Annotated in this window: 53 protein-coding genes (2 of these 53 only partly in view); 37 read left to right on the plus strand and 16 right to left on the minus strand. The window is 69.0% G+C overall.

The genetic code is table 11. The features are described 5' to 3' along the window. From ACSFA2_RS05045 to ACSFA2_RS05055, 3 genes are all read left to right on the plus strand, one after another. A protein-coding gene (locus tag ACSFA2_RS05045) for a Bug family tripartite tricarboxylate transporter substrate binding protein (protein ID WP_435454989.1) crosses the window boundary here: on the plus strand, positions 1–900 show its 3' portion. It extends 81 nt beyond the left edge of the window; only the last 900 of its 981 coding nucleotides appear in the window; its start codon lies beyond the left edge, outside the window; the stop codon is at positions 898–900. A 66-nt stretch (positions 901–966) separates the two neighbouring features. Continuing rightward, positions 967–1,986 carry a GGDEF domain-containing protein gene (locus ACSFA2_RS05050; RefSeq protein WP_435454224.1) on the plus strand — a complete coding sequence of 340 codons (1,020 nt, stop codon included), beginning with the start codon at positions 967–969 and terminating at the stop codon, positions 1,984–1,986. Between the two features lie 132 nt (positions 1,987–2,118). Continuing rightward, positions 2,119–3,162 carry a VWA domain-containing protein gene (locus ACSFA2_RS05055; RefSeq protein WP_435454225.1) on the plus strand — a complete coding sequence of 348 codons (1,044 nt, stop codon included), beginning with the start codon at positions 2,119–2,121 and terminating at the stop codon, positions 3,160–3,162. 13 nt (positions 3,163–3,175) lie between these two features. On the opposite strand, the gene ACSFA2_RS05060 is transcribed toward ACSFA2_RS05055, so the two are convergent. The 12 genes from ACSFA2_RS05060 to ACSFA2_RS05115 form a co-directional block, all read right to left on the minus strand. Beyond that, positions 3,176–3,694, minus strand: a complete 519-nt coding sequence (locus tag ACSFA2_RS05060; RefSeq protein ID WP_286648213.1) for a Dps family protein — start codon at positions 3,692–3,694, stop codon at positions 3,176–3,178. Positions 3,695–3,857: 163 nt separating this feature from the next. After that, positions 3,858–4,832: a Bug family tripartite tricarboxylate transporter substrate binding protein gene (locus ACSFA2_RS05065; RefSeq protein ID WP_435454226.1), complete on the minus strand. Its 975-nt coding sequence runs from the start codon at positions 4,830–4,832 to the stop codon at positions 3,858–3,860. A 31-nt stretch (positions 4,833–4,863) separates the two neighbouring features. Further along, positions 4,864–5,877, minus strand: coding sequence for a D-2-hydroxyacid dehydrogenase (locus ACSFA2_RS05070; protein WP_435454227.1), 1,014 nt, complete (start codon positions 5,875–5,877; stop codon positions 4,864–4,866). Beyond that, positions 5,835–6,842: a Bug family tripartite tricarboxylate transporter substrate binding protein gene (locus ACSFA2_RS05075; RefSeq protein WP_435454228.1), complete on the minus strand. Its 1,008-nt coding sequence runs from the start codon at positions 6,840–6,842 to the stop codon at positions 5,835–5,837. Before ACSFA2_RS05075 ends, ACSFA2_RS05070 begins: the two co-directional genes overlap by 43 nt. A gap of 14 nt (positions 6,843–6,856) precedes the next feature. Next, positions 6,857–7,756 carry an amidohydrolase family protein gene (locus tag ACSFA2_RS05080; protein ID WP_435454229.1) on the minus strand — a complete coding sequence of 300 codons (900 nt, stop codon included), beginning with the start codon at positions 7,754–7,756 and terminating at the stop codon, positions 6,857–6,859. A gap of 15 nt (positions 7,757–7,771) precedes the next feature. Continuing rightward, on the minus strand, positions 7,772–8,749 hold the full coding sequence (locus ACSFA2_RS05085; RefSeq protein ID WP_435454230.1) for a tripartite tricarboxylate transporter substrate binding protein: 978 nt from the start codon (positions 8,747–8,749) through the stop codon (positions 7,772–7,774). A gap of 42 nt (positions 8,750–8,791) precedes the next feature. Beyond that, the gene (locus ACSFA2_RS05090) at positions 8,792–9,580 is read right to left on the minus strand and encodes a class II aldolase/adducin family protein (protein WP_435454231.1); all 789 of its coding nucleotides are present in this window, start codon (positions 9,578–9,580) and stop codon (positions 8,792–8,794) included. Positions 9,581–9,609: 29 nt separating this feature from the next. Continuing rightward, positions 9,610–10,836, minus strand: a complete 1,227-nt coding sequence (tcuB, locus tag ACSFA2_RS05095) for a tricarballylate utilization 4Fe-4S protein TcuB (protein WP_435454232.1) — start codon at positions 10,834–10,836, stop codon at positions 9,610–9,612. Beyond that, positions 10,820–12,256 (minus strand): FAD-dependent tricarballylate dehydrogenase TcuA, encoded by a 1,437-nt coding sequence (tcuA, locus tag ACSFA2_RS05100; protein ID WP_435454233.1) that lies wholly within the window; start codon positions 12,254–12,256, stop codon positions 10,820–10,822. The genes tcuB and tcuA overlap by 17 nt, the downstream gene beginning before the upstream one ends. A gap of 99 nt (positions 12,257–12,355) precedes the next feature. Next, positions 12,356–13,291: a LysR family transcriptional regulator gene (locus ACSFA2_RS05105; RefSeq protein WP_435454234.1), complete on the minus strand. Its 936-nt coding sequence runs from the start codon at positions 13,289–13,291 to the stop codon at positions 12,356–12,358. 30 nt (positions 13,292–13,321) lie between these two features. After that, positions 13,322–14,482: a CaiB/BaiF CoA transferase family protein gene (locus ACSFA2_RS05110; protein ID WP_435454235.1), complete on the minus strand. Its 1,161-nt coding sequence runs from the start codon at positions 14,480–14,482 to the stop codon at positions 13,322–13,324. Continuing rightward, positions 14,479–15,672 (minus strand): pyridoxal-phosphate-dependent aminotransferase family protein, encoded by a 1,194-nt coding sequence (locus ACSFA2_RS05115; RefSeq protein ID WP_435454236.1) that lies wholly within the window; start codon positions 15,670–15,672, stop codon positions 14,479–14,481. Before ACSFA2_RS05115 ends, ACSFA2_RS05110 begins: the two co-directional genes overlap by 4 nt. Positions 15,673–15,943: 271 nt before the next feature. Here ACSFA2_RS05115 and ACSFA2_RS05120 point away from each other — a divergent pair, with 271 nt between their 5' ends. From ACSFA2_RS05120 to ACSFA2_RS05160, 9 genes are read left to right on the plus strand one after another with little or no spacing between them, the layout of a single operon-like run. Continuing rightward, positions 15,944–17,374 (plus strand): amidase, encoded by a 1,431-nt coding sequence (locus ACSFA2_RS05120; protein ID WP_435454237.1) that lies wholly within the window; start codon positions 15,944–15,946, stop codon positions 17,372–17,374. A gap of 50 nt (positions 17,375–17,424) precedes the next feature. Further along, on the plus strand, positions 17,425–18,999 hold the full coding sequence (locus tag ACSFA2_RS05125) for an ABC transporter substrate-binding protein (protein ID WP_435454238.1): 1,575 nt from the start codon (positions 17,425–17,427) through the stop codon (positions 18,997–18,999). 31 nt (positions 19,000–19,030) lie between these two features. Continuing rightward, complete coding sequence (locus ACSFA2_RS05130; protein WP_435454239.1) at positions 19,031–19,972, plus strand: ABC transporter permease; 942 nt, start codon at positions 19,031–19,033, stop codon at positions 19,970–19,972. Between the two features lie 12 nt (positions 19,973–19,984). After that, on the plus strand, positions 19,985–20,860 hold the full coding sequence (locus ACSFA2_RS05135; RefSeq protein WP_435454240.1) for an ABC transporter permease: 876 nt from the start codon (positions 19,985–19,987) through the stop codon (positions 20,858–20,860). Next, positions 20,860–22,503, plus strand: a complete 1,644-nt coding sequence (locus tag ACSFA2_RS05140; protein ID WP_435454241.1) for a dipeptide ABC transporter ATP-binding protein — start codon at positions 20,860–20,862, stop codon at positions 22,501–22,503. Before ACSFA2_RS05135 ends, ACSFA2_RS05140 begins: the two co-directional genes overlap by 1 nt. Beyond that, positions 22,500–23,426, plus strand: a complete 927-nt coding sequence (locus tag ACSFA2_RS05145; protein ID WP_435454242.1) for a 2-hydroxyacid dehydrogenase — start codon at positions 22,500–22,502, stop codon at positions 23,424–23,426. The genes ACSFA2_RS05140 and ACSFA2_RS05145 overlap by 4 nt, the downstream gene beginning before the upstream one ends. Before the next feature lie 33 nt (positions 23,427–23,459). After that, positions 23,460–24,446 (plus strand): alpha/beta hydrolase fold domain-containing protein, encoded by a 987-nt coding sequence (locus ACSFA2_RS05150; RefSeq protein ID WP_435454243.1) that lies wholly within the window; start codon positions 23,460–23,462, stop codon positions 24,444–24,446. A 16-nt stretch (positions 24,447–24,462) separates the two neighbouring features. Then, positions 24,463–25,128, plus strand: coding sequence for an FMN-binding negative transcriptional regulator (locus tag ACSFA2_RS05155; RefSeq protein WP_435454244.1), 666 nt, complete (start codon positions 24,463–24,465; stop codon positions 25,126–25,128). Next, a complete protein-coding gene (locus ACSFA2_RS05160) occupies positions 25,125–25,892 on the plus strand; it encodes a class II aldolase/adducin family protein (protein ID WP_435454245.1) in 768 nt (255 codons plus the stop codon). The genes ACSFA2_RS05155 and ACSFA2_RS05160 overlap by 4 nt, the downstream gene beginning before the upstream one ends. A gap of 9 nt (positions 25,893–25,901) precedes the next feature. On the opposite strand, the gene ACSFA2_RS05165 is transcribed toward ACSFA2_RS05160, so the two are convergent. Beyond that, positions 25,902–26,684: an IclR family transcriptional regulator gene (locus ACSFA2_RS05165; RefSeq protein ID WP_435454246.1), complete on the minus strand. Its 783-nt coding sequence runs from the start codon at positions 26,682–26,684 to the stop codon at positions 25,902–25,904. 213 nt (positions 26,685–26,897) lie between these two features. On the opposite strand from ACSFA2_RS05165, the gene ACSFA2_RS05170 reads away from it, so the two are divergent. Further along, positions 26,898–27,599: a DUF899 family protein gene (locus ACSFA2_RS05170; RefSeq protein WP_435454247.1), complete on the plus strand. Its 702-nt coding sequence runs from the start codon at positions 26,898–26,900 to the stop codon at positions 27,597–27,599. Between the two features lie 12 nt (positions 27,600–27,611). On the opposite strand, the gene dkgB is transcribed toward ACSFA2_RS05170, so the two are convergent. Together dkgB and ACSFA2_RS05180 are read right to left on the minus strand one after the other, a co-directional pair. After that, on the minus strand, positions 27,612–28,424 hold the full coding sequence (gene dkgB / locus ACSFA2_RS05175; protein WP_435454248.1) for a 2,5-didehydrogluconate reductase DkgB: 813 nt from the start codon (positions 28,422–28,424) through the stop codon (positions 27,612–27,614). Between the two features lie 25 nt (positions 28,425–28,449). Next, a complete protein-coding gene (locus ACSFA2_RS05180) occupies positions 28,450–29,652 on the minus strand; it encodes an MFS transporter (protein WP_435454249.1) in 1,203 nt (400 codons plus the stop codon). Between the two features lie 101 nt (positions 29,653–29,753). Between ACSFA2_RS05180 and ACSFA2_RS05185 the strand changes: the two genes are divergently transcribed. After that, positions 29,754–30,641: a LysR substrate-binding domain-containing protein gene (locus ACSFA2_RS05185; protein ID WP_435454250.1), complete on the plus strand. Its 888-nt coding sequence runs from the start codon at positions 29,754–29,756 to the stop codon at positions 30,639–30,641. A gap of 8 nt (positions 30,642–30,649) precedes the next feature. On the opposite strand, the gene ACSFA2_RS05190 is transcribed toward ACSFA2_RS05185, so the two are convergent. Beyond that, a complete protein-coding gene (locus ACSFA2_RS05190) occupies positions 30,650–31,012 on the minus strand; it encodes a hypothetical protein (RefSeq protein ID WP_435454251.1) in 363 nt (120 codons plus the stop codon). Between the two features lie 119 nt (positions 31,013–31,131). Here ACSFA2_RS05190 and dapF point away from each other — a divergent pair, with 119 nt between their 5' ends. From dapF to ACSFA2_RS05305, 23 genes are all read left to right on the plus strand, one after another. Continuing rightward, the gene (dapF, locus tag ACSFA2_RS05195) at positions 31,132–32,007 is read left to right on the plus strand and encodes a diaminopimelate epimerase (protein WP_435454252.1); all 876 of its coding nucleotides are present in this window, start codon (positions 31,132–31,134) and stop codon (positions 32,005–32,007) included. Positions 32,008–32,146: 139 nt separating this feature from the next. Then, on the plus strand, positions 32,147–32,836 hold the full coding sequence (locus ACSFA2_RS05200) for a DUF484 family protein (protein ID WP_435454253.1): 690 nt from the start codon (positions 32,147–32,149) through the stop codon (positions 32,834–32,836). 29 nt (positions 32,837–32,865) lie between these two features. Then, on the plus strand, positions 32,866–33,456 hold the full coding sequence (locus tag ACSFA2_RS05205; RefSeq protein ID WP_435454254.1) for a YdcF family protein: 591 nt from the start codon (positions 32,866–32,868) through the stop codon (positions 33,454–33,456). Continuing rightward, positions 33,443–34,423, plus strand: coding sequence for a tyrosine recombinase XerC (locus ACSFA2_RS05210; RefSeq protein ID WP_435454255.1), 981 nt, complete (start codon positions 33,443–33,445; stop codon positions 34,421–34,423). Before ACSFA2_RS05205 ends, ACSFA2_RS05210 begins: the two co-directional genes overlap by 14 nt. After that, positions 34,420–35,622, plus strand: a complete 1,203-nt coding sequence (locus ACSFA2_RS05215; protein WP_435454256.1) for a class I SAM-dependent rRNA methyltransferase — start codon at positions 34,420–34,422, stop codon at positions 35,620–35,622. Before ACSFA2_RS05210 ends, ACSFA2_RS05215 begins: the two co-directional genes overlap by 4 nt. 74 nt (positions 35,623–35,696) lie before the next feature. After that, entirely contained in the window at positions 35,697–36,749 is a 1,053-nt protein-coding gene (locus ACSFA2_RS05220; protein WP_435454257.1) for a CobW family GTP-binding protein, read from the plus strand. 427 nt (positions 36,750–37,176) lie between these two features. Next, complete coding sequence (gene dksA, locus ACSFA2_RS05225) at positions 37,177–38,010, plus strand: RNA polymerase-binding protein DksA (RefSeq protein WP_435454258.1); 834 nt, start codon at positions 37,177–37,179, stop codon at positions 38,008–38,010. Positions 38,011–38,075: 65 nt separating this feature from the next. Then, entirely contained in the window at positions 38,076–39,683 is a 1,608-nt protein-coding gene (locus tag ACSFA2_RS05230) for an STAS domain-containing protein (RefSeq protein WP_435454259.1), read from the plus strand. A gap of 83 nt (positions 39,684–39,766) precedes the next feature. Then, positions 39,767–40,312, plus strand: a complete 546-nt coding sequence (gene hslV, locus ACSFA2_RS05235) for an ATP-dependent protease subunit HslV (protein ID WP_435454260.1) — start codon at positions 39,767–39,769, stop codon at positions 40,310–40,312. Between the two features lie 2 nt (positions 40,313–40,314). Continuing rightward, positions 40,315–41,637 carry an ATP-dependent protease ATPase subunit HslU gene (hslU, locus tag ACSFA2_RS05240; RefSeq protein ID WP_435454261.1) on the plus strand — a complete coding sequence of 441 codons (1,323 nt, stop codon included), beginning with the start codon at positions 40,315–40,317 and terminating at the stop codon, positions 41,635–41,637. A 263-nt stretch (positions 41,638–41,900) separates the two neighbouring features. Next, positions 41,901–42,332 (plus strand): division/cell wall cluster transcriptional repressor MraZ, encoded by a 432-nt coding sequence (gene mraZ / locus ACSFA2_RS05245; protein WP_435454990.1) that lies wholly within the window; start codon positions 41,901–41,903, stop codon positions 42,330–42,332. 11 nt (positions 42,333–42,343) lie between these two features. After that, positions 42,344–43,267, plus strand: a complete 924-nt coding sequence (gene rsmH / locus ACSFA2_RS05250; protein WP_435454262.1) for a 16S rRNA (cytosine(1402)-N(4))-methyltransferase RsmH — start codon at positions 42,344–42,346, stop codon at positions 43,265–43,267. Further along, positions 43,264–43,611, plus strand: a complete 348-nt coding sequence (gene ftsL / locus ACSFA2_RS05255) for a cell division protein FtsL (RefSeq protein WP_262077498.1) — start codon at positions 43,264–43,266, stop codon at positions 43,609–43,611. Before rsmH ends, ftsL begins: the two co-directional genes overlap by 4 nt. Continuing rightward, positions 43,611–45,365, plus strand: a complete 1,755-nt coding sequence (locus ACSFA2_RS05260) for a peptidoglycan D,D-transpeptidase FtsI family protein (RefSeq protein ID WP_435454263.1) — start codon at positions 43,611–43,613, stop codon at positions 45,363–45,365. Before ftsL ends, ACSFA2_RS05260 begins: the two co-directional genes overlap by 1 nt. A gap of 116 nt (positions 45,366–45,481) precedes the next feature. Next, on the plus strand, positions 45,482–46,984 hold the full coding sequence (locus ACSFA2_RS05265; protein WP_435454264.1) for a UDP-N-acetylmuramoyl-L-alanyl-D-glutamate--2,6-diaminopimelate ligase: 1,503 nt from the start codon (positions 45,482–45,484) through the stop codon (positions 46,982–46,984). Beyond that, complete coding sequence (locus tag ACSFA2_RS05270; protein ID WP_435454265.1) at positions 46,981–48,444, plus strand: UDP-N-acetylmuramoyl-tripeptide--D-alanyl-D-alanine ligase; 1,464 nt, start codon at positions 46,981–46,983, stop codon at positions 48,442–48,444. The genes ACSFA2_RS05265 and ACSFA2_RS05270 overlap by 4 nt, the downstream gene beginning before the upstream one ends. Positions 48,445–48,459: 15 nt before the next feature. Further along, complete coding sequence (mraY, locus tag ACSFA2_RS05275) at positions 48,460–49,638, plus strand: phospho-N-acetylmuramoyl-pentapeptide-transferase (protein WP_435454266.1); 1,179 nt, start codon at positions 48,460–48,462, stop codon at positions 49,636–49,638. A gap of 4 nt (positions 49,639–49,642) precedes the next feature. Next, a complete protein-coding gene (locus ACSFA2_RS05280; protein WP_435454267.1) occupies positions 49,643–51,664 on the plus strand; it encodes a Mur ligase family protein in 2,022 nt (673 codons plus the stop codon). Next, on the plus strand, positions 51,661–52,959 hold the full coding sequence (gene ftsW / locus ACSFA2_RS05285; protein WP_435454268.1) for a putative lipid II flippase FtsW: 1,299 nt from the start codon (positions 51,661–51,663) through the stop codon (positions 52,957–52,959). The genes ACSFA2_RS05280 and ftsW overlap by 4 nt, the downstream gene beginning before the upstream one ends. After that, positions 52,956–54,038 carry an undecaprenyldiphospho-muramoylpentapeptide beta-N-acetylglucosaminyltransferase gene (gene murG, locus ACSFA2_RS05290; RefSeq protein WP_435454269.1) on the plus strand — a complete coding sequence of 361 codons (1,083 nt, stop codon included), beginning with the start codon at positions 52,956–52,958 and terminating at the stop codon, positions 54,036–54,038. Before ftsW ends, murG begins: the two co-directional genes overlap by 4 nt. After that, entirely contained in the window at positions 54,035–55,492 is a 1,458-nt protein-coding gene (gene murC / locus ACSFA2_RS05295; protein ID WP_435454270.1) for a UDP-N-acetylmuramate--L-alanine ligase, read from the plus strand. The genes murG and murC overlap by 4 nt, the downstream gene beginning before the upstream one ends. Then, positions 55,489–56,457 carry a D-alanine--D-alanine ligase gene (locus ACSFA2_RS05300; protein WP_435454271.1) on the plus strand — a complete coding sequence of 323 codons (969 nt, stop codon included), beginning with the start codon at positions 55,489–55,491 and terminating at the stop codon, positions 56,455–56,457. Before murC ends, ACSFA2_RS05300 begins: the two co-directional genes overlap by 4 nt. A 4-nt stretch (positions 56,458–56,461) precedes the next feature. Further along, positions 56,462–56,606, plus strand: the 5' portion of a protein-coding gene (locus ACSFA2_RS05305) for a cell division protein FtsQ/DivIB (RefSeq protein ID WP_435454272.1). It continues 638 nt past the right edge of the window; 145 of the gene's 783 nt are visible here — the first part of the coding sequence; the start codon lies at positions 56,462–56,464; its stop codon lies off the right edge, out of view.

The following is a 56,606-nucleotide window of genomic DNA, read 5'->3' on the forward strand; positions in this document are numbered from 1 at the left end:
GACTACCCCAACAAGCCGATCCGCCTGATCGTGCCCTTCACGCCCGGTGGCGTGACCGACACCGGCGCGCGCGTGGTGGCCGACAAGCTCGGCGCGCGCCTGGGTCAGAGCGTGGTGGTCGACAACCGGCCCGGCGCGTCGGGCAACATCGGCACGCAGATGGTGGCGGCCGCGGCGCCCGATGGCTACACGCTGCTGCTGGGCTTCGACGGCACCCTGGTCATCAACCCGCATGTCTATTCCAAGGTGCCTTTCGACACGGTGAAGGACTTCGCGCCCGTCAGCAAGATCGGTGATGCGGTGCTGATCATCGTCGTGCACCCCTCGGTGCCGGTGAAGACGCTCCCCGAGCTCGTGGCCTATTCCAAGACCCACCCCGGCGGCGTGTCGTACGGCAGCGCCGGCACGGGGAGCACCCCGCACCTGGCCGGTGAACTGCTGAAGATCCGCACCGGCGCGAACTTCGTGCACGTGCCCTACAAGGGCGGCGGCCAGTCGATGACCGACGTGGTCGGCGGTTCGCTGCCGATGCTCTACACGGCGGTGGCCGGCGCCTACCCGTTCGTGCAGAAAGGGCAGATCCGGCCCATCGCCGTGTCGAGCGCGCAACGCCTCGCGTCGCTGCCCGACGTGCCGACGGTGGCCGAATCGGGCGTGCCCGGCTTCGAATCGAGTTCGTGGATCGGCATCCTCGCGCCGGCGAAGACACCGCAGCCCATCGTCGACCGGCTGCAGCGAGAACTCCATGCGGTGGTGCACTCGCCCGAGGTGAAGGAGCGGCTCGCGTCACTCGGTATCTCGGCATCGGGCAACACGCCGGTCGAGTTCGCCAAGGAGATCCAGGCCGACCTGAAGAAGTACGCCGAGATCGTGAAGACCGCCAACGTGAAAGTCGACTGACGAGTGCTCCCGCGCGAGAAGCGGGCGGCCGCTTGCCGGAACGCCAGACGCCACCACAATGCGGGGATGCAACCCATCCTTGCCAAACTTTCTGAAGCGGTAGGCAGCGCCCATACGCTCGAGGAGCTGACCCGCCCCCTGCTGGAGATGCTCGAGGCCGTGACCGGCTGCGAATCGACCTACCTCACGTCGATCGACTGGCCGGGCGGCCTGCAGCATGTGCGCATCGCGCGCAACAGCCATCGCGATGCGCTGGAGATTCCCGAAGGCCTGTCGGTGCCCTGGGCCGACACGCTGTGCAAGCGCGCGCTCGAAGAAGGGCGCCCCTACACCAACAACGTCGCGGAATGCTGGGGCGACTCGGGTGCCGCCCGCGAACTCGGCATCCGTACCTACATGAGCACGCCGGTGCGCTCGGAGGACGGCCATGTCCACGGCACCCTGTGCGCCGCGAGCGCCGCCGCGCAGCCGATGTCGGCCCAGTCGCAGCACGTGCTCGAACTCTTCTCGCGCCTCATCAACCAGCATATGGACCGCGAGCGCCTGGTGGCTGAATTACGGGCGGTCAATGCGCAGCTGGCAGCCAGCTCGCGGACCGATCACCTCACGGGGCTGCCGAACCGGCGCCTGCTCATCGAGGAACTCGAGGGCCTGATCGGCCGCAGCGCGCGCGCCGAGACCTCGGTGCTGGTGGCCTTCATCGATCTGGACGGCTTCAAGGCCATCAACGACACCCACGGCCACCAGAGCGGCGACGCTTTCCTGCGCGCCATCGCCGAGCGGCTGACGGGGGCGCTGCGCACCGGCGACATGCTCGCGCGCCTGGGCGGCGACGAGTTCGTGGTGGTCGGCCCCGGACCCGCGCTGGGCCAGGACGCGAGCGCCGCCGTCGCGGCCCTGGGCAGGCGTCTGGGCGACTGCACCGTGGGCGACTTCGACCTGGGGGCGCAGCGCATCGCCTACGCCGGCGCGAGCGTGGGCACGGTCGCCGTCGACCCCTGCATCTGCAGCGCGGACCACGCCCTGCGGCAGGCGGACGCGGCCATGTACGAGGTCAAGCGCCGTCGCGCCGCCGCGCGCCTTTAAGACGCAACGGGCGGTTGCGCGTCGAATGCATCCCAGGCAGGATGTTGCTGCACTGCAGGAAATTGCCGCGCCGACTGTCGGCACGGCGTGCCCCGCAGCCGCCATCCTGCAGGTTCACCGACACGCGCCGCCATGTTCTTCCTCTGGCCTGGGTACCTCTGGTTCTTGCCGCTGCTGGCGCTGATGCCCGCCGCCTACCTGTGGCTGCTGCGTCGGCGCAACAAGGCGGCCCTGCGCTACAGCAGCCTGGGCGTGGTGCAGGCGGCGGTGGCCGGGCGCCAATGGCGGCGCCACCTGCCACCGGCATTGCTGCTGCTGGCCTGCGCAGGCCTGCTGGTGGCGGCGGCGCGGCCGGTGGCGCGTGTGCCGCTGCCCTGGCCGCGCACCACGGTCATGCTGGCCATCGACGTGTCGCTCAGCATGCGCGTGAGCGACATCAAGCCGACCCGCCTGGTGGCCGCACAGGACGCGGCGAAGCTGTTCCTGCAGGAGGTCCCCAAGACCATCGAGGTCGGGCTCGTCACCTTCGCCGGCAGCAGCCAGGTCGCGCAGCGCGCGACGCTCGACCGCGAGGCGCTGGTCACGGCGATCGACGGCTTCCAGATGCAGATGGGCACCGCCGTGGGCAACGCCCTCGTGCTGAGCCTGGCGGAGCTGTTCCCGGAGCAGGGCATCGAACTCGCCGACCTCAACGTCGCCGGCAACGGCAACCCGCGTGCGCGCAGCCTGGACGACAAGGCCAGGCCACTGCCCAAACCTTTCACGCCGGTGGCGCCCGGCTCGTACAACTCGGCGGCGATCATCCTGCTCAGCGACGGCCGACGCACCACCGGCGTCGACACCCTGGCCGCCGCGAAGATGGCGGCCGACCGCGGCGTGCGGGTGCACGTGATCGGCCTGGGCACCGTCGAAGGCGACGTCGCCGCGCCCGACGGCATGGCCATCTACATGAAGCTCGACGAGCCCACGCTGCGCGAAGTGGCACGGATGACCGGGGGCGACTACCACCACGCCGGCACCGCCGAGGCGCTGCGCAGCGTCTACGAGAACCTGGGGTCGCGCGTGCAGGTGCTCACGCGCGAGACCGAGATCAGCGCGGTGTTCGCGCTGGTCTCGGCCTTGCTGGCGATGACGGCCGCTGCGCTGTCCATCCTTTGGTTCGGACGCATCACCTGAGCGGCGGACCGGTTCAGCTCTGGCGGCCGGCTTCGAAAAGAAACCAGGTGCGGCGCTCGGCTTCGTCGATCCACACCTCCAGCAGGCTGGCGGTCGCCACGTCGCCGTAGCGGTCGCACAGGGCGTGCGTCTCGCGCATGAAGGCGGCCACGCGCTGGTTGTCCTGGCTCAGCTCGGCCAGCATGTCCGCCGGCGTCACGAAGTCGGCGTCGTTGTCGCTCAGGCGCTGCAGGCGCACGGCGTGGCCGCTGGAACGCAGCGTGGTGCCGCCCAGCTTGCGCACGCGCTCGGCGATCGGGTCGACGGTGGCGAAGATCTGGTCGGACTGCTCGTCGAGCAGCAGGTGGTAGTCGCGGAACGACGGGCCCGACATGTGCCAATGGAAGTTCTTGGTCTTGAAGTACAGCGCGAAGGTGTCCGCCAGCAGGGCGTTGAGTTCCGCGGAGATGTCGCGGGTGGCGTCCGTGCCCAGGGGCGTGGGCGTGGTCAGCGGTGCGAGGCGATGCTTCTTGGCAGCAGCGAGGTCGGTCATGGAAAACTCCGGTAGTGGACGAAAGGCGAGCCCTGCTCGGTGTCTCCAATGTCGGCGTTGCGCGTTGCGCCTCGATGGCGCGGTGCCCGCACCGCACTTCGGATGACATGTCGTCCATTGCAGCTGAAACAAATGGCCGTGCCGGGCCGGCCACCGCAGCGGCTCACTCGGCCTTGATGTTTCGTTCCTTCACCACCTTGCCCCACATGGCGGTCTCGCTGGCGATGTAGCGCGCGAGCTCGGCACGGGTGCCCGGCTGCGGCACGAGGCCATGCTTGTCGAGCTGCTCGCGCACCTCCGGCTCCTTCAGCACCTTGACGATCTCGCGGTTCCAGGCCTCGAGGATCGGCACCGGCGTCTTGCCCGGGGCGACGAAGGCATACCAGTTGGTCGCGCTGAAACCGGGGTAGCCCGATTCGGCGATGGTCGGCACGTTGGGCAGGGCGGCGGCGCGCGCGAGGCCCGTCGTCGCCAGCGCGATCACCTTGCCGGTCTCGATGTACGGCGCTGCGGTGGCCGGCACCGCGTAGTACGCCGAGACGCGCCCGCCCAGCACGTCGACCATGGCCGGCGCGCCGCCCTTGTAGGGGACGTGCACGATCTCCACCCCCGCGCGCTGGTTGAACAGCTCGCCGGCAAGGTGCGAGGCCGAGCCGGCGCCGGTCGAGGCGAAGTCGAGGCTGCCAGGTTTCTTCTTGGCCAAGGCGATGTAGTCGGCCAGCGTCTTCACGCCCAGCTGCGTGTTCACGACCAGCACGTTCGGAAAGTTCAGGCCCATGGTGATGGGCGCGAGGTCCTTCACCGGGTCGTAGGGCAGCTTCATGAGGTGCGGTGCGATCGCGAGCGGCCCGATGGAGCCCAGCAGGATCACCGAGCCATCGGCCGGCGCGTTCGCCACGTACTGGTGCGCGATGTTGCCGCCGGCGCCGGCGCGGTTGTCGATCACGACCGACTGGCCGATGTTCTCCGACAGGCGCTTGGCGATGAGCCGTGCTGCGGTGTCGGCGCCGCCGCCGGCCGCGAAGCCGACCACCAGCGTGACCTGCTTCTTCGGTGGGAAATCCTGGGCTGTGGCGGCAAGCCCGGTGCCGAGCGCGAGCGCGACGAGCGCCGCGCGACGCAGCAATTTGAAAGTCATCGATGTCTCCGTGGGTTGTTGTTGGGATCGGCTAGCCGGCGCGGTGCCGCAGCGCATCGCCGCGCTGCCAGCGCGCCAGGTTGTCAAGAAAGATGTCCAGCACCCGGGCGCCGTTGCCATCCGAATGGCCGGCGCTGTGCGGCGTGACGATCACGTTCTCCAGGTGCCAGAGCGGCGAGTCCGCCGGCAGCGGCTCGTGGGCGAACACGTCCAGGAAGGCGCCGGCCAGGCGGTGCGACGACAGCGCGTCGACCAGGGCCGCCTCATCGACCACCTCGCCGCGCGCCACGTTCAGCAGGTGCGCGCCGGCGGGCAGCAAGGACAGGGCGCGGGCATCGATCAGCTGCTGCGTGCGCGCCGTCAACGGGCAGGCCAGCACCAGCCAGTCGGCCCGTGGCAGCACGCGTGCGATCTGTTCGAAGGCCACGGTCTCCTCGGCACCGTGGGCTGCCGCGTCGCTGCTGCGCACCACGGCCACGCGCATGTCCAGCATCCGCAGGAAGGCGGCGATGCCCTGCGCGATCGGGCCCCAGCCCACGACGACGGCGGTCTGCCCCGTCAGGTCGCGCGGCAGGGCGTCGCCCATGAGCGGCGCCCACCGGGCCTCGCGCTGCGCGGCGAACAGCCGCGGGAGGCGGCGCGCCAGCGCGAGGATGCCGGCGACGGCCGTCTGCACGACGATGCGCGCATTGGCGCCGGACGAGGTGGTCAGCGCCACGCCGCGCCGCATCAGCTCGACGAACACCGGCCGGTCGGCGCCGGCCGAGTGGATGTGGACCCAGCGCAGGCTCGCGGCCGCCAGCAGGCCGTCGTAGAAGACCCGGGTGTCGGGCAGCACCGTGTGCTTGGTCGACAGCCCGGTCACGTCGCGCGTGACGAAGGCGATGTCGGCGTCCTCGCCGGGCGCCACGCGGCGCCAGGGCGCGTCGCCGAGCGTGGCCGAGATGCCCGCACCGGCCTGCGCTTCGCCGGCCTGCGACAGCAGGATGCGCAGCGGCGCGCTCACTCTGCCGTCGCGCCCGAGTCCCGCACGATGAGCTTCCATTTCTCGTACTCCTCGCGGGTGAACTTGCCGAACTGGGCGGGTGGGCCGCCGACCGGGTCGGCGCCTTCGCGGATCATCTGCGCCTCGAGCGAGGGCAGGGCGTCGTTCACCGATTTGTTGACGAGGGCGATCACCTCGGCCGGCGTGCCCTTGGGCGCAAAGAAGCCGAACCACGAGCCGGCCGCGAAGCCGGGGAAGCCCTTCTCGGCGATGGTCGGCACCTCGGGCATCGAGCGCGAGCGCTTGGCGCTGCTGACGGCCAGCGGCCGCAGCTTGCCGGCCTTGATGTGCGCGATGACCGACGGGATCGTTGCGAACATGAACTCGATGCGCCCGCCCAGCAGGTCGGTCAGGGCGTTGGCCCCCTTGTAGGGCACGTGCGTGGTCTGGGCACCGATCTGCTTGCTCAGCATGAAACTCGAGAGATGCGACGAGGTGCCGACACCGGTGGAGCCGTAGTTGAGCTTGCCGGGGTTCGCCTTGGCATAGGCGATGAAGGCCTCGAGCGTCTTGGCCGGCACGTCGGGGTTCACCACCAGCACGTTGGGCACGTCGGCGATCTGCACGACCGGGACCAGGTCCGTCAGCGGGTCGTAGGGCAGCTTCTTGTAGAGCGTCTGGTTCACGGCCATCGGCCCGACGGAATTGACGATGAGCGTGTAGCCGTCGGGCGCTGCGCGCACCACGAACTCGGTGCCGATGTTGCCGCCGCCGCCGGGCTTGTTGTCGATGACGAAGGGCTGCTTGAGCTTCTCCGACAGCTGTTGCGTGACGGCCCGCGCCAGGATGTCGGTGGTGCCGCCGGCGGTGAAGGCCACCACCACCCGGACAGGCTTCGACGGGTAGGCGTCCTGTGCCGTGGCGGCGGTCACGGTGCCGAGCCCGAAGGCGAGGGCGGCGGCCGTGGCGCCGCCTTCGACGAGCCAGCGGCGCCGGCTCGGGCCGTGGGGGATGTGTGTCTTCATCGTTGTCTCCTCGTTCAGGGGGCGGAAGGAAAGTCGTACAGGCGGGCCGGGTTGTCGACCAGCACGCGGCGGCGCAGGCCTTCGTCGGGCAGCCAGCGCGCGAGCAGGCCGAGGAGCACGCCGTCGTCGGGCATCTCGCGTGCTTGGAAGTAGTTGATGTGCGGCCAGTCGCTGCCCCACACCACACGCTCCGGATTGGCCTGCAGCAAGGCCTCGGCGAACGGGTCGATGTCGGCATAGGGCGGACCGAGGCCGGTGTTGCGGTCGGCGCCCGAGATCTTGGTCCAGGCGCTGCCGTCGGCCAGCATCCGGCACAGCATGCGAAAGCCCGGGTCGTCGACGCCGCGCGACGCCGCCATGCGGCCCATGTGGTCGATGACCAGCGGCAGGCCCAGCCGCAGCAGGCGCGGTGCCAGCTCAACGAGGTCGGGCGCGTGGATCCAGATCTGCGCATGCCAGCCGCGCCCTGCGATGCGCGGCGCCAGCGCCTCCAGCACCTCGATGCCCACGCCGTTGCGGTACACCGCGTGGCCGTCGCGGCGGAAGAGGTTCACGCGCACCCCGCGGATGCCGGCGGCGTGCCAGCGGTCGAGTTCGGCGTCGGTGGTGTCGGCCTGCGGCACGGCCACGCCGCGCAGCCGGTCGGGGGAGCGCGACAGCGCATCGAGCACGGCGCCGTTGTCGGTGCCGCTGGCGCTGCCGGTCACCAGCACGCCGCGGGCGAGACCCAGGCGGTCGAGGTGGGCGATGAAGGCATCGCCCGGGTATTCGGCCGGCGTGTAGCTGCGGTCGTCCGCGAGCGGAAAGCGGTCGAAGGGGCCGAACACGTGGGCATGGCTGTCGCACGCCCCCGCAGGTGGCGCGAAGCCGGGCGGGGTGACGGTGTCGAGGGGGGCAAGGCAGGCGCGGGTCATGGTGCGGGCCCGTCCTCAATCGGCCTTCAGCTTGCCGCTCGCGGCCAGCACCTTGGCGCTGGTTTCCTCCTTCTTGAGCATGGCCAGCCATTCGGCCGGCGTCGATGCTTGTGCCGGGCTGCCCACGCTTGCCAGGCGCTGCTTGACGTTGTCGTCGGCCAGCGCCTTGCGCAGCGCGGCATTGAGCGAGTCGACGACGTCCTGCGGCGTGCCGGCCGGTGCGAGCAGGCCGGTGGCCGTGACGGCCTCGAAGTTCGCCAGCCCGGCCTCGCGCAGCGTCGGCACGTTGGGCAGTGCCGGATCGCGCTGGCGCGACATCACCGCCACCGCGCGCAGCGCACCCGACTGGATGTGCGCTGCCGAGCCGCTGAGCTGGTCGACCACCAGGTCGATCTGCCCGCCCATCAGGTCGACCAGCGCCGGTGCCGATCCCTTGTACGGCACGGCGTTGAGCGTGAGCTTGCCCGCCTGTTCGAGCTGCAGCATCGCCACGTGGTTGGTGGTGCCCGGGCCAGCGTGGCCGGCGGCGATCTGGCCCGGCTTGGCGCGCGCGGCCGCGAGCAGTGCGCCGATGTCGGCGTACGGCCCCTGGCCCTTGACCACCATCACCAGCGGCGTGGTGGCGGCCAGCCCGACCGGGCTGAAGTTGTCGAGCGCATAGGTGGTCTTGGTCATCAGCGGCAGCACGACCAGGGCGTTGGGCGTGCTCACCAGCAGCGTGTAGCCGTCGGGCTGCGAACGCGCGACATACGACGTGCCAATGGCGCCCCCGGCCCCCGCACGGTTGTCGACGATGACCGACTGGCCGAGGATCTGGCCCAGTGCTGGCGCCAGCGTGCGCGCCACCACGTCGAGGTTGCCGCCGGGTGCAAAGGGCACCACCAGCGTGACCGGCTTCTGTGGAAACTTCTGGGCGAATGCGGACGTGGCCGCCAGGGCGAAGGCGAGCGCGGCGGCTGCCGCCAGGGCGGCGGAAAGATGTCGTGTGTTCATCGTGTTGTCTCGTTTTGTTCTTGTCGGGGAGGGGTATCGGCGTCAGGTGCGAAAGCTCGGGTCCGTCCGGTCGAGCTTGCGCAGCAGCGCCGGCCATTCCATGAGCCCGTAGGGGCGGCGCGTCCCGGGCTGGTAGTTGTTCCAGGTTTCTTCCAGCACGTGCTGCGGCACGGCTTGCAGCGGCGTGTTGCACGACATCGCACCGATCTGCGCGCGGCACGCCAGTTCGAGCCGGTGCATCCAGTTGAAGGCCTCGCCCACGCTGCGCCCGACCACCAGCGCCCCGTGGTTGCGGAAGATCACCGCTTCGCCGTCGCCCAGGTCGGCCAGGAGCGACGCCTGCTCCTCGGTGTCGAGCACCACGCCCTGGTAGTCGTGGTAGCCGATCTTCAGGAAGCGCATGGCCGTCTGCGTGAGCGGCAGCAGCCCGCAGGCCAGCGACGACACCGCCATCGAGGCCCAGCTGTGCGTGTGGATCACGCAGGCCACTTCATGGCGTGCGTTGTGCACGGCGCTGTGGATCACGTAGCCGGCCTTGTTGATGCCGTAGTCGAGCTCGCCGAAGTCGGGCTTGGCCAGGATGTTGCCGGCGGGGTCGACCTTGATCAGGCTCGACGCCGTGATCTCCTCGTACATCATTCCGTAAGGGTTGATGAGGAAGGCGCCCGGCTCGCCCGGCACATGCGACGAGATGTGGTTGGCCATCATGTCCGACATGCCGAAGATGTCGACCAGCCGGTAGCAGGCGGCCAGGTCGATGCGGGCCTGCCATTCGGCGGCGGAGCACCGGTCCTTCATGGACGAGATCTGGAGTACGCCAGGGGAGGTCATCGTGTTGTCCTTTTTTGAGTCGATGAAAGTCAGTCGGCACCCAGCTGCAGGCGGCTGGGCAGGCGCTTTTCGATCGCGAACTTCAAGAGCGCCGCCGAGCGGAAGATGCCGTGCGCGAACTTGCCGTAGGGCAGCGTGAGAAACAGCGCCATCACCACGCCCAGGTGCACCGCCAGCAGCAGCGCCATGAAGCGCGTGTCGCGCCAGGCCAGCAGCGCCAGCCCGGTGAGGCTGGTCAGCAGCAGCAGGGCGATGAAGCCGCGGTCCATCGGCCGCTGCGCGGCATCGCCATGCGCCGGGTCGCGTCGCAGGTTCAACCACAGCAAGCCAACGGGTCCGATCACCAGGCCGATGCCGCCGGCCGTGCCCAGCAGCACCGGCAGGCTGGTCAGCGCGTAGGGCGCCTGCAGGCCGAAGGCGTAGTGGTAGAGCGTCGCCACGCTGGTCGACGCGAAGCACAGCATGAAGCCATAGAAGGTGAAGTGGTGGAAGCGCCGGCGCCACAGCGTGAAGCGGTCGTCCGCGTTGTTGCAGCCCTCGCCGTGGCCGCCGCCGAGGTACTTCAGCCGCAGCACGTCGTGCACGGCTTCCGCGCTGGCGGCGGCGCGTACCCCGTTGACTTCAGGGCGCGGGTTGTCGACGGCCGGCGACACCTCGCGCCAGAAGCGCCGCGTGCCCATGCCCAGCGCGAAGATCACGAACAGGAACACCGCGCCGAACACCGCCGCCAGGAAGTTGTGCGGAAAGATCGCGTAGAAGTTGCCGGCCAGTGGCTCGTGCAGCAGCGAGCCCGACATCGCCACCGCCAGCACCAGGAACAGCGCCAGCCCGCCGGCCAGCGCCAGCGCCACCGTCAGCCCGGCCCGGCGGTACAGCGCGCCCATGGCCGGCGGCCAGGCGTAGTCGTGGTACGTCTGCAGCCGCACCTCGGCCATGGCGCGCGGCACGTTCACCGCGAACTCGTGCGGCGGCGCGTACTGGCAGGCATGCAGGCAGGCGCCGCAGTTGTGGCACAGGTTGGCCAGGTAATGGGTGTCGGCCTTGCCGAATTCGAGCCGGCGCGTCATGGCGGGGAAGACGGCGCAGAAGCCTTCGCAGTAGCGGCAGGCATTGCAGATCTGCAGGATGCGCGCGACTTCGCCTTCGGCGGCGTTCAGCGGCAGGGCGGGGTGGATCGGGATCACGCGCGCGGAGGCGCTGCCGATGCCGTCCGCGTCGGCACGCGCGCGTGCGACGAGGTCAGTGAGCTGCTGCAAGGGCGGCCTCCGGGGAAACGTGGGGGGTGTTCAGTGCGGCGTGCGCGGCGCGTGTGCCGGCGATGCGGCCGAAGGCGGTGCCGATGCTCATGCCGACACCGGCCGTGTAGCCCTTGCCGAGCACGTTGCCGGCCATCATTTCGCCGGCCACGAAGAGGTTGGGGCTCGGCCGGTCGCCGAAGCGCACGGCCGCTGTCTCGTCGACCTTCAAGCCCAGATAGGTGAAGGTGATGCCCGGGCGCACCGGGTAGGCGGTGAAAGGCGCGGTGTCGAGCGGCCGCGCCCAGTGGGTCTTGGCCGGCGTCACGCCTTCGGTGTGGCAGTCGTCCAGCGCGGTGTGGTCGAAGCGGCCGACGCGGCAGGCCGCGTTGTAGTCCTCGACGGTGCGCACGAAGGTCGTCTCGTCGACGCCGATCTTGCGTGCCAGCTCGCCCAGCGTGGCCGCCTGCGTGCCGCTGAACACCGGTGGCATGAAGCGGCCGACCGCCTTCTGGTCGATGATGGACCAGGCAATCTGCCCCGGCTGCTGTGCCACCAGCCGGCCCCAGATCGCATAGCGCTTGGGCCAGAAGTCTTCGCCCTCGTCATAGAAGCGCTCCGCCTCGCGGTTGACCACCACGCCCAGCGAGACGCAGTCGATCCGGGTGCAGATGCCGCCGTCGTACAGCGGCGCGCGCGCGTCGATCGCCACCATGTGGCCTTGCGACGGGTCGCCGATGCGGTCGGCACCGGCGTCGAGCATCGACTTCAGCAGCACGCCCTGGTTGAAGCGCGTGCCGCGGATGAGGAAGTTGTCGGCCGGCCATTCGCCGCGCTCGTTCTGGCCCCAGGCCTCGCGCAGCCATTCGCGGTTCGATTCGAAGCCGCCCGCGGCCATCACGCAGCTCCTGGCCTCGATGCGTTCGCCGGCTTCGGTGCGCGCGGCCACGAAGCGCTCGCCGTCCAGCTCGACGGAGACGACGGGCGTGTCGTAGCGGATCTGCACGCCGAGCTGTTCGGCACTGCGGAAGTAGGCATTGACCAGCGCCTTGCCGCCGCCCATGAAGAAGGCGTTGGTGCGTGCCACGTGCAGCGCGCCCGAGAGCGGCGGCTGGAAGTGCACGCCGTGGCGGCGCATCCAGTCGCGGCAGTTCGACGACGCGCGGATCGTCAGGCGCGCCAGGTGCTCATCGGTGAGGCCACCGGTGACCTTCAGCAGGTCCTGCCAGTACTCTTCCTCGGGGTAGGCGTCGATCAGCACGTCTTGCGGCGCGTCGTGCATGCAGCGCAGGTTGCGGGTGTGCTGCGAATTGCCGCCGCGCCAGGCTTTCGGTGCGGCTTCGAGCAGCAGCACCGAGGCACCGGCCTCGCGGGCCATCAGGGCGGCGCACAGCGCGGCATTGCCGCCGCCGATCACCAGCACATCGGGTTTGTCTCTCACCGTGATTTCTTCTGTCGTGGGCCAGCCTGGAATCTAGGCCGGCACCGCGCACATGCCTACCCGGCATCGCGCATGCACCCATCACGGATCGTGATGGCTTCAGGCGAGCGAGGCGCCCGGCCAGAGACCGGCGCGGACCAGCGTCTGCGCCGTTTCGGCCAGCACGATCCGGCTGGCGAGCGCGGCCGGGGAGAGCTCGTCGTCCGACAGGCTGCACAGCGCATTGCGCCGCCGCGCGTCGCCGTCCTCGAGCGGCTCGAGGTGGAAGCGCTCGGCCGCATCCGAGAAGCGGCCGACCGCGGCGCCGGGCTGCACGGTCGCGCCGAAGCCGGCGTCGACGGCGTCCATCAGCATCGGCAGCGAATCGATCTCGCCGACCAGGGTCGGCACGAGCTGCGCCCGCACGAAGGCCGCGTCGATCACGCTGCGCAGGCCGTGCGTGCCGGTCGGAAGGATCAACGGGACGGTGGCCAGCTTCTGCATCGTCACCGGCCGCGTGCCGGCCTTCTCGCGGGGCGACAGATGGCGCCGCGCGCGCATGAGGAGCAGCTTTTCCTCCAGCAGCGGCGTCACGCTCCAGCGCTTGGCGCCCTGGGTGTGGAACAGCACCGCCAGGTCGAGCTGGCGTGAATTGAGCATGCCGGTGAGATGGCCCGAAAGGCTCTCGACCATGTGCAGCCGTACATCGGGGTAGCGCTCGCGCATCGCCCGCATGAGGGGCAGCGCGAGCACGGCCGAGGTGGTCGGGGCGAGGCCGATGCTCACCGTGCCGGTCAAGCGCGCGTGCTGTGCGACGAGTGCCGCCTGCGCCGCGTGGCGCAGCGTGAGCTGGGCTTCGCGGAAGAAGGCGAGGCCGGCTTCCGTCGGCACCACGCCCTTGCCGGTGCGCTGCAGCAGGCGTGTGGCGAGTTCGCCTTCGAGCCGGCTGATCTGCTGGCTCAGTGCCGACTGCACCACGCCCAGATCGATCGCGGCGCGGCCCATGCTGCCGAGCTCGACGATGCGGACGAAGTAGCGGAGTTGGCGCAGTTCCATCGCCCGATTGTGCGGCGCCCCCGGGGCCGGTCAGCGGCCGGGCGCCGTCGACCACTCGGCCGCGATGTCGGCCATCACGTCTTGCCCCAGCGTGGGGGCAAGCCGGCGGATGCTGCCCGGCGTGCGCGAAAAGCGGGTGGCGATGCCCAGCCCGGTGAGCGCGCCTTCGGTGGGGTGCTGGTGCTGCTGCACCATGCCGGCCTCGTGCAGGTGCGGGTCGGCCATCACGGCGTCCATCGACAGCACTTCCGAATGCGGGATGTCGGCCTCGGCCAGCAGCGCGAGCCACTGCGCGGTGCGGCGCTCGGCGACCAGGTCGGCCAGCATGCCGTAGAGCGCGTGGATGTTGCGGCTGCGTTGCGCGGGCTCCATGTAGCGCGGGTCTTCGGCCACCTCCGGCCGGCCGGCCAGGCGGAAGAAGCGCTGCCATTGCGCGGTGGTGTAGGGCAGCAGCGCGATAAAGCCGTCCTGCGTGCGGTAGGGGCGGCGCGCGCTGGAGAGCAGGCGCTCGTAGCCCATCGGGCCTTCGGGCGGGTCGAAGGTGCGGCCGGCCAGGTGTTCCATCATCCCGAAGCCGACCAGCGTCTCGAACATCGGCACCTCGATGGCCTGGCCGAGGCCGGAGCGCTCGCGTTCGTACAGCGCCATCGCCACCGCCCAGGCGATGGTCAGGCCCGCAGTCTTGTCCGCGATGATGGTGTTGACGTAGGCCGGCTCGCCGGTCGTGGCGTTGGCCTGGATGGCGGCGATGCCGCTCATCGCCTGGATGATGTCGTCGAAGGCCGGCCGCCCGGCGTAGCGCCCCTGCTCCGAGAAGCCGTAGGCGCCGCAGTAGACGAGCCGCGGGTTGAGCGCGCGCAGCGCGGCGTCGTCCAGGCCCAGGCGCGCCATCGACTTGGGACGCACGTTCGACACGAACACGTCGGCGTTCTTCACCAGTTCGCGCAGGCTCGCCGCGTCGTCCGGCGACTTGAGGTCGAGCACCACGCTGCGCTTGTTGCGGTTGAAGTTGAGGAAGGGCGCCCCCATGCCCGCGTGGCGCGCCGGCCCGGCATGGCGGAAGACGTCGCCGTCGCGCGATTCGATCTTGACCACGTCGGCACCCATGTCGCCCATGATCTGCGTGGCATACGGCCCCATCGCGACCGAGGTGAGGTCGATGACGCGAATGCCCTCGAGCGGCCCGCTCATGACGCGCTGCCCGCGGCCAGCACGCGCACCGCGCGTTCCACGCCGGGGCCGAAGGGGATGCCCTGCACCGTCATCGCGGCTTCGACGCCCGCGAGGCAGCCGAGCACCATGGGTGCATTGAGGTCGCCCAGGTGGCCGATGCGGAAGAGGCGGCCGGCCAATGCGCCGAGGCCGCCGGCGATGCCGACATGGAAGCGTTCGCGCGCCACGCGTCGCAAAGCCTCGGGGTCGATGCCTTCGGCGACGGCGATGGTGGTGACCGACACCGACCGCGCGGCGGGCACCTGCACGTGGAAGGACAGGGCGCCGCCTTCGCTCCAGCCTTCGACCGCCGCGTGCACGGCGTCGGCCAGCAGGCGATGCCGCGCGATCACGGCGTCGAAGCCTTCGTGCGCCACCAACGCGAGCGCGGCCTCGAGCCCGAACAGCATCGCCTGCGGCGGCGTGCCCGCGAACTTGCGGTAGTTGAGTTCGCTCTGGCGGCGCTGCCAGTCCCAGTAATAGCGCGGCAGCGTGTTGGCGCGCGCGACCTGCATCGCCTTGTCGTTCACCGCCACGAAGGACAGGCCGGGCGGCATCATCAGTGCCTTCTGCGACGCGCCGATGGCGACGTCCACGCCCAGCGCGTCCATCGCGAAGGTCGCAGCGCCGAGCGAGGCCACCACGTCGACCACGAACAACGCCGGGTGGCCGGCCGCATCGAGCGCCGCGCGGAAAGCGGCGAGGTCGCCGGTCACGCCGCTGGCCGTGTCGGTGTGCACCGCGAACAGCGCGACGATCTCGCGCGCTGCGTCGGCGCGCAGCGCTGCTTCGACCGCTTCGGCGCTCGCCGGATGGCCCTCCACCCACGGCGTGCGCAACACGCGCACGCCCAGCGCCTCGGCATGCAGCGCCCAGGTTTCCGCGAACGGCCCGCTGCCCGCCATCAGCACGCAGGCGCCCGGCGCCGCGATGTTCGTGATGGCGGCTTCCCAGGCGCCGTGGCCGTTCGCCGCATACATGAACACGTCGTGCGTCGTGCCGAACACCTGCTTGAGCCCGCTTTCGCAGCGCGCAATGAGCGCGTCCAGCGCCGGGTCGCCCAGTTCCATGGGCTGGGTGCTCATCGCGTCGAGCACGAGTTTCGGCAGATGGGTCGGGCCGGGGGCGTGAAGGAAGGCGGCGCCGGGAACGCGGGGCGAGGAGGTCACGGTGGGAATCCTGGAAAGCGTGAAAAGTGGAGGCACGCGAAAAAGCGCGCACGGAGCTTGCTTATGTAAATTGATTAGCGATCTTCAAGTATCGCAAAGTGATACATAAAGGGCATCTTGCACGTTTTGAAGGCGTTTGGACAGCAGGGTTAGTACGGGGCGCACCGGGATTGCTCCGCTGCACCGAATCGGCGAACATTATCTAGATACGATATTAAAGAATCGCAATGCAATATTTAAGACATCGAACGGAAACGACGGAATGACGACCTTGAGCATCGAAGACTACGTGGCGCTGGACGGCCTCGGCATGGCCGAGCTGCTGGCGCAAGGCAAGACCACCCCCGAGGCGCTGATGCGCTGCGCGATCGACATCGCGCGCCAGCGCGCCGACCTCAACGCGCTGACCTACGAGCGATTCGACGCCTCGATCGACCTCGCGCACGGCTGGCGGCAACGCGGCGTGTTCGGCGGCATCCCGTTCCTGCTGAAGGATTCGGGGCTGGCGTCCACGCGCTTCCCGTCGAGCATCGGCTCGCGCCTGCTCGACGACACCACCTACAACATCAACGCCACGCTGACCGACCGCTTCGAGGCGGCCGGCCTGCTCGCCTTCGCGCGCAGCACCGTGTCGGAGCTGTGCATGGGCCCGTCGACCGAAGCCGTGCGCAACGGCGGCCCCACGCTCAACCCGTGGGACCGCAGCCGCTCGGTCGGCGGCTCCAGCGGCGGGGCGGCGGTGGCGATCGCCGCCGGCATCGTGCCGATCGCGCACGGCAGCGACGGCGGCGGCTCGATCCGCCTGCCCGCCGCCAGCTGCGGCGTGTACGGCCTGAAGCCTTCCCGTGGCCGCGTGCCGATGGGCCCGTTCCGCGGCGAAGGCTGGGGCGGCATGGCGGTCGACGGCGTGCTGAGCCGAAGCGTGCGCGACACGGCCGCCGCGATGGACGCCATCAGCGGCTACGAACCCGGCGCGCCCTACAGCGCGCCGCCGAAGGAGGGCAGCTACCTCGAACTGATCGCGCGCGCGCCGACGAAGCCCCTGCGCATCGGCGTGTGGCGCCAGGCCTGGAACGACATCGCCATCGCGCCCGAATGCCTGGCCGCCGTCGACCGCACGGTCGCGTTGTGCCGCGACATGGGCCACGAGATCGTCGAAGTGCCGCTGCCCGACATCGACTACGACGGCTTCATCCGCGCACACGGCACGATGCTGGCGTCGAACATCGTGGTGGCGGTCGACAACCGCGTGAAGCTGCGGGGCCGGCCGCTCGGTGACGACGACATCGAGGAAGTCATCCGCGACGGGTACGCCGTGGGTAAGGGCCTGACGGCCGCGCAGTACGTCGAATCGATCCAGCGCCTGCACGCCATCGGCCGTGCCTTCGACCACGCGATGCGCGACTGCGACCTCGTCATCAGCACCACGCTCACGCAGCTGCCGATGCAACTCGGCGAACTCGCGCTCAAGGGCGGCTTCTGGGACTTCCGCCAGAAGGTGTCGCGCTACGCGACCTTCCTGGCCGTCATCAACGCCTCGGGCCAGCCGGCCGCCACGCTGCCGATGAACTGGACCGACGCCGGCGTGCCGATCGGCACCCAGCTCATCGGCCGCTTCGGCCGCGAAGACCTGGTGCTGGCGCTGTCGGCGCAGCTCGAACAGGCGGCACCGTGGGCGCATCGCCGTCCGGCTTTCGCCTGATCCCCCACCGTTCACGCCCCCTTTCATCTCAACCCTTCCGAAGGAATCGTATGAAGAAGAACCTGCTCCTCGCCGCTGCCGCCCTGTGCGCGGCCCTGGTCCTGCCGGCGGTGCCTAGCGCCGCGCAGGCCCAGACCTCGGTCAAGGTCGTGATGCACGCGCCGTTGCGTGTGCTCGACCCCATCTTCACCAACGCCTACGTGACGCGCAACCACGGCTACCTGGTGTTCGACACGCTGTTCTCGCTCGACAACGAGGGCAAGCCGCAGCCGCAGATGGTCGACAGCTACAAGCTCTCGGCCGACAAGCTGACCTACACCTTCAAGCTGCGCAATGGCCTCAAGTTCCATGACGGCACACCCGTCACGTCGGACGACGTCATCGCGTCGATCACCCGCTGGGCGGCGCGCGACGGCCTGGGCACGCGCCTCCTGGCCACGACCGAGAAGATGACCGCGGTCGACGCGTCGACCTTCACGCTGCAGCTGAAGAAGCCCTACGGCCTGGTGCTCGATTCGCTGGCCAAGCCCGGCTCGCCGGTGCCTTTCATCATGCCCAAGCGCCTGGCCTCGACCTCGCCCAACGAGGCGATCACCGAGATGGTCGGCTCCGGCCCGTACAAGTTCGTGCAGGGCGACTTCCAGCCCGGCGTGAAGGCGACGTACCTGAAGTTCGCCGACTACGTGCCGCGCAACGAGCCGGCCGCCAACTTTTCCGGCGGCAAGGTCGTGACCATCGATCGCCTCGAAGTCGTGAACATCGCCGACGGCCAGACCGCGGTGAACGCGCTGCGCAACGGCGAGATCGACTTCATCGAGAACGTCGCGCCGGACCTGCTGGAGCAACTGGTCGGCGTGAAGAACGTCAAGGCCGAGCCCAAGAGCCGCGAGACCAACATGTACACCCTGCGCATGAACTGGTTGCAGCCGCCCTTCGACAACGTGAAGGTGCGCCGCGCCGCCATGGCCGCGCTGTACCAGCTCGATTACCTCGACGCCTCCATCGGCGACCCCAAGCGCTACCGCGTCTGCGGCGCGGTGCTCAGCTGCGGCTCGCCCTACAAGACCGACGACGGCGCGCCGCAGGTCCACAAGCCCGACCTCGCCAAAGCCAAACAGATGCTCAAGGACAGCGGCTACAAGGGCGAGAAGGTCGTGGTGCTGCATTCCACCGACGTGCGCAGCCTGGTCAACATCGCGCCTATCACGGCGCAGGCGCTGCGCAGCATCGGCATGAATGTCGACATGCAGGCGATGGACTTCACCACGCTGCTGGCGCGCCGCACCAAGAAGGACCCGGTCGACAAGGGCGGCTGGAGCATCTTCCAGTCGAGCCTGGCGACGGTCGACCTGATCAACCCGGTGGCCAACCCCAACCTCGACGGCCGTGGCGAGGTCGGCTACGCCGGCTGGACCAAGGACGACACGATGGAAGGCCTGCGCGACCAGTTTGCCACCGAGACCGAGCCGGCCAAGCGGGCCGACATCGCCAAGGCGATCCAGAAGCGTTCGTACGACGAGGTGATGTATGTGCCGCTGGGCGAAGTCATCGAATACAAGGCCTACACGCCGAAGATCGGCAAGCTGGTCGACGCGCAGCTGCCGCTGTTCTGGTCGAGCAAGTGACGCGCGAAGCCTTCTCGACAAGGAGCGTCCCGTGCTGAGCCTCGTCCTCAAACGGCTGGTGGCGGCCATCCCGGTCGTGCTCATCGTGGCCACCGTGGTGTTCCTGCTGCTGCGCATGGCCCCTGGCGACCCGGCGCGCGTCATTGCGGGCGACATGGCGAGCGAAGAGACCATCGCGCAGATCCGCACCAACCTCGGGCTCGACCGGCCGCTGCCCGTGCAATACGGCATCGCGATGGGTTCGCTGGTGAAGGGTGACCTCGGCACGTCGATCGTGTCGAAGCAGCCGGTGGCATCGCTCATCGCCGCGCGCCTCGGCCCGACCGCCGCGCTCGCGCTGACCTCGCTGCTGCTCACGGTGATGATCGCCATTCCGCTGGGCGTGCTCTCGGCCTGGTGGCACCGCCGCACCTTCGACCGCCTGACCATGGCGCTGACGGTGATGGCCTTCTCGGTGCCGGCCTTCGTGGTCGGCTATGTGCTCATCCTGCTGTTCTCGGTCACGCTCAACTGGTTTCCGGTGCAAGGCTACGCGCCGCTGGCCGACGGCGTGGGGCGCTTCCTGTACCAGCTGGTGCTGCCGAGCCTGACGCTGGCCACCGTGTTCGTCGCACTCATCACGCGCATCACGCGGGCCAGCATGCTCGACGTGCTGGGCGAGGACTTCGTGCGCACCGCGCGCGCCAAGGGCGCCCCCGAGCGCTACGTGCTGTTCCGCCATGCGCTGCGCAACGCGGCGGCGCCCATCGTGACCGTCGTCGGCGTCGCCATCACCACGCTCATCAGCGGCGTGGTCGTGACCGAGACCATCTTCAACATCCCCGGCGTCGGCAGCCTGATCGTCGACGCGGTGCTGGCACGCGACTACCCGGTGGTGCAGGGGACGATTCTGTTCTTCTCCTTCATCTATGTGTTCGTGAATCTGGCGATCGACCTGATCTATGTGCTCCTTGATCCGCGCATTCGCTACTGAAATGCCATGACCATGACCGTTGCTCTCTCTCCGCCACCCCGCTCGCGCCTGCGTGCCGCCGCCCGCGTGGTTCTGCACGACCGCGTGATGCTGTGGTCGTTGTTGCTCCTGCTGCTGCTCGTCGCGGTGTCGGTGTTCGCGCCCCTGCTTACCGCGCACGACCCGGCCATCCTGTCGCCGCGCGACCGCCTCAAGGGCGTGTCGGGCGCGCACTGGCTGGGCACCGATTCGCTCGGCCGCGACCTGTTCGCGCGCATCCTCTACGGCGGTCGCCTGTCGATCACGCTGGCCGTGCTGGTGAGCGTGAGTTCGGTGATCGTCGGCCTGTTCTTCGGCCTGGTCGCCGGCTTCTTCCGCCGGCTCGACGCGCCGATCATGCGGTTGATGGACGGCATCATGGCCATCCCCGGCCTGCTGCTGGCCATCGCGATGGTGGCGCTCGGTGGCGCACAGATCTCGACCATGGTGCTGGCCATCGCCATCCCCGAGGTGCCACGGATCGCACGCCTGGTGCGCAGCGTGGTGCTGTCGGTGCGCGAGGAGCCGTACGTCGAAGCGTCGTTCGGCATGGGCTCGTCGACGCTGCGCGTGCTGGTGTGGCACATCCTGCCGAGCACCATCAACCCGCTGGTGGTGCAGGCGACCTTCGTCTGCGCCGCGGCGATCCTCACCGAAGCGGTGCTGGGCTTCCTCGGCCTGGGCTTTCCGCCCGAGGTGCCGAGCCTGGGCAGCATCATTGCCGAGGGCCGGCCTTACTTCCAGCGCGCGCCCTGGATCATCCTTTTCCCCGGCGCCTTCCTGGCGCTCTTGATCCTGGCCATCAACATGTTCGGCGACGCGCTGCGCGACCGACTCGACCCGCGTTTGGCACGGAAGGGCCGGAACTGATGACGACCGCCGCCACCCCCATCCTCGAGGTCAAGAACCTCCACGTGCGCCTGCCGGGCACCAGCGACCGCACCTACGCCGCGCAGGACATCAGCCTGACCGTCGCACCGAAGGAGATCGTCTGCATCGTCGGCGAGTCCGGCTCGGGCAAGTCGGTCACGGCCGGCGCCGTCATGGGCCTGCTGCCCCCGGGCGTGCTCACGCTGGAGAGCGGGCAGATCCTGCTCGAAGGCCGGGACATCACGCACAGCACGCGCAGCCAGCTGCGCGCCTTGCGCGGCGACCGCATGGCGATGATCTTCCAGGAGCCGATGACTGCGCTGAACCCGCTGATGCGCGTGGGCGACCAGATCGCCGAGGTCTTCGAGTTCCACCAGCCGTCGCTCAACGCGGCCGAGGTCTCGCAGCGCGTGCTTGGCTTGCTGGTCGACGTCAAGCTGCCGTCGCCCGAGACGCTGCGCAGTGCCTTTCCGCATCAGCTCTCGGGCGGACAACGGCAGCGCGTGATGATCGCGATGGCGCTGGCGATGAAGCCGGCGCTGATCATCGCGGACGAGCCCACCACCGCGCTCGACGTGACCTCGCAGGCACAGGTGCTGCGCCTCTTGAACGAGCTGCGCGACAAGCACGACAACGGCGTGCTCTTCATCACGCACGACTTCGACGTGGTGGCCGAGATCGCCGACCGCGTGATCGTCATGCAGCATGGCTGCATCGTCGAGAGCGGCACCGCCGCCGAGGTGCTGCGCAACCCGCAGCAGCCGTACACGAAGAAGCTGCTGGCGGCGGTGCCTCGCGGCGAGTTCGGTGCGCAACCGCAGGAGGGCGCCGCCGACACCGTGCTGTCGGTGAAGGACCTCACCGTGCGCTACGAGACGGCGAGCTTCTTCGCCTCGCGTCGGCGTGTGGTGAATGCGCTGGGCGGCGTGACGTTGTCGCTGGCGCGCGGCGAAACGCTGGGCATCGTCGGCGAGTCGGGCTCCGGCAAGACCACGCTGGGCCGTTGCCTCGCGCACATGGCGGCGCCGACCTCGGGCCAGATCCTGCTCGACGGCATCGACGTGACGCATCTGTCGCGCTCGCAATGGCGCGCGCACTGCAAGCGCGTGCAGATGATCTTCCAGGACCCGTACCGCTCCTTCAACCCGCGCATGAAGATCGGCAGCTCGCTGGCCGAAGGGCCGATGAACTACGGCGAGTCGCGCGAGGCCGTGCAGGCGCGCATGCTGCGCATGCTGGCGCTGGTGCGGCTCGACGCCAGTGCGCTCGACCGCTTTCCGCACGAGTTCTCGGGCGGCCAGCGCCAGCGGCTGTCGATCGCCCGCGCGCTGATGATGGAGCCCGAGGTGCTCATCGCCGACGAGGCGGTGTCGGCCCTCGACGTCTCGGTGCAGGCGCAGATCCTCGACCTGCTGGAAGAGATCCGCGAGCGCCTGGGCCTGAGCATCGTCTTCATCACGCACGACCTGCGGGTCGCGGCGCGGCTGTGCCACCGCATCGCGGTGATGCAGCAGGGCGTGGTGGTCGAACTGGGCACCGCACGCGCGGTGTTCGAGCAACCAATGGCCGGCTACACCCGTGAACTGCTCGCCGCCATTCCCGGCAAGAAGGCCCATGCCGAGGCGCTGGAGGCCGTGGCATGACGCGCGTCGCCCTCATCAGCCAGTCGGCCAACCTGGCGTACTTCGGCCCGCTGCTGCAGGCCGCCGCGCCCGAGCTCGACGTCGTGGTGTGGCCCGACCCGGCCTTCCGCGAGGCCGAGGTGGCGATGTGCTGGAACGCGCCGCCCGGCGTGTACTCGGAGATGCCCCGGCTGCAGCTGGTGCACAGCATCGCCGCCGGCGTCGACAACGTGGTCGCGGGGCAGGACCTGCGCGGCCTGCCGGTCTGCCGCGTGGTCGACCCGAAGCTGGCCGAAGGCATGGTGCAGTACGTGCTGTGGTCGGTGCTGTACTTCCACCGCAGTCTCGACGTCGCCTTCGCCAATCAGCGCAACGCGGTGTGGAAGCGGCCGCTGCAGACGCCGGCCTCGCAATGCCGCGTCGGCGTGATGGGCCTGGGCAGGCTCGGCGGCGCCATCGTTCAGCAACTGGTCGCCCTGGGCTACGCGGTCAACGGCTGGTCGCGCAGCGCGCATGCCATCGACGGCATGGCGTCGTTCACCGGGCCAGAGGCCTTCGACGACTTCCTGGCCGTCACCGACGTGCTGGTCTGCGTGCTGCCGCTGACCGATGCCACGCGCGGCATCCTCGGCAAGAACACCTTCGACAAGCTGCCGCGCGGCGCCGCCATCGTGAACTGCGGCCGCGGCGAGCACCTGGTCGCCCACGACCTGCTGGGCGCGCTCGACAGCGGCCAGCTGCGCGGCGCCGTGCTCGACGTGTTCGCGCAGGAGCCGCTGCCGGCCGACGACCCGCTGTGGTGCGCGCCCGGCGTGGTCGTCACGCCGCACATGGCGACCATGGCGTCGTCGGCCGTGGTGGCCGAGCAGGTCGCGCACAACGTGCGGCGCCTGGTCGCCGGTGAGCCGCTCGCCCACGTGGTCGACCTGGGCCGCGGCTACTGATTCTTCTCTTATCGATTCTTCCCTGGAGACTCCATGCGTTCCGCAGACCCCGCCATTTCCGTTCCCATTCCGACCCGCTCCCCGCTCGACCCGCAGGTCGAGCAGTTCGTCCGCGCCATGGACGCCGATGCCAGCCGCTTCGGCCGCCGCGAGACGGTGTCGATCGCCCAGGCGCGCGACATCGCCGAGACGGTGCGCCGCCGCTGGGTCGAGGGCGGCCCGGTGATGGCCAACCGCGCCGAGCACACGGTGCCCACACGGCACGGCGACGTGCTGATCCGCGCGCACTACCCGCAGGTGCGCGCGCTGCCCGGCGTGTTCGTCTACCTGCACGGCGGTGGCTTCGTGCTGGGCAGCCTCGACACGCACGACCGCGTGATGCGCGAGTACGCGCAGCGCGCGGGCATCGTCGTCATCGGCGTGCACTACACCCGCGCGCCGGAGGCGAAGTTCCCGCGGCCGATGCAGGAGTGCGCCGACGTGCTGCGCTGGGTGTCGGCCCACGGCGAGCTGCTCGCGGTCGACACCTCGCAGCTCTTCGTCGGTGGCGACTCGGCCGGCGCTATCTTCTCGATGGGCGCGAGCCTGGAGATGCGCGACCGCGGCGAATCGCTGCTCAAGGGCATCGTGCTGAACTACGGCAGCATGAGCAGCAACCTGTGCCGCAACTCGGTCATCCAGTACGGCGGCGGCGACTACGGCCTGTCGTTGCTGAGCATGGTGTGGTTCCGCGCCATGCACTTCACCAGCGGCGCCGACTTCACCGACCCGCGCATCGACATCCTGCGCGCCGACCTGCGCGGCCTGCCGCCGACCTGGATGGTGGTGGCCGAATGCGACCCGGTGCACGACGACATGATCGAACTCGACCGCCTGATGCGCGAGGCCGGCAACGAGGTGCAGAAGAAGGTCTACCCCGGCGCGGCGCACAGCTTTCTCGAAGCGGTGTCGATCTCCGACCTGGCGGTGGAGGCGTTCGAGGACACCGCACGCTGGCTGCGCGAGCAGTCGGCCGTCTGATTCCCGGGGACCCGTCATGTACCAACAACCGGCCTACGCCGAATCCGACATCGCCGCGCTGCACGCCGGCATGCATGCGTGGAGTTTCGCCACGCTGGTCACCCACGGCCGCAGCGGCATCCAGTCGACGCCACTGCCCTTCCTGTTCGATGCCGATCGGGGCCCGCACGGCACGCTGGTCACGCACCTCGCGCGCCACAACCCGGTTTACGCCGACCTGCGCGAGGCCGACGAGGTGCTGGTGATCTTCCAGGGGCCGCACGCCTTCGTCTCGCCGAGCTGGTACGCGCAGCAGATGACCTTCCCGACCTGGAACTACACGCTCATCCACGCGCGCGGCAAGCCGGTGCTCGACGAGTCGGAAGCGGCGGTGATGCGCACGCTGCGCCGCACCGTCGCGCGTTACGACACGCCGCTCGGCGGCGCATGGGACTTCGAAGCGATCCCGATGTCGCATGCCGGATCGCGCCTGAAGGTCATCGGCGCGCTGGAAATCCCGATCGAGACCTTGTCGGGGAAGATGAAGCTGAACCAGGACAAGTCGGTCGAAGACCGGCGCGGCGTCGTGGCGGCGCTCGAGTCACTGGGCGAGCCCGACGGCCTGGCCGTGGCGCGGCTCATCCGTGCGCAGCCCGACATGCAGAACGCCTTTGCTTCCCAACCCATCGCGAGCCCGTCATGAACCTTGCCGACCTCCCGCTTTCCCATGCTGCCGACGCCAGCGCCGTGTCGGCCGAGCCCACCGAGGCGCAGGTGCGCCACGACCTGGCCGCGCTCTACCGGCTGATCGCGCACTTCAAGATGACCGACCTCATCGACACGCACATCAGCGCGCGCGTGCCGGGGCCGGAGCATCATTTCCTCATCAACCGTTACGGCGTGCTCTTTCACGAGATGCGGCCCGAGGACCTGGTGAAGATCGACACCGACGGCAACCCGGTCGACCCCGGCGATGACGACACCAACCGGGTGAACGCAGCCGGCTTCACCATCCATTCGGCCATCCACATGGCCCGGCACGACCTGAGCTGCGTGATCCATACGCACACGGCCGACGGCATGGCGGTGGCCTGCCGCAAGAAGGGGCTGCTGCCGATCACGCAGCATGCGCTGCGCTTCTACGACCGGTTGGGTTATCACGACTACGAGGGCATCGCGCTCGACCTGGCCGAGCGCGACCGGCTGGTGGCCGACATGGGCACGCACAAGGCCATGATCCTGCGCAACCACGGCCTGCTGGCCGCGGGCCGCACCATCCCCGAAGCCTTCGTGAACATCTACTACCTCGAGCGCGCCTGCCAGGCGCAGGTCAAGGCGACGATGGGTGGGGACGAGCTCGTCTACCCGTCGGCCGAGGTGTGCGAGCGCACGGCGCGGCAGTTCGAGCGGCCGACCGCGATGGCGTATTGCGAGCGCGTGTGGAAGGCGGCGCTGCGGCTGCTCTGAACCTGGGGCTCAGGACAGCCCGGGCTTGCCGCTCAGCGCCCGCGTCGCGCCGATCAGCATCGGCGAGAAGCGCTTGGCGAACTCCTCGGCCGTCCAGTCGGCGAGCGAGCCGGAGATGTCGATGGCGGCGATGGGCTTGCCTTCGTGGTCGAGCACCGCACTCGCCAGGTTGATCTCGCCCAGCATGCTTTCTTCGGAGGCCAGCGCGTAGCCGTCCGCCCCGGCCTGTGCCACCAGTTCGCGGATGCGGGCCGGATCGGTCACGGTGCGCGAGGTGAGCGGCGTGGCGCTCGAGCGCGCGATGATGTCGTCGACCGTCTCCGCCGGCAGATGCGACATCACGGCGCGGCCGCTGGCGGTGTGGATGGTCGCCAGCCGCCGGCCGATCAGCGTTGTCGTGTAGGTCTGGCGCTTGGTCTGGCGGCGCAGCGCGAAGATGATGGTGAGGTCGTCGAACAGGCTCAGCTCGACGCGCTCGCCCGACTCCTTCTGCACGTCCACGATCAGCGGCGTGGCGCGCTCCAGCAGCGGCACGCTGCGCAGGTAGTCGAATGTGCGCTCCAGGATCTTCTTGCCCAGCACGAAGCCCCGTCCGTTCACGCCCCGCTCCAGGTAGCCCAGCGACACCAGCGTGTAGGCCATGCGCTGCGCGGCGCTGCGGTCCATGTCGCAGAAGGTGGCGATGTCGTTGAGGCTCAGCGGCGACGGATGGTCCGCGAAGCACTCGAGCACGCGCATGCCCTTGGCCAGCGATTGGATGTAGAGCGTGTCGGTGCGGGGAGCGGTCGTCATTCGATGGGGTGGGCAGCGCGACCGCAGCCGCAAGGCCCGAGGATAACGCGCAATGTATTGCGATGCGCCCGCCGTCGATCGAATATCGATCTTGGAAGAACGTCTGCAGGGGTGCAGGATCGGACCCTCGCTGTGCGTTTCGTCAGGCCTGCGCGAGGCCGGCATTTTGGGGCACAGGCGATGCGACTGACGACGACACAAGGAGCATGACCCATGTCCGATGCACTCCGACCCGCGGCCGAACTGGCCACCCATGCCCGGACGCCTTTTCCCGGCGCCTCCGCCGCCTACGACGCCGCGCGTGAGGCGCTGCTGGCCGAAGAAATCGAGTTCCGACGGCACGCCACCCGCCTGGTCGCGCAGCGCCAGGCGCTGCCGCCCGGCCCGGTCATCGCGAAGAACTACCGTTTCAAGGACGAGCAGGCCTTCGAGGTCGGATTGCGCGATCTGTTCGGCGACAAGGACACGCTGGTCGCCTACTTCTGGATGTACGGCCCGCAGCGCGAGCGGCCTTGTCCGATGTGCACCAACATGCTGGGCGCGCTGAACGGCAACGCCGCCGACATCAAGCAGCGCGTGGCGCTGAAGGTGCTCGGGCGCTCGTCGGTCGAGCGCCAGTTCGCCTTTGCGCAGGAGCGTGGCTGGCGCGACCTGAACTTCGTGCAGACGGTCGGCGACGACTGGGCCGAGGACCTCGGCGTGCTCATGCCCGATGGCAGCGAGTACCCCGCGCTCACCGTCTTCCATCGCGAGGGCGACACGGTGCGGCTGTTCTGGGCCAGCGAGATGACGGGCGAGATGGCCGATCCCGGGCAGGACCCGCGCGATTCGCCCGACATCGCGTCGCTGTGGTCCATCCTCGACCTGACGCCGGGCGGGCGCGGGACCGACTGGTACCCGAAACTCAACTACTGACGGGCCCGCCGATCAGTCCCAGGCCGGCGCCAGGCCTTCGGGGCTGGTGAGGCGCTCGTTGCGGTCGAGCGCGGCGATGCGCGCCATGTCGGCGTCGCCGAGCTTGAGTTGCTGCGCCAGCAGGTTGCTCGCCAGGTTCTCGCGCTTGGTCGACGAGGGGATCACCGCGTAGCCCAGTTGCATGGCCCAGGCCAGCACCACCTGCGCCGGCGTCGCGTTGTGCGCCTTGGCGATGGCATCGATCACCGGATCCTTCAGCGCCTTGCCGTAGGCCAGCGTCATGTACGAGGTGATGTGGATGCCCTGGCTCTTCGCGAAATCGACCACCTTGCCGTTCTGCAGGAAGGGCGAGAGCTCGATCTGGTTCGTCGCGATGTTCTCCGCGCCCACCGCCGCGATGGCTTCCTTCATCAGCGCGATGTTGAAGTTGGAAATGCCGATGCGCTTGGTCAGGCCCTGCGCCTTGGCGTCCATCATCGCGCCCATGAACTCGGCGACCGGCACTTCGTTCTTCGGCGAGGGCCAGTGGATCAGCGTCAGGTCGACTTGGGTCGTGCGCAGCTTCTGCAGGCTGTCTTTCAAGCTCGGCACCAGCTTGTCCTTCGCGTAGTTCGCGGTCCAGATCTTGGTCGTGATGAAGAGTTCGTCGCGCGGCACGCCGCTCTCGGCGACCGCCTGGCCGACCTCGGCTTCGTTGCCGTAGATCTGCGCGGTGTCGACGAGGCGGTAGCCCAGTTCGAGGCCGGTGCGGACCGAGTCGATGACGACCTGGTCCTTCAGGCGGAAGGTGCCGAGGCCGAAGGCGGGAATGGTGTTCGTGTGCATGGTGTCGTTGTCCTTTGAGAAGTGATCAGTGGCCGACCGGCATCGGGCCGTCGGTACGTACGGGAATGCCGCTGCGTTGGTCGAGCTTTCCGCTCCATTGCGTGAGGGCGAGCGAGACCAGCACCACCAGCGCGCCGATCCACGGCGTGTGCATCAGCCCCAGGTGCGTGACGATCAGGCCACCGGCCCAGGCCGCGCCGGCGATGCCGAGGTTGAAGGCCGCGATGTTCAGACCCGAGGCCACGTCGACCGCCTGCGGCGTGAAGCGCTCCGCCTGCTTCACCACGTAGACCTGCAGGCCCGGCACGTTGCCGAAAGCGACCGCGCCCCAGGCCAGCACGGTGGCCAGCGCCAGCCACTTGTGCGGCGCGGTGAATTGCAACACCAGCAGCACGGCGGCTAGCAGCGCGAAGATGATCTTCAGCGCCGGGATCGGCCCCATCTTGTCCGCCAGCTTGCCGCCCCAGATGTTGCCCGCCGCGACCGACACGCCGTACACCAGCATCACCCAGCCGACCGCGCCGACGCTGAAGCCCGACACGTCGGTGAGGATCGGCGCGAGAAAGGTGAAGGGAATGAACGATCCGCCGTAGCCGATGGCCGTCTTGGCGTACACCAGCAAGAGGCGCGGTTCGGCCAGCACCTTGGCCTGCTGCACCAGCGAGGCCGGCGCGCTGTGGCGGATGTCGGTCGGCACGAAGATCCAGCTGCCGATGAAGGCGATCACGCCCAGCGCCGAGACGGCCAGGAAGGTCTCGCGCCAACCGAAGTGCTGGCCGATGAAGGTGCCCAGCGGCACGCCGGTGACCAGTGCGACGGTGAGGCCGGTGAACATGATCGCGATGGCGCTCGCGGCCTTCTCCTTGGGCACCAGGCCGGTCGCGATGGTCGAGCCGATCGAGAAGAACACGCCGTGCGCCAGGCCGGTGAGGATGCGTGCGGCGACGAGTGTCTCGTAGCTGGGCGCCTGCCATGCCAGCAGGTTGCCGGCGGTGAAGAGCGCCATCAGCCCGAGCAGCAGCGCCTTGCGCGGCACCTTGCCGGTCAGCGCGGTGAGCACCGGCGCGCCGACGGCGACGCCGAGTGCGTACAGGCTGACCAGCAGGCCGGCCGATGGCAGGCCGATGCCGAGGTCGGCCGCCACGGTGGGCAGCAGGCCGACGATCACGAACTCGGTCGTGCCGATGGCGAAGGCGCTGAGGGTCAGCGCGAGGAGGGCGATGGGCATGAAAGGAACTCCGTTGAAAGGATTGCACGGAGTGTCGGCCGATCGTCTTTGCAGAAAAACCCCGTAGTCCGGCAAAGACTGTTGATTCAAAATCAACAGTGATGAAAACCACCCTCGAAGAACTGCAGGCCTTCACGGCCGTGGCCGGCGCCGGCTCGATCACGGCGGCCGCGGAGCAACTGGGTCAGACGGTGTCGGGCGTGAGCCGCGCCCTGGGCCGGCTCGAAAAGAAGCTCGACACCACGCTGCTGCGCCGCACGACACGCCGCATCGCGCTCACGGAGGAAGGCGCGGCCTTCCTCGCCCACGCGCGCGCCATCCTCGCGTCGATCGACGAGGCCGAGGAGCAGATGGCGGCGCGCCGCCAGAAGCCCGCCGGCCGGTTGCGGGTGAACGCGGCGACGCCCTTCATGCTGCATGCCGTCGTGCCGCTGGTGCCGGAATTCCGCCGGGCCTACCCGCAGATCACGCTGGAGCTCGACACCGACGAGCTCAACATCGACCTGCTGGAGCGCCGCACCGACATCGCGATCCGCATCGGCGCGCTGCGCGACTCCACCCTGCACGCGCGTCCGCTGGGCACCAGCCGCATCCGCGTGCTCGCCAGCCCAGCCTACCTGGCCGAGCATGGCCGGCCGAAGAACGTGGCAGCGCTCGCCAAGCACACGGTGTTGGGCTTCACGCAGCCGGAGTCGCTCAACCGCTGGCCGCTGCGCGGCGCGCACGGCGACGAATGGCAGATCGCGCCGGACATCACGGCGTCGAGCGGCGAGACGCTGCGTCAGCTGGCGCTGCAGGGGGCGGGCATCGTCTGCCTGTCGGACTTCATGACCGCAGCCGACCGCACGCGAGGCGATCTGGTGCAACTGCTGGCCAAGGACACGGTGGAGGTGCGGCAGCCGCTCAACGCGGTGTACTACCGCAACACGCAGCTGGCGGCGCGCATCGCGTGCTTCCTGGACTTCCTGGCCGCGCGACTCGGCCCCTGAGCAAGGTGTCAGGCCTTGCTCTTCTTGTGGGGCCCGAGTTCGCCGCTCGCGGTCATGCGTTCGGCGCGGTCCAGCGCAGCTTCCAGCACCTCGATGGTGTTGGTGCCGGCGCGCAAGCGCTGCGATTCATGGCGCATCAGTTCGGCCGACTCTTCGCCCGCGAGCTGCTGCAGCTGCGACATCAATTCGCGCCGACGCCGCACCAGCGTCACCACCGGCGATTCACGCGGTCGGCGCAGGCGCATCACGAGCACCGCGACGAACAGCACGCCCAGGGCCATGGCGATCCATGCCCAAGCCGGAAACCACGGTAGCCAATCTGCCAAATCGTTGCCCTCGTTGCACGCCGCCCGGTCGTCGGACGGCAGCATCAGTCTAGGGGTGGGGTGCGGACGCGCGAGTCGGGCATTCGGGATGAAAGGGCATCGGCGTTGTCCGACGCGCTGCCCCGACCTGCTCATGGGGGCGGCCGCGCAACGATAATCCGTCGATGCGAATCCGCTTTACCAAGATGCAGGGTGCCGGCAACGACTTCGTCGTGCTCGACGAGACCGGTGCGCCGCTGGGCCTGTCGGCCGCGCAGTACCAGTTTCTGGCCGACCGTCATTTCGGCGTCGGCGCCGACCAGATCCTCACGGTGAGGCCTTCGCCGGCTGCGGGCATCGACTTCCAATACGTGATCCATAACGCCGACGGCGGTGAGGTCGAGCAATGCGGCAACGGCGCCCGATGCTTCCTGCGCTTCGTGCGCGAGCACGGCCTGACCACCAAGGACGCGGTGCGCGTGCAGACACTGTCGGGCGTCATCGAGCCGCGCATGGGCGACGACGGCCGCGTCACGGTCGACATGGGCGCGCCCATCTTCGAGCCGGCACGCGTGCCCTTCGACGCCGCCGGCCTCGATCCGCAGCCCGATGGCGGCTGGGAGACCTGGCACCTGGCGCTGTCGACCAAGGCCGAAAACGCGATCGTGCCCTTCGCCGTGCTGTCGATGGGCAACCCGCATGCGGTCCAGATCGTCGACGATGTCGAGACCGCACGGGTGGCCGAGCAGGGCCCGCTGATCGAACACCACCCGCGCTTTCCGCAGCGGGTCAACGCCGGCTTCCTGCAGATCGTCGACCGCACGCATGTGCGCCTGCGCGTGTACGAGCGCGGCGCCGGCGAGACGCTGGCCTGCGGCACTGGCGCCTGCGCCGCGGTGGTGGCGGGCATCCGCCTGGGCCATCTCGACGCCCGCGTCGACGTCGAGACGCGCGGCGGCATCCTCACCATCGAATGGCACGGGGTGGGCCAGCCCGTGCGCATGACCGGCCCCGCCATCACCGTCTTCGAAGGCGAGATCGACATTCCGGACGAACTGTGACTCGCCCCCAGGCTTCGCGCACTTCGTGTCGCTTCGCCCACCCCCGACCGGGGGCACGACCTGCGGCCCGGCAAAGCCGGTTCCGCGGTCGTCCTGGAAAAGTCGGCCTGCCCCGTTTTGAACTGCCTTGGATTTCCAGATGACCTCTATCCACAACGCTGCCATGAACCCGATCACCGAGGACGACATCGCCGATTACCTGGCGAACACGCCCGACTTCTTCGAGCGCCATGCGCAGCTGCTGGCGCAGGTGCAACTGACCAGCCCGCACGGCAACCGCGCGGTGAGCTTGCAGGAACGCCAGGCCGAGATGCTGCGCGAGAAGATCAAGGCGCTGGAACACCGCGTGATGGACATGGTGCGCCATGGCACCGAAAACGTGGTGACCGCCGACCGGCTGCAGCGCTGGACGCGCGGCCTGCTCACCGCGCGCGACCCGCGCGGGCTGCCGCTGCAGATGGCCAGCGAGCTGCAGTCGCTCTTCATGGTGCCGCAGATCGCCATCAAGGTCTGGGACTGCGATTCGGTCTACGGCAACGAGCCCTACGCCCAATGGGTCAGCGACGACGTCAAGGCCTTCGCCACCTCGCTGACCACGCCCTACTGTGGCCTGAACGCCGGGCTGGAAGCCACCGCCTGGCTGGACGACGCGCGGGCGGCGGTGTCGATCGCGCTGATCCCGCTGCGCGCGGAGCCCACGGCGCCGGCCTTCGGTCTGCTGGTGCTGGCGTCGCCCGATGCGCAGCGCTTCAACCCCGACATGGGCACCGACTTCCTCGAGCGCATCGCCGACCTCGCGTCGGCTGCGCTGTCGCGCCTGCGCCCTTGAGGCGGCGTCTTCCCCGCTGGACGCGGCCCGTGCTGGCCGCGTTCTTCATTCTGTTGCTCGGCTATGCGGTCATCTGGGCCACCATCGGCTGGCGTGCGCGCGACCTGCTCGCCCATCCGCCGACGCGGCCGGCCGAGGTGGCACTGGTGCTCGGCAACCGCGCCTGGCTGCGCGGCAAGCCGAACCCCTGCTTGACGGGGCGCGTCGATGCCGGCGTGGCCTTGGTGCAGGGCGGCACGGCGCGGCGGCTGCTGATGTCGGGCGGTGTGGACCGAGAAGACGGCCGCGTCGAAGCCGAGGTGATGGAGAACCACGCGCGCCAGATCGGCCATGCCGGCGCGATCGAACGCGAACCCGTGTCTTCGTCCACGCGCGAGAACCTCGCGATGTCGCGCACGCTGCTGCAGGCTGCGGGCGTGCGCAGCGTGGTCGTCGTGTCGGAGCCCTACCATCTGTGGCGTGTGCAGCGTCTCGCCGAGGCCAGCGGCTTCGCACGCGAATTCGACGTTCAGTACGCCGCTGCGCCGAGTTCCTGCTGGCGCAACTGGGGCATGCTGTTCAAGGGCGCGTTGCGCGAGCCGCTGGCCATCATCAACAATGCCGTCCATGGCCACCTCTGAGGATCCGGGCGCCGCCGAGGCGCTGATCGAGCGCTACCTCGAGCACGCGCGCGTCGAGCGCCGGCTGGCCGAGCGCACCCTCGACATCTATGCCGAGCACCTGCAGGCGCTGGCCGCGAAGATGGCCGAAGCGCGCCTGCCGGTCGACCGCGTCAGCGCCGCCCATGTGCGCCGCTGGATGGCGCAGATGCACAGCGCCGGGCGCGAGCCGCGCGGCATCGCGCTGGTGCTGTCGTGCTGGCGCAGCTTCTACCGCTGGCTCGGGCAGCAGCGGCTGGTGCCCTTCAACCCGGTGCAGGACGTGCGCGCGCCGAAGGCGGCACGTCCGCTGCCCAAGGCGCTGGCGGTCGACGACGCGGTGCAGCTGGCCGAGCTGCACGACCCCAACGCGGACCCGTGGACCGAGGCACGCGACCGTGCCATCGTCGAGCTGCTGTACGGCTGCGGCCTGCGTGTGAGCGAGCTGGTCGGGCTCGACGTGCACGCCAGCAAGGACGCGCGCGGCTGGGTCGACCTGGACGCCGGCGAGGCGCAGGTGCTGGGCAAGGGCAGCAAGCGGCGCAGCGTGCCCGTCGGCGGCAAGGCGGCGGAAGCCTTGCGCGCCTGGCTGGCGTTGCGCGACCGTTGTACCGCATTGCCGGCCGCGACGTCGCGCGACCCGGCTGCTGCGGCGGCGCTCTTCATCGGCCGCACGGGCACCCGCTTCTCGGCGCAGTCGGTGTGGCAGCGGGTCAAGGTGCGCAGCCTGAAGGCCGGCCTGCCCGCGGCGGTGCATCCGCACATGCTGCGCCATTCCTTCGCCAGCCATGTGCTGCAGTCGAGCAGCGACCTGCGCGCGGTGCAGGAACTGCTCGGGCACGCCAACATCACGACCACCCAGGTCTACACCCGGCTGGATTTCCAGCATCTCGCCAAGGCCTACGATGCGGCGCATCCACGGGCCAAGGCCAAAGACGACAACGAATGAAAACGCTCCGCCTCAAGCCCGGCAAGGAAAAATCGCTGCAGCGCCGCCACCCGTGGGTGTTCGAATCCGCCATCGCACGCGGCGGCGCCGACCCCGGTGAAACGGTGCGCGTCGAATCGCACGACGGCCAGTTCCTCGCGTGGGCGGCGTTCAGCCCGAGTTCGCAGATCCGCGCACGCGCCTGGAGCTTCGTCGAGACGCAGCGCATCGACGCGGCGTTCTTGACATCGCTGTGCGCCCGCGCCGTCAGCGCTCGCCGCTTCTTCGATCTGCAGAGCGACGGCATTCGCCTCGTGCACGGCGAGGCCGACGGGCTGCCGGGGCTGATCGTCGACCGCTATGGCGACACCTTGGTCGCGCAGTTCGGTTCCGCCGGCGTCGAGCGCTGGAAGGACGTGCTGGCCGATGCGTTGTTGGCCGCCACGGGTTTGACCAAGCTCTACGAGCGCTCCGATGCGAGCGGCCGCGAGCGGGAAGGGCTCAAACCCGTCACCGGCTGGCTGCGCGGGGACGGCGTCACCGAGCAGGCGATTCGCGAGCACGACTGGCGCCTGTCGCTCGACATCGCGACCGGCCACAAGACCGGCTTCTACCTCGACCAGCGCGACAGCCGGCAGCGCTTCGCCGAGATCGCGAAGCACCGGCCCTTTCGCCGCGTGCTCAACTGCTTCTGCTACACGGGCGGCTTCACCGTCGCGGCGCTGGCCGGGCTGAAGGCGGCCGGTGCGGTCGAGGGTGCCGAGCTGACGTCGATCGACTCGTCGCTGCCGGCGTTGGAGCGGGCTCGCGCCAACCTGGCGCTCAACGGCTTCGAGGGCGCCAACGCGCAGTTCGTCGATGCCGACGTGAACGCCTCGCTGCGCCGCTTCATCGAGGAAGGCCGCCGCTTCGACGCCATCGTGCTCGACCCGCCCAAGTTCGCGCCCACCGTGGCGCATGCCGAGCGCGCCGCGCGGGCCTACAAGGACATCAACCGGCTGGCGCTGAAGCTGCTCGAACCGGGTGGCGTGCTGCTGACCTTCTCGTGCTCGGGTGGCATCAGCGCCGACCTGTTCCACAAGATCGTGGCGGGGGCCGGCCTCGATGCGGGCGTGGACGGTTACATCAGCGAACGCCTGGGTGCCGCGCCCGACCACCCGATGACCATCGAGTTCCCCGAAGGGGAGTACTTGAAAGGCCTCGTGGTGGTGCGCAAGTAGCCTTTGACCTTGCCGCGGCGCCTGACCCGCCGCGTCGCTAAACTTTCCGCCTTTCCCGTTCTCGGAGTCCCGCTATGGCCCTCATTCCCGCCACCATCCTCACCGGCTTTCTCGGCTCCGGCAAGACCACGCTGCTCAAGCGCATCCTCTCCGAGGCGCACGGCCAGAAGATCGCCGTGATCGAGAACGAGTTCGGCGAAGAGAACATCGACAGCGACATCCTGGTGACCGAGTCGAAGGAGCAGATCGTGCAGATGAGTAACGGCTGCGTCTGCTGCACCATCCGCGAAGACCTGCGGGAAGCCCTGCAGCTGCTGGCTGCCAAGAAGCGCCAGGGCCTGCTCGACTTCGACCGCGTGGTGATCGAGACCACCGGTCTGGCCGACCCCGGCCCGGTGGCGCAGACCTTCTTCATGGACGACGAGATCGCCGAGAGCTACCTGCTCGACTCCATCCTGACGCTGGTCGACGCCAAGCATGCGCCGCAGCAGCTCAACGACCGCCAGGAGGCGCGCCGCCAGGTCGGCTTCGCCGACCAGATCTTCATCAGCAAGAGCGAACTGGTCTCCGAAGCCGAAACCGAGGCGCTGATCCACCGCTTGAAGCACATGAACCCGCGTGCGCCGCAGCAGAAGGCGCATTTCGGCGACGTGCCGCTGAAGGACATCTTCGACCTGCGCGGCTTCAACCTGAACGCCAAGCTGGACATCGACCCGGACTTCCTGAAGGAAGAGACCGAGCCGCACGACCATGACCACGCGCATGGCGAGCATTGCGACCATCCTTCGCATGCGCACGACCAGGAGGGCGGCCATCACCACCATCATGACGACGACGTCAAGAGCTTCGTCTACAAGGCCGACCGCGCCTTCGACCCGGCCAAGCTGGAGGACTTCCTCGGGGCCGTCGTCAACATCTACGGCCCGAAGATGCTGCGCTACAAGGGCGTGCTGAACATGAAGGGCACCGACCGCAAGGTGATCTTCCAGGGCGTGCACCAGCTGATGGGCAGCGACCTGGGCCCGGAATGGGGTGCGGACGAAGCCCGCCAGAGCAGGATGGTGTTCATCGGCATCGAGCTGCCGCGCGACATCCTGGAGCAGGGACTGGAGCAGTGCCTGGTCTGACCACCGGAACGCCCGTTGTGGCGTATCGGCACGGCGAGCCGGCGCGAAAGGCCCGGCGCCTTCATATCTATATACAATCGCGCGCCTGTTCCGCAGCCGCCCCGGGTCTTCAGAAGGCCCGGGTGTGACTTCCGGCATAGGAGGGCGTGCGTTCCTGGCGTGCTTTCAAGGGTATAACCCCGAGGGCTCGCCACCGGTGGGCACCTGACAGTGTGGGTCGTGGGGTCGAAGAACCGCACGGCTTTCAGGGGGAGAGCCAGTGAAAGCGCATTCGAGTTCGTCGAAGGAGCCAGCCACCGTGAAGAAACCTGCCGCGAAGGCCAAACCTGTCTTGAAGCCGGTCGTCCCGAAGACGCCGGCGGCCAAGTCGGCAACGTCGTCGGCGAAAAAGGCTTCCACCCCGTCGGCTCCAGCCAAGAAAGTCAGCGTGGCGCCGGCAAAGACCGTCCGCGCCGTGAAAGCCGCTCCGCCCGCCCCGGCCCGCAAGGCTGTGGCGAAAAAAAGCACACCGAAGGCAGCCCCCGTGGCTGCCGCGTCGTCCAAACCCATCGGCCGCAGTGCCGAACCACCTGCTCCTTCGCTCCCCATGAAAAAAACGGCTGCCGCCTCCACTTCCGCCCCGGCGACAACTCCCGTCACCTCGATCCCCGCCGCGCCCGCTCCGGCCGCCCGCGGGGGCCGCGTGTCGCGCCTGTCGCAATTGACCGTGCCCTCGATGGCGCAGTCGGTCGCCTCGACGGCGGCCAAGTCCAGCTTCACGCAGATCGTTTCGACCGCGCTGGTGCCGCCGCCGCCGCTGGCCGTCAAGAAAGACCCGAAGCTCGCGAACAACTGGAAGACCAAGTCCGCCGAGGAGCTGACCGATCAAGAAGTGATCGCCATGCCCGACAGCGAGTACATGAACGACAAGCAGATGGCCTTCTTTCGCCTGAAGCTGATCGAGCTCAAGCGCGGCATCCTCGAGAACGCCGGCGAAACCACCGAGCATCTGCGCGAAGACACCGTGGTGGTGCCCGACCCGGCCGACCGCGCCACCATCGAGGAAGAGCATGCGCTGGAACTGCGCACGCGCGACCGCGAGCGCAAGCTGCTCAAGAAGATCGAGCAGTCGATCCAGCGCATCGACGCCGGCGACTACGGCTACTGCGACGAGACCGGCGAGCCGATCGGCGTCGGCCGCCTGCTGGCCCGCCCGACCGCCACGCTGTCGCTCGAGGCGCAGCAACGCCGCGAACTCAAGCAGAAGATGTTCGGAGACTAGACGGCGGCCGCCCCGCCTCCTGCGACATGACCTCCCCATCGATGCCCTGAGTTCCTCACCCCAGCATGTCCAAGGAAGAACCGTCCGGCCGTCTGCTTTCGAAAGTGGCGAAGTTCGTTCGCAACCCGCTGAAGGACTGGGCCGAACTGGACGCACAGGATTCGGCCGCGAGCGAGAACGGCTACAGCCGCGAGATGCTCAAGGAGATGATCGAGCGGCGCCAGCGCAACGATTTCGTGCGCCGCCGGGAGTTCGACATGCTGCGCAAGCTGCGCCAGCGGGAAGCAGCCGGCGCCCGTGACCCGGGGCAACCGTCCTCGCTGAACATCAGCAGCACCTCGGGCAAGACCGAAGGACGCGCCCTCACGCTCAAGAAGATCGACGAGATCGAGGCGCAGATGTCCAAGCAGTGGTGGAAGGGCTCGCCGGCCACGACCCCCACCGACGACGAACCGTCGATCAACCCCGAGGTCCTCGCGGCTCAGCGGGCCCGGGCCTATGCCGACACGGCACCCCAGGCCGCCGACAGCACCGTGCCGGCGGTCGCCGAGGCGCCGGCCAGCGCCGCCGCTGCGAGCAGTGCAGCGGCGCCGCTGCTGGTGTATGACAGCGCGCTCGACGAGGCCGCGATCCGCTTTGCGCATGGCGACGATGCCGGCGCCGAGTCGATCCTGTTGCAGAGCCTGCTGTCCGACGCGACCCAGAACGACCACAACGACATCTGGCTGGCGCTGCTGGACCTGTACCGCGCCATCGGCGACGCCGAGAAGTTCGTGGCGGCGAGCACCCGGTATGCCCAGCGCATGAAGCGCAATGGCCCCGAGTGGGTGTCGTTGCGGGCGCTGGCGCGCGGGGTGCAGACCAGCGTCGCGGCCACCGGCCAGCATGCGGCCGACTGGCGCAGCCCGGCACAGCTCAGCCGGGAGGGCCTGGTCGAACTCACGCGTGCGCTGGGCAGCGCGGGGTCGGTGTGGACGCTCGACTGGCGCCTGCTCGGCGGCATCGACCTGGCCGCGGCCGGGCCGCTGAAGTCGCTCTTCGCGCACTGGTCGGCATCGCCGGTCGACGTGCGCTTCGTCGGCGCCGGGCGTCTGCTGGCGGTGCTCGAGAAGGCCACGCCCGTCAACGAGCGCCACACCGATGAAGCCTGGTGGCAATTGCGCATGGCTGCGCTGCGGCTCATGCACGAAGTCGACCTCTTCGAGCTGGTCGCGCTCAACTACTGCATCACCTACGAAGTCTCGCCGCCGCCCTGGGAAGAGCCCCAGGGCCGCTATGCCGGCGTGGAGTCGGCAGGGACGAGCCGGCCGGCCGGGCTGTCCATGGGCCTGAGCATCGACGGGGATGCGCAGGCGTCGTCGATGGGTTCACCCGAGATCCTGGGCGCGACACTGGCCGGTGATCTGAGCGGCGAGTCGGAGTCGACCTGGCGCCGCCTCGATGCCGAGATCGCCGATGCCGAAATGACCGACCCGACGGCGCCGGCCACCATTCACTGCACGGCCCTCGTGCGCCTGGACCTGGCCGCGGCCGGCACGCTGCTGCACTGGGTGACCGAGCGCGACGCCAACGGCCAGCGCGTGCAGTTCGTCAATGCGCACCGCCTGATCGCCGCCTTCTTCAAGGTGGTGGGCATCGCGGACCACGCGCTGGTGCGGGTGCGCGACGACTAGCAACAACGCGCGCAACGCGCCGTTACCGGTGGTGCGGACCTGGGCTCCCTTGCATTGAGAGGCGACATCCCCAGATGGCTTCGATGGAACAGTTTCACGGAACCACGATCATCAGCGTGCGCCGCAAGACCCCCGGAGGCGACCAGGTCGCCATCGGCGGGGACGGGCAGGTCACACTCGGCAACATCGTCATCAAGGGCACGGCGCGCAAGGTGCGCCGGCTGTACCACGGCAAGGTACTGGCCGGCTTCGCCGGTGCCACGGCCGATGCCTTCACGCTCTTCGAGCGCTTCGAGGCCAAGCTCGAGAAGCACCAGGGGCACCTGACCCGCGCCGCGGTCGAGCTCACCAAGGACTGGCGCACCGACCGCGTGCTGCGCAAGCTCGAGGCCATGCTGGCCGTGGCCGATGCCACCACCTCGCTCATCATCACCGGCAACGGCGACGTGCTCGAACCGGAAGACGGCGTGATCGCCATCGGTTCGGGCGGTGCCTACGCGCAGTCGGCCGCCAAGGCGCTCATCGAGAACACCGACCTCTCGGCCGAGCAGATCGTGCGCAAGTCGCTCGGCATCGCTGGCGAAATCTGCATCTACACGAACATGAACCACACGGTGGAAGCGCTCTGACCATGTCCATGACCCCCCAGGAAATCGTCTCGGAGCTCGACAACCACATCGTGGGCCAGCCGGCGGCCAAGCGCGCGGTGGCCATTGCCCTGCGCAACCGCTGGCGCCGCCAGCAGGTCGAGGAGCCGCTGCGCCACGAGATCACGCCCAAGAACATCCTCATGATCGGCCCCACGGGCGTCGGCAAGACCGAAATCGCCCGTCGCCTGGCCCGCCTGGCCGATGCGCCCTTCATCAAGGTCGAGGCGACCAAGTTCACCGAGGTCGGCTACGTCGGCAAGGACGTGGACGCGATCATCCGCGACCTGGCCGAGATCGCCGTCAAGCAGACGCGCGAGAAGGAAAGCGCCAAGTTCCGCATGCGGGCGGAAGACGCGGCCGAGGAGCGCGTCCTCGATGCCTTGCTGCCCCCGGCCCGGCTGGCCGACGGCACTGCATCGGACACCCAGAACGCCACGCGCCAGGCCTTCCGCAAGAAGCTGCGCGAAGGCGCGCTCGACGACAAGGAGATCGAGCTGGACCTGGCCGAAACCCGTGCGCCGATGGAGATCATGGGCCCCGCGGGCATGGAGGAGATGACCGAGCAGCTGCGCGGCATGTTCGGCCAGATGGGCGCCGGCAAGCGCAAGACGCGCAAGCTCAAGATCGCCGAGGCGATGCGCCTGGTGATCGACGAAGAGGCCGGCAAGCTGGTCAACGAAGACGACATCCGCGCGCTGGCGATCCGCAATGCCGAGGAGAACGGCATCGTCTTCATCGACGAGATCGACAAGGTTGCGACCCGCAGTGAGGCCCAGGGCTCGGACATCTCGCGCCAGGGCGTGCAGCGCGACCTGCTGCCGCTGGTCGAGGGCACGGCGGTCACCACCAAGTACGGCGTGGTGCGTACCGACCACATCCTGTTCATCGCGAGCGGGGCGTTCCATCTGAGCAAGCCGAGCGACCTGATTCCCGAGCTGCAGGGGCGCTTTCCGATCCGCGTCGAGCTGCAGTCGCTGTCGATCGCCGACTTCGAGGCGATCCTGATGCAGACGCGCGCTTCGCTGGTCAAGCAGTACCAGGCGCTGCTGGCGACCGAAGGCGTCACGCTCGATTTCACGCCCGACGGCATCACCCGTCTGGCCGGCATCGCCTTCGAGGTGAACGAGCGCACCGAGAACATCGGCGCGCGCCGGCTGTCCACGGTGATGGAGCGCCTGCTCGACGAGGTGAGCTTCGACGCCGCACGCCTCGGCGGGCGGGCGATCCGCATCGATGCAGCCTATGTGGACGAGCGGCTCGCGGCACTAAGTCACGACGAAGATCTTTCCCGTTTCATCCTCTGACGCGCGAGGCGTCACAGCACTTGGCTTCACGCAGAACATTCACTGCGTGAGCTAAGTGCTTCATTTGCAACGAAATTCGCGGTTTTCGAGGGTTCGAAAACTGCGCTAAGTCGTTGATTCCATTACAAAAAATAGACAACGGCCGTTGTTGTCGTACCTTGGTTTCCTGCTACAGTGCAAAAAAGTGCAGTTAAGTGGGAAAAAGTGTCGGATGTTGCCTCGTCGAGGTGCGCGACCGCTCCCACCACAAGGGTTCCGTGGCCGTGTTTCAAGGCGCTTCATCGCTGAGTCTGGATGCGAAGGGTCGGCTGTCCGTGCCGACCCGGCATCGTGACGTGCTGGCCGCAACGGCCGGCGGTCAACTCACGATCACGCGCCATCCCCACGGCTGCCTGATGATTTTCCCGCGCCCCGCGTGGGAGCAGTTCCGCGAGCGCATCGCGTCGATGCCGCTGAAGGACCAGTGGCTCAAGCGCCTGTTCCTCGGCAACGCGATGGATGTCGACATGGACGGCACCGGCCGCATCCTGGTGTCGCCGGAACTGCGTGCCGCCGCGAACATCGCGCGCGACACGCTGCTGCTCGGCATGGGCAGCCACTTCGAGCTCTGGGACAAGGCCACGCACGACGCCAAGGAAGCCGAAGCGATCCAGGCCGGCCTGCAGTCCGAAGCGCTCCAGGACCTCGCCTTTTGACGAGCGCCGCCTTGGACACGTCCTTCACCCACACCACTGTCCTGCGCGAGGAGGCGGTCGATGCGCTGCTCGCCGACCGGCCGCAGCCGCTCGTCGGCACCTACGTCGATGCGACCTTCGGACGGGGTGGCCACAGCCGGTTGCTGCTCGACAGGCTGGCGCCGGAGGCCCGCCTCATCGCGTTCGACAAGGACGCGGAAGCGGTGGCCGAAGCAGCGCGCATCACCGATGCGCGTTTTTCCATCCGGCACCAGGGCTTCAAGGACCTGGGGGAGTTGCCGCCGGGCAGCGTGACGGGGCTCCTGATGGACCTCGGCATCAGCTCTCCGCAGATCGACAACCCCGCACGGGGTTTTTCTTTTCGTTTCGACGGCCCGCTCGACATGCGCATGGACACCACGCGCGGCGAGAGCGTGGCCGAGTGGCTGGCAACGGCCGAAATTCAGCAGATTGCAGAGGTGATCCGTGACTATGGCGAAGAACGGTTTGCTGTTCAGATTGCAAAGGCGATTGATGCTCGCCGACAAGAACGGGGCCCAATTTCAACCACCACCGAGCTGGCCGAGCTCGTGGCTGGCACGGTCAAAACCCGCGAGCAGGGCCAGAACCCTGCAACGCGCACATTTCAGGCTCTTCGGATTTTCATCAACGCCGAGCTTGAAGAGCTGCAACAGGCGCTAGACGCCAGCCTCGCGGTGCTGCAGCCGGGTGGTCGGTTGGCGGTGATCGCCTTCCACTCGCTGGAAGACCGCATCGTCAAACAGTTCATTGCGACGCACTCGAAAGAGGTCTACGACCGCCGCGCGCCCTTCGCTGCGCCGAAGGTGATGAAGCTGCGCGCCCTGGGCCGCATCCGCCCGTCCGACGCCGAGGTGGCCGGCAACCCGCGCGCCCGAAGCGCGATCCTGCGTGTGGCCGAGAGGACCGACGCATGACGCGCCTGAACGTCCTGCTGCTGATCGCCGTGATGGCCACGGCGATGTTCCTCGTGCACACGCAATACCGCTCGCGCCTGCTTTACACCGAGCTCGATCGTGCCAACACCGAGGCACGCCGGCTCGAGGTCGACGGCGATCGCCTGCAGGTCGAGAAGCGCGCCCAGGCGACGCCGCTGCGGGTCGAGAAGCTGGCCAAGGAGCAGCTCAAGATGCGCACCACCACGCCGGCCATCACGCAGTACGTGCGGCCCGACGGCACGGTGATTCCGCCGATCCCGGCGCCGGCGGCCTCTGCGCCGGCCAAACCAGGCACATCGGGCACAGCGCGGAGGACCGGTTGATGGTCCGCCGCAGCCGCAGCGTGCAGTACACGACCAGCCCCTTGCTCGCGAGCAAGACGCCGGTCTGGCGCAGCAAGTTCATCGTCGCCGCGATCGCGATGGGTTTCGTGGTGCTGGCCGCCCGCGCGGCCTACGTGCAGGTGATCGACAACGCGTTTTTCCAGCGCCAGGGCGAGGTGCGCTTCGCGCGCACGCTGGAGCTGCCGGCCAACCGGGGCCGCATCCTCGACCGCAACGGCCTGCTGCTGGCGTCGAGCGTGGTGGCGCCCAGCATCTGGGCCATTCCCGAGGACATCGAGCGCAACGACCCGGATGTGAAGGGCAAGCTCAAGCAGGTCGCCAAGCTGCTGGGCATGGCGCAGAAGGACTTCGACAAGAAGCTGGAGGACGAGGACAAGACCTTCGTCTGGATCCAGCGCCAGGTCGACGCCCCCATCGCCAAGCAGATTGCCGACCTGAACATCAAGGGCATCTACCAGCGCAAGGAATACAAGCGCCAGTACCCCGAGGGCGAGGCCGCGGCGCACGTGGTGGGCTTCACCAACGTGGAAGACCACGGCCAGGAAGGCATCGAACTCGCCTTCGACAAGGACCTGGCCGGCAAGGCCGGTTCGCGCCGCGTCATCAAGGACCGCCTGGGCCGCGTGGTTGAAGGCGTCGGCGAGACGGTGCCGCCGGTCGATGGCAAGGACATCCAGCTGTCGGTCGACAGCAAGGTGCAGTTCTTTGCCTACCAGAAGCTGCGCGACGCGGTCATCGCGCGCCGTGCCAAGGCCGGCAGCGTGGTGGTGCTCGACAGCACGACCGGCGAGATCCTTGCGCTCGCGAACTACCCGAGCTACGTACCCGACAAGCGCCAGAACCTCACCGGCGAGCAGTTGCGCAACCGCGCGCTCACCGACACCTTCGAGCCCGGCTCGACGATGAAGCCGATCACCGTGGCGATGGCGCTCGAGGCCGGCCGCGTGAAGCCGTCGACGCTCATCGACACCGGCCCCGGCCGCTTCCAGATCGGCGGCTTCACCATCAGCGACACGCACAACTACGGCACGCTGACGGTCGAGGGCGTGATCCAGAAGTCGAGCAACGTCGGCGCGCTCAAGATCGCCCAGAAGATGACGCCGCACGAGATGTGGGACACCTACACCGCACTCGGCTACGGCCAGAAGCCGCAGGTGCAGTTCCCCGGCGCCGTCACCGGCCGCCTGCGCCCCTGGAAGAACTGGAAGCCGGTCGAGCAGGCCACCATGGCCTACGGCTACGGCCTGTCGGCCTCGCTGTTTCAAATGGCGCATTCGTACACAGCCTTCGCGCACGACGGCAGCATCATCCCGGTGACGATGCTCAAGAGTGCCGATGCGGCGGTCGGTGTGCGCGTGTTCTCGGCCGAGAACGCCCATGCGGTCCGCAAGATGCTGCAGATGGCCGCCGGCCCCGGCGGCACCGGCCAGCTCGCGCAGACCGTGGGCTACTCGGTGGGCGGCAAGTCCGGCACCGCGCACAAGCAGGTCGGCAAGGGCTACGCCAGCAACAAGTACCGCGCCTGGTTCACCGGCATGGCACCGATCGAGAAGCCGCGCATCATCGTCGGCGTGATGATCGACGAACCGAGCGACGGCCAGTATTTCGGCGGCCTGGCCGCTGCGCCGGTCTTCAGCGAAGTCGTGCAGCAGACGCTGCGCATGATGAACGTGGCGCCCGACCTCGCAGTCAAACCGCTGGTCATCACGCAAGGCGTGGACGAGAGTTTTTGAAATGATGAACCATCCCCGATGCGCCTTCGGCGCCTCCCCCTCGAGGGGGCGATACCAGCGGCCCGGCAAAGCCGGTTCCGCGGTATCCCTGGACATTGGCCGTCGCTCTATCTGACATGGTCGACCAACACTTCTCCTCCCCGAACGAAGCCGCCTGGTGGCTGCGCTCCTGCGTGGGTGGCGACCTGCACGCCGACAGCCGGCAGGTCGGCGACGGCGATGGCTTCATCGCCTGGCCAGGCGCCGCGACCGACGGGCGCGCGCACGTGGCGTCCGCGCTGGCGCAGGGCGCCTCGGTGTGCCTGGTCGAGCGAGAGGGCGTCGAGGCCTTCGGCTTCGACGAACGCCAGCCGATCGCCGCTTTCGCCGGCCTGAAGGCCGCCACCGGGCCGATCGCCGCGTCGTTCTATGGCCAGCCGTCGAGCCAGATCCCGCTCATCGCCGTGACCGGCACCAACGGCAAGACCTCGACCGCCTGGTGGCTGGCCGAAGCCCTGTCGAAGCGCCCGGGCACCGGTCCGTGCGCACTGATCGGCACGCTCGGCATCGGCACGCCGCCCGAACTGCGCTACACCGGCCTCACCACGCCGGACCCCGTGATGCTGCAGCGCGAACTGCGCAGCTTCGTCCGGCAGGGCTTTGGCGCCTGCGCCATCGAGGCCTCGTCGATCGGCATCGCCGAACGCCGGCTCGACGGCTGCGAGATCCGCGTCGCGGTCTTCACCAATTTCACGCAGGACCACCTCGACTACCACGGCAGCATGGACGCCTACTGGGAAGCCAAGGCCGAGCTGTTCCGCTGGCCCGGCCTTGCCGCGGCGGTGGTCAACATCGACGACCTGCATGGCGCGACGCTGGTCAAGAACCTCATCGACAGCGGCGTCGGCACGCTCGACGTCTGGACGCTGTCGGCCGGCGGCGGCGCCGCGCGCCTGATGGCGCAGGACATCCGCTACGACGCCGAGGGCCTGCGCTTCGACGTGGTCGAGCAGGGCGCTGGCACTCAGACGCTGTCGACCCAACTCATCGGCCAGTACAACGTGGCCAACCTGCTCGGCGTGATCGGCGCGCTGCGCGCCCTCGGGATGACCTTGGCCGATGCGGTCGATGCCTGCCGCGACCTGCAGAGCGTGCCGGGCCGCATGGAGCGCGTGGCGTTGCCGGGCCAGCCGCTGGCGGTGGTTGACTACGCCCACACGCCGGACGCGCTCGACAAGGCGCTGGCCGGCCTGCGCCCGCTGGCCGCGCAGCGCGGCGGCGCGCTGTGGTGCGTGTTCGGCTGCGGTGGCGACCGCGACGCGACCAAGCGGCCGCTGATGGCGGCCGTTGCCGAGACGCAGGCCGACCGTGTGGTGATCACCAGCGACAACCCGCGCAGCGAGAAGCCGGCCGCGATCATCGGCCAGATCCTGCTCGGGCTGTCGAACCCCGATGCCGCGCAGGTCGAGCCCGACCGCGCACGCGCCATCGCCGAGACCCTGGCCCAGGCGGCGCCCGCCGATGTGGTGCTGATCGCCGGCAAGGGCCACGAGGCCTGGCAGGAAGTGGCCGGCGTGCGCACCGAATTTGCAGATCGCATCCACGCGCTCGACGCGTTGCAACGCAGGAGTGCTGAATGAGCGCGCAGGTGCCCATGATGACCCTCGGCCAGGCGCTCGCCTGGGTGCCGGGTGCGCGTCTGGTCGGCGATGCCGAAACACCGCTCGTGCGGGTGCACACCGACACCCGCAGCCTGCAGCCGGGCGACCTGTTCGTGGCGCTGCGCGGCGAGCGCTTCGATGCCAACGATTTCCTGGCCGACGCACGCGCGAAGGGCGCGGTCGCGGCCATCGCGCACGGCGGCCTCGAGGTGGCGGGCCTGCCGGGCCTCGAAGTGCCCGACACGCTGGCGGCGCTCGGCGCGCTGGCCGCGGGCTGGCGGGCGCAGTTCGACCTGCCGCTGGTGGCCGTCACCGGCAGCAACGGCAAGACCACGGTCACGCAGATGGTCGCGACCATCCTCCATGCCGCGTGGGGCGACCGGTCGCTGGCGACCGTCGGCAACTTCAACAACGAGATCGGCCTGCCGCTCACGCTGCTGCGGTTGCGCGCGCACCACCAGCTGGCGGTGGTCGAGCTCGGCATGAACCACCCCGGCGAGATCGCGCGACTCGCGACCATCGCGCGGCCGACCATCGCGCTGGTCAACAACGCCCAGCGCGAGCACCAGGAATTCATGGCAACGGTCGAGGCCGTGGCCCGCGAGAACGGCAGCGTCTTCGCGGCCCTGCCGGAAACCGGCACGGCCGTGTTCCCCTTCGGCGATGCCTTCACGCCACTGTGGAATGAGATCGCCCACGAAGGCGCGACCCGCCGCTGCCTCAGCTTCGGCGATCACCCCGATGCCGACATCTCCCTGGCGCGGGCCGAATGGCGTCGCGGCATCTGGGCGATCGAGGTGCGCACGCCGCTCGGCCCGCTGCAGACCACGCTGGCCATCGCCGGCCATCACAACGTGATCAACGCGCTGGCGGCCACCGCCTGCGCGCTGTGCAGTGGCGTGTCGATCGAGAAGATCGCCGAGGGCCTGGCAGCGTTCGAGCCGGTCAAGGGCCGCTCGAAGGCGAGCGCCATCGCGCTGCCGGCGGGCCGCACGCTGACGCTGGTCGACGACACCTACAACGCGAATCCCGATTCGGTGCGCGCCGCCATCGACGTGCTCGCCGCCTTGCCCGGCCCGCGCCTGCTGGTGCTGGGCGACATGGGCGAAGTCGGCAACCAGGCCGAGGGCTTCCACGCCGAGGTGGGCGAGTGGGCGCGCGACCGCGGCGTCGAGATGCTGTTCGCGCTCGGCGACGAGACGGTGCACAGCGTGGCCGCGTTCGCCGACCAGCGGGTGCGCCGTCAGGGGCGTCACTTCACCGAGGTCGACGCGCTCAACGCGGCCGTGCTCGAACAACTGCCCGAGCTCGCCAGCGTGCTGGTCAAGGGTTCGCGCTTCATGCGGATGGAGCGGGTGGTGCAGGCCATCGCCTCTGCCGCCGTCCGTACCACGACAACAGACAACCATAACGACAAGGAGGCCGGTCATGCTGCATGAACCGCGCACACCCGCATGCTGATGAGTCTGGCCCAGTGGCTGCAAACGCTCTCGCCCGAGTTCGGGTTCCTGCGCGTCTTCCAGTACCTCACCTTCCGCGCGCTGATGGCTGCGACCACGGCGCTGCTGATCGGCCTGGCCGTCGGCCCGTACGCGATCCGCCGGCTGACCGCGCTCAAGATCGGCCAGCCGGTGCGCGGCTATGGCATGGAAACGCATCTGACCAAGAGCGGCACGCCCACCATGGGCGGCGTGCTCGTGCTGTTCTCCATCGCCTTCGCCACCGTGCTGTGGTTCGACCTGAGCAACCGCTTCGTGTGGATCGTGCTGTGGGTGACGCTGGGCTTCGGCGCCATCGGCTGGGTCGACGACTGGCGCAAGGTGGTGCGCAAGGACCCGGAAGGCATGCGCTCGCGCGAGAAGTACTTCTGGCAGTCGGTGGTCGGCCTGCTGGCCGGCTTCTACCTGCTGTTCAGCATCTCCGAGAGCTCCAACTGGCGCGTGCTGGAACTGTTCTTCGCCTGGGTGCGCTCGGGCTTCGCGCTCGACTTCCCGCCCAAGATCAACCTGCTGGTGCCCTTCTTCAAGGAGATCAGCTACCCGCTCGGCGGCATCGGCTTCGTCATCCTGACCTACCTGGTGATCGTGGGGTCGAGCAACGCGGTGAACCTCACCGACGGCCTGGACGGTCTGGCGATCATGCCGGTGGTGATGGTCGGTTCGGCGCTGGGCGTCTTCGCCTACGTCACCGGCAGCTCGGTCTATTCGAAGTACCTGCTGTTTCCGCACATTCCCGGCTCGGGCGAGCTGCTGGTGTTCTGCTCGGCCATGGCCGGCGCGGGCCTGGCCTTCCTGTGGTTCAACACGCACCCGGCGCAGGTCTTCATGGGCGACGTCGGCGCGCTGGCGCTGGGCGGCGCGCTCGGCACCATCGCGGTCATCGTGCGCCAGGAGATCGTGTTCTTCGTCATGGGCGGCATCTTCGTGGTCGAGGCGATCTCGGTGATGGCGCAGGTGATGTACTTCAAGTACACCAAGAAGCGCTTCGGCGAGGGTCGGCGCATCCTCAAGATGGCGCCGCTGCACCACCACTTCGAGAAGAGCGGCTGGCGCGAGACGCAGGTCGTGGTGCGCTTCTGGATCATCACGATGCTGCTGTGCCTCGTGGGGCTGTCGACGCTCAAGCTCCGGTGATCACGTGAAGCACCTGCACGACCTCCCTGTCCTCGTCCTCGGCCTCGGTGCGTCCGGCCTGGCGATGGCGCGCTGGTGTGCGCGGCACGGTGCACAGGTGACGGTGGCCGACACGCGCGACACGCCGCCCGCGCTGGCCACGCTGCAGTCCGAGTGGCCCGGCGTGCGCTTCGTCGGCGGGCCGCTGACCGCTGCCCTGGTGGAAGGCACGTCGATCCGCGCCGTCTACCGTTCGCCCGGCCTGACGCCGGCGACGATCGCGCCGGTGGTCGACGCAGCGCGCGCCATCGGCCTGCCGGTCGGAAGCGAGCTCGATCTGTTCGCGCAGGCGCTGCGCGATCTGAAGACGGTGGCGCTGCCGGAGGCGCCGGTGGCGGAGCCTGTCGCTGCCGCCGAGGACGCCGACAGCGCCGAAGCTGCGCCCCGCGCGCTGGCCGAGGACATGCCACGCGACGCACAGGCGAGCGTGCCGGCGCCCGTGGAAGCGCCCATGGAAGCGCCCGCCGACGACGTGCCGCCCGCCACGGACGAGGTGGCCGATCCCATCGCCGAGCCTGCGGAGCCCGCGCCCGCTGCCATCCCTGCGGCCCCTCGTCCCCCGCTGCCCACGCCCGGCACGCCCTATGTGGCCACAGCGGCCAAGGACGCGGCCGAGTTCGTGGTCCGCATCGCCGAACTGTCGGCGACCAACCCGGCGTCGGCCATCGTCGAGGAAGAGTCTCCCCAGCTTCCGCTGGTGCCGCATGCCGAGCCCGAGCCGCCCAAGGGCTATGCGCCGGCGGTGCTCGCCATCACCGGCACCAACGGCAAGACCACCGTCACCGCGCTGACCGGCCTCTTGGTCGAGCGCGCCGGCAAGACCGTGGCGGTCGCCGGCAACATCGGCCCGACGCTGCTCGACACGCTGGCCGCGCACCTCGATGCCGACACGCTGCCCGACGTGTGGGTGCTGGAACTCTCCAGCTTCCAGCTCGACGGCGTGCAGGCCTTCGAACCCACCGCCGCCGCGGTGCTCAACCTGACGCAGGACCACCTCGACTGGCACGGCGACATGGGCGCGTATGCCGCCGCCAAGGCGCGCATCTTCGGCCAGCAGGGCCTGATGATCCTGAACCGCGACGACGCGGGCGTCATGCAGATGAGCGCCGCCGGGCCGCCCCAAGGCGCGAAAGCCCCCTCGGGGGGCAGCGAGGACACGTCAGTGCCGAGCGTGGGGGCACGCCGCCCGCCGCCGGTTCGCGTGAAGCTGCAGCGCCCGCAGATCCGCACGCACATCACCTTCGGCGCCGGCCTGCCGCTGCGCCCGACCGACTTCGGCATCGAACGCGTCAACGGCATGGCCTGGCTGGTGCGCGCGCTGGAGGCCGACGAAACGATCAAGCGCAAGCGCGGTGCTGCGGCGCAAGAGGAAGAGATCTTCCTGCAGCGCTTGATGCCAGCCGACGCGCTGCGCATCCGCGGCCAGCACAACGCGCTCAATGCCCTGGCCGCCCTGGCGCTGGCCAGCGCGGCCGGCTGCCCGTTGGGTCCGATGCTCTACGGCCTGCGTGAGTACCACGGCGAGCCGCACCGCGTCGAATCGGTGGCCATCGTCGACCAGGTCGAGTTCTTCGACGACAGCAAGGGCACCAACGTCGGTGCCACCGTCGCTGCGCTCCATGGCCTGGGCGCCGAGCGGCGCATCGTCGCCATCCTCGGCGGCGACGGCAAGGGCCAGGACTTCGAGCCGCTGGCCGCACCGGTGCGCCAGGTGGCGCGCGCGGTGGTGCTGATCGGGCGCGATGCGCCGGTGATCGAGGCTGCGCTGGCCTCGACCGGCGTCACGCTCGTGCATGCCGCGTCGATGGACGAAGCGGTGCAGCTTGCCGCGAAGCGCGCCCACCCCGGTGACGCCGTGCTGCTGTCGCCGGCCTGCGCCAGCTTCGACATGTTCAAGGACTACGCACACCGCGCGCAGGTCTTCTGCGATGCGGTGCAGGCCCTGGCCGACGCGCCGTCGTCGATGCACGAAGAGGACGCCTCATGAGCGACACGGCCGCCGCCACCCCGAACACCGCACCGAGCCGCTTCGGCGGCTGGTTCCGCCGTGCCGCCAAGAGCGGCATGGACGCGCTGCCGATGCACCTGCCGGTGCACCTCGGCGGCGGCAGCGTGTCGCAGACCAAGGCCGCGCCGATGCGCGTGCTGGGCTTCGACCAGTCGTTGCTGTGGGTCACGCTGGCGCTGCTGGCGTGGGGCATGGTGATGGTCTATTCGGCCTCCATCGCGCTGCCGGACAACCCGCGCTTCGCGCGCGCCGGCTACGGGCCGATGTTCTTCCTGCTGCGCCACGTGCTGTTCATCTCCATCGCCTTCGTCGCCGCGCTGCTGGCCTTCCAGATCCCGATGCAGACCTGGGAGCGCGTGGCGCCGTGGATCTTCGTGGTGTCGCTGCTGCTGCTGGTGCTGGTGCTCATCCCGCACGTGGGCCGCGTGGTCAACGGCGCGCGCCGCTGGCTGCCGCTGGGCATCATGAACTTCCAGCCCTCCGAGCTCGCCAAGCTCGCGATGGTGCTCTACGCCGCCAGCTACATGGTGCGCAAGATGGAGATCAAGGAACGTTTCTTCCGTGCGGTGCTGCCGATGGGCATCGCCGTGGTGGTGGTCGGCATGCTGCTGCTGGCCGAGCCCGACATGGGCGCCTTCATGGTGATCGCGATCATCGCGATGGGCATCCTGTTCCTCGGCGGCGTGAACGCGCGCATGTTCTTCGTCATCGCCGCGCTGGTGGTGGCGGCCTTCGCGCTGATCGTGATGACCAGCGAATGGCGGCGCGAGCGGATCTTCGCCTACCTCGATCCGTTCAGCGAAGCGCACGCGCTCGGAAAGGGCTACCAGCTGTCGCACGCACTCATCGCCATCGGCCGGGGCGAGATCTTCGGCGTGGGCCTGGGCGGCAGCGTCGAGAAGCTGCACTGGCTGCCCGAGGCGCACACCGACTTTTTGCTGGCCGTGCTGGGCGAGGAATTCGGCCTGGTCGGCCTGCTGCTCATCATCGGCATGTTCCTGTGGCTCACGCGCCGCATCATGCACATCGGCCGCCAGGCGATCGCGCTCGACCGCGTGTTCTCCGGTCTGGTGGCGCAGGGCATCGGCATCTGGATCGGCTTCCAGTCCTTCATCAACATGGGCGTGAACCTGGGTGCGCTGCCGACCAAGGGCCTCGGCTTGCCACTGATGAGCTTCGGCGGTTCGGCCATGCTGATGCAACTGATCGCGTTGTCGATCGTGCTGCGGGTCGACTACGAGAACCGCGTCCTGATGCGCGGAGGTCGCGTATGACCAGGACGGCCCTCGTCATGGCGGGCGGCACCGGAGGCCACATTTTCCCCGGCCTGGCCGTGGCCGAGGCGCTGCGCGACCGCGGCTGGGCGGTGCACTGGCTGGGCGCACCCGGCGGCATGGAGCAGCAGCTGGTGCCGCCGCGCGGCTTCGCCTTCGAGCCGGTGCAGTTCGGTGGCCTGCGCGGCAAGGGGCCGCTCACGCTGCTGATGCTGCCCGCGCGCCTGCTGCGCGCCTTCGCGCAGAGCATCGGCGTGTTGCGCCGGGTACGGCCCGACGTGGTCATCGGGCTCGGTGGCTACATCACCTTTCCCGGTGGCCTGATGAGCGTGCTGCTCGGCAAGCCGCTGGTGCTGCACGAGCAGAACTCGGTGGCCGGGCTGGCCAACAAGGTGCTCGCGAGCGTGGCGAACCGCGTGTTCACGGCCTTCCCGAACGTGCTGAAGAACGCGCAGTGGGTGGGCAACCCCTTGCGCGAAGCCTTCGTGTCGCAGGCCGATCCGGTCACGCGCTTCACCGGCCGCAGTGGTCCGCTGAAGCTGTTGGTGGTCGGCGGCAGCCTGGGCGCGAAGGCGCTCAACAGCATCGTGCCCAAGGCCCTGGCGCGGATCGCGCCGGCACAGCGGCCGATCGTGATGCACCAGAGCGGCGCCAAGCAGATCGACGACCTGCGCGCCAACTACGTGGCCGCCGGCGTCGAGGCCGAGCTCACGCCCTTCATCGACGACACCGCCACCGCCTACGCGACCGCCGACCTGATCGTCGCGCGCGCCGGTGCCAGCACCGTCACCGAAATCGCAGCCGTCGGCGCCGCAGCGCTGTTCGTGCCTTTCCCTTCCGCGGTCGACGACCACCAGACCACCAATGCGCGCTTCCTCGTGGACGCGGGTGGCGGCTGGCTGGTGCAGCAGACCGAACTCACGCCTGAATTGTTGGCCGACTTGCTCCAGAAACTCGAACGAACCACGCTGGTGGACAAGGCCGTGAAGGCCAAGACGATGCAGAAGACCGAAGCGGTCAGCGCCGTGGTGCTGGCCTGCGAAGAGCTGGCTGCGAAGAAGCGCGGGGGCGTTGCATGAAGCATGCGATCCGCCACATCCACTTTGTCGGCATCGGCGGCGCCGGCATGAGCGGCATCGCCGAGGTGCTGCTCAACCTCGGCTACCGCATCTCGGGTTCCGACCTGTCGGACAGCGTCACGCTGCGGCGCCTGGCCGGCCTGGGCATCGCCACGCACGTGGGTCATGCCGCGGCGAACATCGCGGGTGCCGACGCCGTGGTCACGTCGACCGCGGTGCAGGCCGACAACCCCGAGGTGATCGCCGCGCGCGAGAAGAAGATTCCCGTGGTGCCGCGCGCCCTGATGCTGGCCGAGCTGATGCGCCTGAAGCAGGGTATCGCCATCGCCGGCACGCATGGAAAGACGACGACGACCAGCCTGGTGGCCAGCGTGCTGGCCGCGGCCGGGCTCGACCCGACCTTCGTGATCGGCGGGCGCCTGAACAGCGCCGGCGCCAACGCGCAGCTCGGCAGCGGCGACTACATCGTGGTGGAGGCCGACGAGTCCGACGCGTCCTTCCTGAACCTGCTGCCGGTGATGGCGGTGGTCACGAACATCGATGCCGACCACATGGAGACCTACGGGCACGACTTCGGCAACCTGAAGAAGGCCTTCGTCGACTTCCTGCACCGCATGCCCTTCTACGGCGTGGCGATCCTGTGCACCGACGATGCCGCGGTGCGCGACATCGTGCCCGAGGTGACTTGCCCGGTGACCAGCTACGGCTTCAACGAAGACGCCCAGGTGCGCGCCGTCAACGTGCGCGCGGTCGGGGGCCAGATGCATTTCACCGCGCAGCGCCGCAACGGCATCACGCTGCCCGACCTGGACATCGTGCTGAACCTGGCCGGCGAGCACAACGTGCTGAACGCGCTGTCGGTGATCGCGGTGGCGGTCGAGCTCGGCGTGGCCGACGAGGCCGTGCAGCGCGGCCTGGCCGACTTCAAGGGCGTGGGCCGGCGCTTCCAGAGCTATGGCGACGTGCCGGTGAAGGACGGGCAGGCGACCGAGGCCTTCACCCTGATCGAAGACTACGGCCACCACCCGGTCGAGATGGCGGCCACCATCGCCGCGGCGCGCGGCGCCTTCCCGGGCCGCCGCCTGACGCTGGCCTTCCAGCCGCACCGCTACACCCGCACGCGCGACTGCTTCGAGGACTTCGTCAAGGTATTGGGCACGGCCGACGCCGTGCTGCTGGGCGAGGTCTACGCGGCCGGCGAGGCGCCGATCGTGGCGGCCGACGGCCGCTCGCTGGCGCGCGCCTTGCGCGTGGCCGGCAAGGTCGAGCCGGTGTTCGTCGACGAGATCGGCGCGATGGCGCAGGCCATCCTCGACAACGCACGCGATGGCGACGTCGTCATCTGCATGGGCGCCGGCTCCATCGGCACCGTGCCCGGCCGCGTGGTGGAACTGGGCGGCACGGCCGCATCGGCGAAACCGGGCCAGTTCACCCGCGAAGGAAGGGCGCTGTGAGCACTCCAAACATCCAGCAACTCGGCAAGGTCGCCGTGCTTTTCGGTGGCACCTCGGCCGAGCGCGAGATCTCGATCCTGTCCGGCACCGGCGTGCTGGAGGCGCTGCGCTCGCGCGGCGTCGACGCGCACGCCTTCGACCCGGCCGAGCGCGACCTGGTCGAGCTCAAGCGCGAAGGCTTCGCGCGCTGCTTCATCGCGCTGCACGGGCGCCACGGCGAAGACGGCACGGTGCAGGGCGCGCTCGAACTGCTGGGCATCCCCTACACCGGTTCCGGCGTGATGGCCTCGAGCGTGGCGATGGACAAGGTCATGACCAAGCGCATCTGGCAGGCCGACGGCCTGCCGACGCCCAAGTACGTGCGCCTGGCCGCCGACCAGCAGAGCCGCGAGCAGATCCGCGCCGTGCCCGACGTGCTCGGCCTGCCGCTGATCGTCAAGCCGCCGCGCGAAGGCTCGTCCATCGGCGTGACCAAGGTGGCCGGCTATTCGCAGATGCAGGACGCGGTGGCGCTGTCCGCCAGGTACGACGCCGACGTGCTGTGCGAGGAATTCATCGAGGGCGAGGAAGTCACCTGCGCCGTGCTCGGTCACGGGCTCGACGCGCAGGCCCTGCCGGTGGTGCGCATCGCCGCACCCGAGGGCGCCTACGACTACCAGAACAAGTACTTCACCGACGACGTGAAGTACCACTGCCCGAGCGGCCTGCCCGAGGCGGAAGAAAAGGAAATCCAGCGTCTCACGCTGGCGGCCTACCGCACGCTCGGCTGCCGCGGCTGGGGCCGCTCCGACGTGATGATCCGCGCCAGCGACCGCAAGCCCTTCCTGCTGGAGATGAACACCTCGCCCGGCATGACGACGCATTCCCTGGTGCCGATGTCGGCACGCGCCATGGGCATCGCCTACGAAGACCTGTGCGTGCGCGTGCTGGCGTCGGCTGCATTGGACTCGGAAGGCAAGGTCTGACGACATGGCCACGACCGCCCCCGTCCCCTTCGACGTCAAGCTCATGAACCTCACGGCGACGCTGGTCTTCGCCGTGTTCGGTGTCGTGCTGCTGGCGGCGGGGGCGTGGTGGGTGCTGCGCCAACCCTTCTTCCCGATCGCCGGCATCA

The sequence above is a fragment of the Variovorax cryoconiti genome (genome assembly GCF_051216395.1).
GTDB lineage: Bacteria > Pseudomonadota > Gammaproteobacteria > Burkholderiales > Burkholderiaceae_C > Variovorax.

Coding starts and splice junctions, on each gene's coding strand:
- ACSFA2_RS05050 (WP_435454224.1), top strand. CDS start 967: ATGCAACCCATCCTTGCCAAACTTTCTGAAGCGGTAGGCAGCGCCCAT.
- ACSFA2_RS05055 (WP_435454225.1), top strand. CDS start 2,119: ATGTTCTTCCTCTGGCCTGGGTACCTCTGGTTCTTGCCGCTGCTGGCG.
- ACSFA2_RS05060 (WP_286648213.1), bottom strand. CDS start 3,694: ATGACCGACCTCGCTGCTGCCAAGAAGCATCGCCTCGCACCGCTGACC.
- ACSFA2_RS05065 (WP_435454226.1), bottom strand. CDS start 4,832: ATGACTTTCAAATTGCTGCGTCGCGCGGCGCTCGTCGCGCTCGCGCTC.
- ACSFA2_RS05070 (WP_435454227.1), bottom strand. CDS start 5,877: ATGGAAGCTCATCGTGCGGGACTCGGGCGCGACGGCAGAGTGAGCGCG.
- ACSFA2_RS05075 (WP_435454228.1), bottom strand. CDS start 6,842: ATGAAGACACACATCCCCCACGGCCCGAGCCGGCGCCGCTGGCTCGTC.
- ACSFA2_RS05080 (WP_435454229.1), bottom strand. CDS start 7,756: ATGACCCGCGCCTGCCTTGCCCCCCTCGACACCGTCACCCCGCCCGGC.
- ACSFA2_RS05085 (WP_435454230.1), bottom strand. CDS start 8,749: ATGAACACACGACATCTTTCCGCCGCCCTGGCGGCAGCCGCCGCGCTC.
- ACSFA2_RS05090 (WP_435454231.1), bottom strand. CDS start 9,580: ATGACCTCCCCTGGCGTACTCCAGATCTCGTCCATGAAGGACCGGTGC.
- ACSFA2_RS05105 (WP_435454234.1), bottom strand. CDS start 13,291: ATGGAACTGCGCCAACTCCGCTACTTCGTCCGCATCGTCGAGCTCGGC.
- ACSFA2_RS05110 (WP_435454235.1), bottom strand. CDS start 14,482: ATGAGCGGGCCGCTCGAGGGCATTCGCGTCATCGACCTCACCTCGGTC.
- ACSFA2_RS05125 (WP_435454238.1), top strand. CDS start 17,425: ATGAAGAAGAACCTGCTCCTCGCCGCTGCCGCCCTGTGCGCGGCCCTG.
- ACSFA2_RS05135 (WP_435454240.1), top strand. CDS start 19,985: ATGACCGTTGCTCTCTCTCCGCCACCCCGCTCGCGCCTGCGTGCCGCC.
- ACSFA2_RS05140 (WP_435454241.1), top strand. CDS start 20,860: ATGACGACCGCCGCCACCCCCATCCTCGAGGTCAAGAACCTCCACGTG.
- ACSFA2_RS05145 (WP_435454242.1), top strand. CDS start 22,500: ATGACGCGCGTCGCCCTCATCAGCCAGTCGGCCAACCTGGCGTACTTC.
- ACSFA2_RS05150 (WP_435454243.1), top strand. CDS start 23,460: ATGCGTTCCGCAGACCCCGCCATTTCCGTTCCCATTCCGACCCGCTCC.
- ACSFA2_RS05155 (WP_435454244.1), top strand. CDS start 24,463: ATGTACCAACAACCGGCCTACGCCGAATCCGACATCGCCGCGCTGCAC.
- ACSFA2_RS05160 (WP_435454245.1), top strand. CDS start 25,125: ATGAACCTTGCCGACCTCCCGCTTTCCCATGCTGCCGACGCCAGCGCC.
- ACSFA2_RS05165 (WP_435454246.1), bottom strand. CDS start 26,684: ATGACGACCGCTCCCCGCACCGACACGCTCTACATCCAATCGCTGGCC.
- ACSFA2_RS05170 (WP_435454247.1), top strand. CDS start 26,898: ATGTCCGATGCACTCCGACCCGCGGCCGAACTGGCCACCCATGCCCGG.
- dkgB (WP_435454248.1), bottom strand. CDS start 28,424: ATGCACACGAACACCATTCCCGCCTTCGGCCTCGGCACCTTCCGCCTG.
- ACSFA2_RS05180 (WP_435454249.1), bottom strand. CDS start 29,652: ATGCCCATCGCCCTCCTCGCGCTGACCCTCAGCGCCTTCGCCATCGGC.
- ACSFA2_RS05185 (WP_435454250.1), top strand. CDS start 29,754: ATGAAAACCACCCTCGAAGAACTGCAGGCCTTCACGGCCGTGGCCGGC.
- ACSFA2_RS05190 (WP_435454251.1), bottom strand. CDS start 31,012: ATGCTGCCGTCCGACGACCGGGCGGCGTGCAACGAGGGCAACGATTTG.
- dapF (WP_435454252.1), top strand. CDS start 31,132: ATGCGAATCCGCTTTACCAAGATGCAGGGTGCCGGCAACGACTTCGTC.
- ACSFA2_RS05200 (WP_435454253.1), top strand. CDS start 32,147: ATGACCTCTATCCACAACGCTGCCATGAACCCGATCACCGAGGACGAC.
- ACSFA2_RS05210 (WP_435454255.1), top strand. CDS start 33,443: ATGGCCACCTCTGAGGATCCGGGCGCCGCCGAGGCGCTGATCGAGCGC.
- ACSFA2_RS05215 (WP_435454256.1), top strand. CDS start 34,420: ATGAAAACGCTCCGCCTCAAGCCCGGCAAGGAAAAATCGCTGCAGCGC.
- ACSFA2_RS05220 (WP_435454257.1), top strand. CDS start 35,697: ATGGCCCTCATTCCCGCCACCATCCTCACCGGCTTTCTCGGCTCCGGC.
- ACSFA2_RS05230 (WP_435454259.1), top strand. CDS start 38,076: ATGTCCAAGGAAGAACCGTCCGGCCGTCTGCTTTCGAAAGTGGCGAAG.
- hslV (WP_435454260.1), top strand. CDS start 39,767: ATGGAACAGTTTCACGGAACCACGATCATCAGCGTGCGCCGCAAGACC.
- hslU (WP_435454261.1), top strand. CDS start 40,315: ATGTCCATGACCCCCCAGGAAATCGTCTCGGAGCTCGACAACCACATC.
- ftsL (WP_262077498.1), top strand. CDS start 43,264: ATGACGCGCCTGAACGTCCTGCTGCTGATCGCCGTGATGGCCACGGCG.
- ACSFA2_RS05260 (WP_435454263.1), top strand. CDS start 43,611: ATGGTCCGCCGCAGCCGCAGCGTGCAGTACACGACCAGCCCCTTGCTC.
- ACSFA2_RS05265 (WP_435454264.1), top strand. CDS start 45,482: ATGGTCGACCAACACTTCTCCTCCCCGAACGAAGCCGCCTGGTGGCTG.
- ACSFA2_RS05270 (WP_435454265.1), top strand. CDS start 46,981: ATGAGCGCGCAGGTGCCCATGATGACCCTCGGCCAGGCGCTCGCCTGG.
- mraY (WP_435454266.1), top strand. CDS start 48,460: ATGCTGATGAGTCTGGCCCAGTGGCTGCAAACGCTCTCGCCCGAGTTC.
- ftsW (WP_435454268.1), top strand. CDS start 51,661: ATGAGCGACACGGCCGCCGCCACCCCGAACACCGCACCGAGCCGCTTC.
- murG (WP_435454269.1), top strand. CDS start 52,956: ATGACCAGGACGGCCCTCGTCATGGCGGGCGGCACCGGAGGCCACATT.
- murC (WP_435454270.1), top strand. CDS start 54,035: ATGAAGCATGCGATCCGCCACATCCACTTTGTCGGCATCGGCGGCGCC.